The 56,053-nt window shown below is 68.8% G+C and carries 49 protein-coding genes and 1 pseudogene (1 of these 50 running past the window's edge); 22 read left to right on the forward strand and 28 right to left on the reverse strand.

The annotated features are described in order from the left end of the window. Nucleotides 1–281 carry the beginning of a LysR family transcriptional regulator gene (locus tag D3H34_RS17350; RefSeq protein WP_167481231.1) on the reverse strand. Its footprint begins 661 nt before the window's first position, so only the first 281 of its 942 coding nucleotides appear in the window; its start codon is at nucleotides 279–281; the stop codon falls past the left edge of the window. A 138-nt stretch (nucleotides 282–419) separates the two neighbouring features. On the opposite strand from D3H34_RS17350, the gene D3H34_RS17355 reads away from it, so the two are divergent. The 8 genes from D3H34_RS17355 to D3H34_RS17390 all read left to right on the forward strand — a co-directional run bounded on the left by D3H34_RS17355 (nucleotide 420) and on the right by D3H34_RS17390 (nucleotide 8,349). After that, a complete protein-coding gene (locus tag D3H34_RS17355) occupies nucleotides 420–1,409 on the forward strand; it encodes a Bug family tripartite tricarboxylate transporter substrate binding protein (protein ID WP_119555162.1) in 990 nt (329 codons plus the stop codon). A gap of 8 nt (nucleotides 1,410–1,417) precedes the next feature. After that, a complete protein-coding gene (locus tag D3H34_RS17360) occupies nucleotides 1,418–2,995 on the forward strand; it encodes a GMC family oxidoreductase (protein ID WP_119555164.1) in 1,578 nt (525 codons plus the stop codon). A gap of 129 nt (nucleotides 2,996–3,124) precedes the next feature. After that, on the forward strand, nucleotides 3,125–3,982 hold the full coding sequence (locus D3H34_RS17365) for a 3',5'-nucleoside bisphosphate phosphatase (protein WP_119555166.1): 858 nt from the start codon (nucleotides 3,125–3,127) through the stop codon (nucleotides 3,980–3,982). Then, complete coding sequence (locus D3H34_RS17370; protein ID WP_119555168.1) at nucleotides 3,979–4,956, forward strand: DMT family transporter; 978 nt, start codon at nucleotides 3,979–3,981, stop codon at nucleotides 4,954–4,956. Before D3H34_RS17365 ends, D3H34_RS17370 begins: the two co-directional genes overlap by 4 nt. A gap of 16 nt (nucleotides 4,957–4,972) precedes the next feature. After that, on the forward strand, nucleotides 4,973–5,608 hold the full coding sequence (locus D3H34_RS17375) for an L-threonylcarbamoyladenylate synthase (RefSeq protein WP_119555170.1): 636 nt from the start codon (nucleotides 4,973–4,975) through the stop codon (nucleotides 5,606–5,608). A 43-nt stretch (nucleotides 5,609–5,651) separates the two neighbouring features. Further along, nucleotides 5,652–6,323, forward strand: a complete 672-nt coding sequence (locus D3H34_RS17380) for a site-2 protease family protein (protein WP_119555172.1) — start codon at nucleotides 5,652–5,654, stop codon at nucleotides 6,321–6,323. A 15-nt stretch (nucleotides 6,324–6,338) separates the two neighbouring features. Beyond that, nucleotides 6,339–7,670 (forward strand): tryptophan--tRNA ligase, encoded by a 1,332-nt coding sequence (locus D3H34_RS17385; RefSeq protein ID WP_119555174.1) that lies wholly within the window; start codon nucleotides 6,339–6,341, stop codon nucleotides 7,668–7,670. Between the two features lie 76 nt (nucleotides 7,671–7,746). Further along, the gene (locus D3H34_RS17390; RefSeq protein ID WP_119555176.1) at nucleotides 7,747–8,349 is read left to right on the forward strand and encodes a LuxR C-terminal-related transcriptional regulator; all 603 of its coding nucleotides are present in this window, start codon (nucleotides 7,747–7,749) and stop codon (nucleotides 8,347–8,349) included. A 160-nt stretch (nucleotides 8,350–8,509) separates the two neighbouring features. On the opposite strand, the gene shkS is transcribed toward D3H34_RS17390, so the two are convergent. Then, nucleotides 8,510–9,925 (reverse strand): surface-behavior sensor histidine kinase ShkS, encoded by a 1,416-nt coding sequence (shkS, locus tag D3H34_RS17400; protein ID WP_119555180.1) that lies wholly within the window; start codon nucleotides 9,923–9,925, stop codon nucleotides 8,510–8,512. Between the two features lie 186 nt (nucleotides 9,926–10,111). Here shkS and D3H34_RS17405 point away from each other — a divergent pair, with 186 nt between their 5' ends. Then, complete coding sequence (locus D3H34_RS17405) at nucleotides 10,112–10,513, forward strand: phage holin family protein (protein WP_119555182.1); 402 nt, start codon at nucleotides 10,112–10,114, stop codon at nucleotides 10,511–10,513. A 15-nt stretch (nucleotides 10,514–10,528) separates the two neighbouring features. Here D3H34_RS17405 and D3H34_RS17410 read toward each other — a convergent pair whose 3' ends face one another. Next, entirely contained in the window at nucleotides 10,529–11,893 is a 1,365-nt protein-coding gene (locus tag D3H34_RS17410; RefSeq protein ID WP_119555259.1) for an amidohydrolase, read from the reverse strand. A gap of 204 nt (nucleotides 11,894–12,097) precedes the next feature. Here D3H34_RS17410 and D3H34_RS17415 point away from each other — a divergent pair, with 204 nt between their 5' ends. From D3H34_RS17415 to D3H34_RS17430, 4 genes are all read left to right on the forward strand, one after another. Continuing rightward, nucleotides 12,098–13,054, forward strand: coding sequence for a LysR substrate-binding domain-containing protein (locus D3H34_RS17415; RefSeq protein ID WP_119555184.1), 957 nt, complete (start codon nucleotides 12,098–12,100; stop codon nucleotides 13,052–13,054). Between the two features lie 168 nt (nucleotides 13,055–13,222). After that, entirely contained in the window at nucleotides 13,223–14,458 is a 1,236-nt protein-coding gene (locus D3H34_RS17420) for an efflux RND transporter periplasmic adaptor subunit (RefSeq protein ID WP_119555261.1), read from the forward strand. Between the two features lie 9 nt (nucleotides 14,459–14,467). Next, nucleotides 14,468–17,641, forward strand: a complete 3,174-nt coding sequence (locus tag D3H34_RS17425; RefSeq protein WP_119555186.1) for an efflux RND transporter permease subunit — start codon at nucleotides 14,468–14,470, stop codon at nucleotides 17,639–17,641. Further along, nucleotides 17,641–19,095 carry an efflux transporter outer membrane subunit gene (locus D3H34_RS17430; RefSeq protein WP_119555188.1) on the forward strand — a complete coding sequence of 485 codons (1,455 nt, stop codon included), beginning with the start codon at nucleotides 17,641–17,643 and terminating at the stop codon, nucleotides 19,093–19,095. Before D3H34_RS17425 ends, D3H34_RS17430 begins: the two co-directional genes overlap by 1 nt. A 19-nt stretch (nucleotides 19,096–19,114) precedes the next feature. Here D3H34_RS17430 and D3H34_RS17435 read toward each other — a convergent pair whose 3' ends face one another. Continuing rightward, on the reverse strand, nucleotides 19,115–20,458 hold the full coding sequence (locus D3H34_RS17435) for an oxygenase MpaB family protein (protein ID WP_119555190.1): 1,344 nt from the start codon (nucleotides 20,456–20,458) through the stop codon (nucleotides 19,115–19,117). A 92-nt stretch (nucleotides 20,459–20,550) separates the two neighbouring features. On the opposite strand from D3H34_RS17435, the gene D3H34_RS17440 reads away from it, so the two are divergent. Beyond that, a complete protein-coding gene (locus D3H34_RS17440; protein WP_167481232.1) occupies nucleotides 20,551–21,252 on the forward strand; it encodes a CerR family C-terminal domain-containing protein in 702 nt (233 codons plus the stop codon). 42 nt (nucleotides 21,253–21,294) lie between these two features. On the opposite strand, the gene D3H34_RS17445 is transcribed toward D3H34_RS17440, so the two are convergent. After that, nucleotides 21,295–22,722 (reverse strand): short-chain fatty acyl-CoA regulator family protein, encoded by a 1,428-nt coding sequence (locus tag D3H34_RS17445; protein WP_119555194.1) that lies wholly within the window; start codon nucleotides 22,720–22,722, stop codon nucleotides 21,295–21,297. A gap of 120 nt (nucleotides 22,723–22,842) precedes the next feature. Here D3H34_RS17445 and D3H34_RS17450 point away from each other — a divergent pair, with 120 nt between their 5' ends. Genes D3H34_RS17450 through D3H34_RS17470 form a run of 5 tightly spaced genes read left to right on the forward strand, consistent with a single transcriptional unit; the run spans nucleotide 22,843 to nucleotide 29,176 of the window. Beyond that, nucleotides 22,843–23,277: an acyl-CoA thioesterase gene (locus D3H34_RS17450; RefSeq protein WP_119555196.1), complete on the forward strand. Its 435-nt coding sequence runs from the start codon at nucleotides 22,843–22,845 to the stop codon at nucleotides 23,275–23,277. Then, nucleotides 23,274–24,431 carry a bifunctional 2-methylcitrate synthase/citrate synthase gene (gene prpC / locus D3H34_RS17455; protein WP_119555198.1) on the forward strand — a complete coding sequence of 386 codons (1,158 nt, stop codon included), beginning with the start codon at nucleotides 23,274–23,276 and terminating at the stop codon, nucleotides 24,429–24,431. The genes D3H34_RS17450 and prpC overlap by 4 nt, the downstream gene beginning before the upstream one ends. Nucleotides 24,432–24,490: 59 nt before the next feature. After that, nucleotides 24,491–27,085 (forward strand): Fe/S-dependent 2-methylisocitrate dehydratase AcnD, encoded by a 2,595-nt coding sequence (gene acnD, locus D3H34_RS17460; protein ID WP_119555200.1) that lies wholly within the window; start codon nucleotides 24,491–24,493, stop codon nucleotides 27,083–27,085. A gap of 2 nt (nucleotides 27,086–27,087) precedes the next feature. After that, the gene (gene prpF, locus D3H34_RS17465) at nucleotides 27,088–28,278 is read left to right on the forward strand and encodes a 2-methylaconitate cis-trans isomerase PrpF (RefSeq protein ID WP_119555202.1); all 1,191 of its coding nucleotides are present in this window, start codon (nucleotides 27,088–27,090) and stop codon (nucleotides 28,276–28,278) included. Nucleotides 28,279–28,312: 34 nt separating this feature from the next. Beyond that, nucleotides 28,313–29,176, forward strand: coding sequence for an isocitrate lyase/PEP mutase family protein (locus tag D3H34_RS17470; RefSeq protein WP_119555204.1), 864 nt, complete (start codon nucleotides 28,313–28,315; stop codon nucleotides 29,174–29,176). Nucleotides 29,177–29,188: 12 nt separating this feature from the next. On the opposite strand, the gene D3H34_RS17475 is transcribed toward D3H34_RS17470, so the two are convergent. The 23 genes from D3H34_RS17475 to fliE form a co-directional block, all read right to left on the reverse strand. After that, nucleotides 29,189–29,923 carry an RNA polymerase sigma factor FliA gene (locus D3H34_RS17475; RefSeq protein ID WP_119555206.1) on the reverse strand — a complete coding sequence of 245 codons (735 nt, stop codon included), beginning with the start codon at nucleotides 29,921–29,923 and terminating at the stop codon, nucleotides 29,189–29,191. 25 nt (nucleotides 29,924–29,948) lie between these two features. Then, nucleotides 29,949–30,752, reverse strand: coding sequence for a MinD/ParA family ATP-binding protein (locus D3H34_RS17480; protein ID WP_119555208.1), 804 nt, complete (start codon nucleotides 30,750–30,752; stop codon nucleotides 29,949–29,951). 5 nt (nucleotides 30,753–30,757) lie between these two features. After that, nucleotides 30,758–33,103 carry a flagellar biosynthesis GTPase FlhF gene (gene flhF / locus D3H34_RS17485; protein WP_286185850.1) on the reverse strand — a complete coding sequence of 782 codons (2,346 nt, stop codon included), beginning with the start codon at nucleotides 33,101–33,103 and terminating at the stop codon, nucleotides 30,758–30,760. Next, entirely contained in the window at nucleotides 33,100–35,211 is a 2,112-nt protein-coding gene (gene flhA, locus D3H34_RS17490; RefSeq protein ID WP_119555209.1) for a flagellar biosynthesis protein FlhA, read from the reverse strand. The genes flhF and flhA overlap by 4 nt, the downstream gene beginning before the upstream one ends. Continuing rightward, nucleotides 35,208–36,353 (reverse strand): flagellar biosynthesis protein FlhB, encoded by a 1,146-nt coding sequence (gene flhB / locus D3H34_RS17495; RefSeq protein WP_119555211.1) that lies wholly within the window; start codon nucleotides 36,351–36,353, stop codon nucleotides 35,208–35,210. Before flhB ends, flhA begins: the two co-directional genes overlap by 4 nt. A 134-nt stretch (nucleotides 36,354–36,487) precedes the next feature. After that, a complete protein-coding gene (gene cheZ / locus D3H34_RS17500) occupies nucleotides 36,488–37,138 on the reverse strand; it encodes a protein phosphatase CheZ (protein WP_119555213.1) in 651 nt (216 codons plus the stop codon). Further along, complete coding sequence (gene cheY / locus D3H34_RS17505) at nucleotides 37,135–37,524, reverse strand: chemotaxis response regulator CheY (RefSeq protein WP_205736746.1); 390 nt, start codon at nucleotides 37,522–37,524, stop codon at nucleotides 37,135–37,137. Before cheY ends, cheZ begins: the two co-directional genes overlap by 4 nt. A gap of 39 nt (nucleotides 37,525–37,563) precedes the next feature. Further along, a complete protein-coding gene (locus D3H34_RS17510) occupies nucleotides 37,564–38,655 on the reverse strand; it encodes a protein-glutamate methylesterase/protein-glutamine glutaminase (RefSeq protein ID WP_119555217.1) in 1,092 nt (363 codons plus the stop codon). Beyond that, nucleotides 38,652–39,245, reverse strand: a complete 594-nt coding sequence (gene cheD, locus D3H34_RS17515) for a chemoreceptor glutamine deamidase CheD (protein ID WP_119555219.1) — start codon at nucleotides 39,243–39,245, stop codon at nucleotides 38,652–38,654. The genes D3H34_RS17510 and cheD overlap by 4 nt, the downstream gene beginning before the upstream one ends. Beyond that, a complete protein-coding gene (locus tag D3H34_RS17520) occupies nucleotides 39,242–40,102 on the reverse strand; it encodes a CheR family methyltransferase (protein WP_434057698.1) in 861 nt (286 codons plus the stop codon). The genes cheD and D3H34_RS17520 overlap by 4 nt, the downstream gene beginning before the upstream one ends. A gap of 67 nt (nucleotides 40,103–40,169) precedes the next feature. Further along, nucleotides 40,170–41,459, reverse strand: a complete 1,290-nt coding sequence (locus D3H34_RS17525) for an EAL and HDOD domain-containing protein (RefSeq protein ID WP_119555223.1) — start codon at nucleotides 41,457–41,459, stop codon at nucleotides 40,170–40,172. A 22-nt stretch (nucleotides 41,460–41,481) separates the two neighbouring features. Beyond that, nucleotides 41,482–43,503, reverse strand: coding sequence for a chemotaxis protein CheA (gene cheA / locus D3H34_RS17530; RefSeq protein WP_119555225.1), 2,022 nt, complete (start codon nucleotides 43,501–43,503; stop codon nucleotides 41,482–41,484). A gap of 53 nt (nucleotides 43,504–43,556) precedes the next feature. After that, nucleotides 43,557–44,477 (reverse strand): flagellar motor protein MotB, encoded by a 921-nt coding sequence (motB, locus tag D3H34_RS17535; protein ID WP_119555226.1) that lies wholly within the window; start codon nucleotides 44,475–44,477, stop codon nucleotides 43,557–43,559. 13 nt (nucleotides 44,478–44,490) lie between these two features. Then, on the reverse strand, nucleotides 44,491–45,351 hold the full coding sequence (motA, locus tag D3H34_RS17540) for a flagellar motor stator protein MotA (protein ID WP_119555229.1): 861 nt from the start codon (nucleotides 45,349–45,351) through the stop codon (nucleotides 44,491–44,493). A gap of 62 nt (nucleotides 45,352–45,413) precedes the next feature. Further along, entirely contained in the window at nucleotides 45,414–46,004 is a 591-nt protein-coding gene (gene flhC / locus D3H34_RS17545; protein WP_119555231.1) for a flagellar transcriptional regulator FlhC, read from the reverse strand. Nucleotides 46,005–46,065: 61 nt separating this feature from the next. Then, nucleotides 46,066–46,434, reverse strand: coding sequence for a flagellar transcriptional regulator FlhD (gene flhD / locus D3H34_RS17550; RefSeq protein WP_286185851.1), 369 nt, complete (start codon nucleotides 46,432–46,434; stop codon nucleotides 46,066–46,068). A gap of 347 nt (nucleotides 46,435–46,781) precedes the next feature. After that, nucleotides 46,782–47,069, reverse strand: a complete 288-nt coding sequence (locus D3H34_RS17555; RefSeq protein ID WP_119555236.1) for an EscU/YscU/HrcU family type III secretion system export apparatus switch protein — start codon at nucleotides 47,067–47,069, stop codon at nucleotides 46,782–46,784. Next, nucleotides 47,066–48,280: a flagellar hook-length control protein FliK gene (gene fliK / locus D3H34_RS17560; protein ID WP_119555265.1), complete on the reverse strand. Its 1,215-nt coding sequence runs from the start codon at nucleotides 48,278–48,280 to the stop codon at nucleotides 47,066–47,068. The genes D3H34_RS17555 and fliK overlap by 4 nt, the downstream gene beginning before the upstream one ends. Before the next feature lie 29 nt (nucleotides 48,281–48,309). Continuing rightward, nucleotides 48,310–48,675, reverse strand: a complete 366-nt coding sequence (locus D3H34_RS17565; RefSeq protein ID WP_286185853.1) for a flagellar protein FliT — start codon at nucleotides 48,673–48,675, stop codon at nucleotides 48,310–48,312. Beyond that, nucleotides 48,672–49,094: a flagellar export chaperone FliS gene (gene fliS, locus D3H34_RS17570; RefSeq protein ID WP_119555238.1), complete on the reverse strand. Its 423-nt coding sequence runs from the start codon at nucleotides 49,092–49,094 to the stop codon at nucleotides 48,672–48,674. The genes D3H34_RS17565 and fliS overlap by 4 nt, the downstream gene beginning before the upstream one ends. A 14-nt stretch (nucleotides 49,095–49,108) precedes the next feature. Beyond that, nucleotides 49,109–50,554: a flagellar filament capping protein FliD gene (fliD, locus tag D3H34_RS17575; RefSeq protein ID WP_119555240.1), complete on the reverse strand. Its 1,446-nt coding sequence runs from the start codon at nucleotides 50,552–50,554 to the stop codon at nucleotides 49,109–49,111. A gap of 201 nt (nucleotides 50,555–50,755) precedes the next feature. Then, nucleotides 50,756–52,429, reverse strand: coding sequence for a FliC/FljB family flagellin (locus D3H34_RS17580; RefSeq protein WP_119555242.1), 1,674 nt, complete (start codon nucleotides 52,427–52,429; stop codon nucleotides 50,756–50,758). Between the two features lie 164 nt (nucleotides 52,430–52,593). Further along, entirely contained in the window at nucleotides 52,594–52,911 is a 318-nt protein-coding gene (gene fliE, locus D3H34_RS17585; RefSeq protein ID WP_119555244.1) for a flagellar hook-basal body complex protein FliE, read from the reverse strand. A 281-nt stretch (nucleotides 52,912–53,192) separates the two neighbouring features. Between fliE and fliF the strand changes: the two genes are divergently transcribed. The 3 genes and pseudogenes from fliF to D3H34_RS17600 all read left to right on the forward strand — a co-directional run. Then, complete coding sequence (fliF, locus tag D3H34_RS17590; protein ID WP_119555246.1) at nucleotides 53,193–54,884, forward strand: flagellar basal-body MS-ring/collar protein FliF; 1,692 nt, start codon at nucleotides 53,193–53,195, stop codon at nucleotides 54,882–54,884. Next, complete coding sequence (gene fliG / locus D3H34_RS17595) at nucleotides 54,877–55,875, forward strand: flagellar motor switch protein FliG (RefSeq protein ID WP_119555247.1); 999 nt, start codon at nucleotides 54,877–54,879, stop codon at nucleotides 55,873–55,875. The genes fliF and fliG overlap by 8 nt, the downstream gene beginning before the upstream one ends. Then, a pseudogene (locus tag D3H34_RS17600) lies at nucleotides 55,862–56,053 on the forward strand (flagellar assembly protein FliH); the annotation flags it as partial. The gene fliG and the pseudogene D3H34_RS17600, both read left to right, overlap by 14 nt.

Consider the following 56,053-nt stretch of genomic DNA (forward strand, 5'->3'; position numbering starts at 1 on the left):
CGCAGGTCGCGAAGCGACTCCTCGGCCAGCATGAGTTCACCGAGCACGCGGTCGGCGTGCTGGATCATGCTCAGCCCCGCCGGCGTGGGCGAGATGCGCTTGGTGGTGCGATCGAAGAGGCGCACCTGCAGCGTCGCTTCGAGCTGCGCCAGCGAGCGCGACAGCGCGGGCTGCGTGGTGTTGAGCAGCTCGGCCGACTTGCTCAGGCTGGGCGTCCTGCCCAGCTGGCTGATGAGCCGCAGCTGACGCAGCGTGAGGTTTCTTTCGAGGAAGGAGGCCATGGCCATTTATACCGAGAGCGGTATGAAAAAGCACGGATTTCTCATTTGTCCTGCCCCGCCCGCCTGCCCAGAATCCGCCCATCCCGCCTGCATCGGACACGACGCTCCGACCACGGCACGCCAACGTGGAGACCTCCGATGACCGATCCGACGAAGCGATTCCTTGCCACCGCGCTGGTGGCCGCCGCCGCGCTCGCTGCCTTGCTGCCGGCGAGCGCCATGGCGCAGCAGGCCTATCCGTCCAGGCCCGTGCGGCTGATCGTGCCGTGGGCGCCGGGCACACCCGCGGACGTGGCCGGCCGCGTGGTGGCCGAGCGCATGTCCAGCGGGCTGGGCCAGACGGTGTTCGTCGAGAACCGCCCCGGCGCCGCCGGCACCGTGGGCCTGGGCGAGGTGCTGCGCCAGCCGGCCGACGGCTACACGGTCTACATGCTGTCGTCGGCCTCGCTGGTGGCGCCGCTGCTGTTCCCGAGCCAGTCGCTCGACCTGCTCAAGAGCCTGGAGCCGGTCGGCATGACGGCCTGGAGCTACAACGTGCTGGTGGCGCCGCCCGGCTCGCCGCTGGGTTCGCCGCGCGAGCTGGAGGCCGCGGCCAAGGCACGGCCCGGCGCCTTGAGCTTCGGCTCGGGCGGCAACGGCACACCGGCGCACCTGGCCGGCGCGCTCTTCAGTCAGCAGACGGGCAGCCAGCTCACGCACGTGCCGTACAACCAGTTCCCGATGGCGGTCGGCGACCTGCTGGCCGGCCGGCTCGACACGATGTTCCTGACCGCCTCGGCGGCGCTGCCGCAGATCCAGGCCGGCAAGCTGCGCGCCCTCGCCGTGACCGGCGCGCGCCGGCTGCCCGGCCTGCCCGCCGTGCCGACCATGATCGAGCAGGGCTATGCAGGCTTCGAGCTGCGCTCCTTCGACGGCATGACCGTGCGCAGCGGCACGCCGCGCGAGATCGTCGAGCGGCTCAGCGACGAACTCGCCAAGGCCGCGGCCTCGCCCGAGGTGCGCGAGCGGTTGGGCACGCTGGCGCTCGAACCCGAACCGATGACGCCGGCGCGCTTTCGCAGCGTGATCGCGGCCGAGTCGGACAAGTGGCTGCGCATCGGCCGCAGCGCCGGCATCAAGGCCGATTGAGCGCACCGATGCAAGAAGCGGACATCGTGATCGTCGGGGGCGGCTCGGCGGGCTGCGTGCTGGCTGCGCGCCTGAGCGAAGACCCGGCGCTGAAGGTCGTGCTGGTGGAGGCGGGGCTGCCCTCGCGCAATCCGTGGCTGCGGATTCCCATCGGGTACTTCAAGACCGTGGGCCACCCGCAGCACGATTGGCGCTTCGAGACCGACCCCGAGCCCGAGATGGCCCAGCGCCGACTGCCCTGGCCGCGCGGGCGCGGTCCGGGCGGCTCCAGCCTGATCAACGGCATGCTGTACCTGCGCGGCCACCGCGCCGACTACGACCAGTGGGCCGCGCTGGGCAACCCCGGCTGGGACTGGGACAGCGTGCGCCCCTACTTCGACCGCTCCCAGCCCGCGGCCGACGGGCCGCTGTGGGTGTCGCAGCTGCCGCGCGATGTGCTGTCGGATGCGTTCATCGCCGCGGCGGCGCAGGCCGGCATCGCGCCGACCGCCGATTTCAACGGCGGCGACAACAGCGGCGCCGGCTACTTCCGGATGACGACGCGCCGCGGGCGCCGCATGGACACCGGCCGCGCTTTTCTCGCTCCGGCACTGGGCCGGCCGAACCTCACCGTGCTGTCCGGCGCGCAGGCCACGCGCGTGCGCTTCGCCGGGCGGCGGGCCACGGGGGTGGAATACCTGCGCGAGGGCCAGGCCGGTGTCGTCTCGGCGCGGCACGAGGTGATCCTGAGCGCGGGCGCCATCCAGTCGCCGCAGTTGCTGCAGCTGTCGGGCGTGGGGCCGGCCGACCTGCTGGGCCGCTTCGGCATCCCGGTGGTGGCGCCGCTCGAGGGCGTGGGACGCAACCTGCAGGACCACCTGCAGGTGCGGCCCAGCTACCGCTGCACCGGCGTGGAGACGCTCAACGACATCGCCCACAGCCCCTGGCGCAGCGCGCGCGAGTTCGTGCGCTACGTGGCGACGCGCGGCGGGGCGCTCAACGGCGGCGTCTACCGCGCCGGGGCCTTCTTCTCGGCGGGCGACGAAGCGGTCGGCTGGCCCGATGCGCAGATCCACTTCGGGCTGGTGAGCTTCGAGCGGCCTCACCAGCCGCCGCACCCCTTCCCGGGCGTGACGCTGTCGGCCTGCCTGCTGCGCCCGCACAGCCGCGGCGAGATCGCGCTGCGCTCGGCCGATCCGCTGGCGCCGCCGTCGATCCGGCCGCGCTACCTGTCGCACGAGGCCGACCGGACGCTGGCGGTGCAGCTGGTGCGCAAGATGCGCGAGATCGCCGCCGCGCCGCCGCTGGCGCGCTACCTCGCGCAGGAGCACGAGCCCGGGCACGCGCTGGCCAGCGACGCGCAGTTGCTCGACTGGGTGCGCCGCCGCGGCGGCAGCATCTTCCACCCGGTCGGCACCTGCGCCATGGGCCCTGCTGCCGACGACGACGCCGTGGTGGACGCACGGCTGCGGGTGCATGGGCTGCAGGGGCTGCGCGTGGTCGACGGCTCGGTCATGCCCCGGCTGGTGTCGGGCAACACCAACGCGCCGATCATCATGATCGCCGAGCGGGCTTCGGACCTGGTCCGGCAGGACCTGGCCGCCTGAGCCGATTTTCGGCATCGACAACATCGGGCGGCAGGCCGCTTGGGTGGTGAAGGTAATGCTATTTATCTAGTAGCAAGCGGGAGCACCCATGCGCCGATGCGGGTGGCCCGAAGCGCCTAGAATCAACGGGTGTCTTCCACTCTCAATGCCGATCTTCACTGCCACTCCGTGGTCTCCGACGGCACATTGACGCCCGAAGAACTGGCGGCCCGCGCGGCTGCCAACGGGGTGGAACTCTGGGCCCTGACTGACCACGACGAAGTCGGCGGCCAGCACCGCGCAGCCGCCGCTGCACGCCTGAACGGCATGCGCTACCTCACCGGCACCGAGATTTCCGTCACCTTCGCGGGCGAGACCGTGCACATCGTCGGCCTGGGCTTCGACCCCGACGACGCCGCCATGACGCAAGGCCTGTACGACACGCGCGGCGGTCGCGGCAAGCGCGCACAGGAGATGTCCGAGGGGCTGGCCAAGGTCGGCATCCACGGCGCCTACGAAGGCGCGCTCAAGTTCGTCGGCAACCCCGAACTGATTTCGCGCACGCACTTCGCGCGCTTCCTGGTCGAGCAAGGCCATTGCCGCGACACCCCCGAGGTGTTCCGCAAGTTCCTCACCGAAGGCAAGCCCGGCTACGTGCCGCACCGCTGGGCCACGCTGAAGGATGCCGTGCACTGGATCACCGCCGCCAAGGGCATGGCCGTGATCGCCCATCCGGGCCGCTACAAGTTCACGGCGAACGAGGAGTACGCGCTGTTCCTCGAATTCAAGGCGCACGGCGGCCAGGCGATCGAGGTCGTCACGGGCAGCCACACGCCGGCCGAATTCGTCGAGTACGCCGACAAGGCGCTCGAGTTCGATTTCGCCGCCTCGCGCGGCAGCGATTTCCACAGCCCCGACGAAAGCCATTGCGATCTCGGCAAGCTGCCGCCGTTGCCCGGCACGCTCACGCCGGTGTGGGAACTGCTCGGCCACCGCATCCAGCAGTGAGCCAGAGCCACGGGCCCGGCACCGACAACGCGGCGAACGCCGCGCTGGCCCAGGCACGCGCCGCGGCCCAAACGAGCCGCCGCACCGAATCCGAACGCATCCTCGCGGGCATCGGGCTGGTCATCCTGGCGGTGGCCTGCTTCGCCACGCTCGACACCGCCACCAAGTACTCGACGCTCGCCGTGCCGATCCTCATGGGCGTGTGGTTCCGCTACGCCTTCCAGGCCGTGGCCACCACGCTGGTGCTGCTGCCGCTGCGCGGCACCGCCTTGCTTCGCACCCAGCATCCGCGCTACCAGGCGCTGCGCGGAGCGCTGCTGCTGGGCTCGAGCCTGTTCGCCTTTTTGAGCCTGCGCTACATGCCGCTGGCCGAGTTCACGTCGATCGTGCTGATCGCGCCGCTGGTGATCACGCTGCTGGCCGCCACGACGCTCAAGGAGCAGGTGTCGCCGCTGCGCTGGACGCTGGTGGCGGGCGGCTTCATCGGCACGCTGGTCATCCTGCGTCCGGGTGGCGGCAGCTTCAGCTGGGCCGTGTTGCTGCCGCTGGGTCTGGTGCTGACCAACGCCTGGTTCCAGGTGCTCACGAGCAAGCTCGCGCAGACCGAGAACCCGCTGACCATGCACTTCTACACGGGCTGGGTCGGCACGCTGCTCGCCTCGGTGGCCGTGCCCTTCGCCTGGACCGCCCTGCCCTCGTGGGAATGGTGGGCACTGTTGTGCCTCATGGGCTTCATGGGCACGGTGGGTCACTTCATGCTGATCTTGGCCTACCAGCGCGCACCGGCCTCCACCCTCACCCCATACCTGTACGCGCAGATCGCTTTCGCGATGCTGGGCGGCTGGCTCATCTTTTCCCACGTGCCCGACCGCTTCTCGCTGATCGGCATGGCGATGATCGCCGTGTGCGGCGCCGCCGGCGCGTGGCTCACCGTGCGCGAGCGGCGCGTGCCGATCGAACCGGCGGAATCCTGATCAGGAGATCTTCTTCATGGCCCAGTACTTCGAAGTCCACCCCGAGAACCCCCAGCAGCGCCTGCTGAAACAGGCCGTGGCGCTGCTCGGCCGCGGCGAGCTCGTGGCGGTGCCCACCGACTCCAGCTACGCGCTGGCCTGCCACCTGGACGACAAGGACGCGGTTGACCAGCTGCGCCGCATCCGCCAGGTCGACGAGAAGCACCACCTCACCCTGCTGTGCCGCGACCTGAGCGAGCTGGCCAACTACGCGCGCGTCGACAACAAGCAGTACCGCCTGCTGAAGGCCGCCACGCCCGGGCCCTACACCTTCCTGCTCGAAGCCACCAAGGAAGTGCCGCGCCGCGTGAGCCATCCGCAGCGCAAGACCATCGGCCTGCGCGTGCCCGACCACAAGGTGCTGCTGGAGCTGCTGGCGCTGCACGGCGCGCCGCTGCTGGCCACCACCCTCATCGCGCCCGGCGAGACCGACGCGCTGAACGACGCGCAGGAAATCCGCGAACGCTTCGAGAAGCAGATCGCCGCCGTCATCGACGCCGGCGCCTGTCCTTCGCAGCCGACCACCGTGGTCGACCTCACGCCCATGGGCGCGGGCGACGACCCGGTCGTGGTGCGCCAGGGGCGCGGTGCGCTCGCGGTGCTCGGCCTCTGACGAACGGCTCGGCCGCCTCATTCCTCTCTGACACAATCGCGCAGTGGATATTTCCAATCTGATACAAACCGTTCTGATCTACGCGCTGCCGGTGATCTTCGCGATCACCGTGCACGAAGCGGCTCACGGCTATGTGGCGCGCCACTTCGGGGACAACACCGCGGCCATGATGGGCCGCGTGACGCTCAATCCCATGAAGCACATCGACCCCATCGGGACCATCCTGATGCCGCTGATGCTGTACTTCGCGACCTCGGGCGCCTTCCTGTTCGGCTATGCCAAGCCGGTGCCGGTCAACTTCAACCGCCTGCGCCATCCCAAGCGCGACATGGTGTGGGTCGCGCTCGCGGGCCCGGCGTCGAATTTCATCCAGGCCATCCTGTGGGCCGTGCTGCTGATCGTGATCGTCGCGGCCGGCGTGAATGAAACCTTTTTCATCAAGATGGCGCAGGGCGGCGTGCTGGTCAACCTCGTGATGTGGGCCTTCAACCTGTTCCCGCTGCCCCCGCTCGACGGCGGCCGCGTGCTGGCCGGCCTGCTGCCCAGCGGCCCGGCGCAAAACTTTCTCGCGCGCATCGAGCCCTATGGCTTCTTCATCGTGATGGCGCTGGTGCTCGCGGGCATCGTCAGCAACTTCTGGCTGCGCCCGCTCATGGATGCCGGCTACTTCGTGGTCAACCTGCTCATCACGCCGCTCAAGGCAATGCTGCTCTAAGTTTTTCTTCGTCCCATGGCTTCGTCTTCTTCAGCTCCCCTGCGCGTCCTGACCGGCATCACGCCGTCGGGCACGCCCCACCTCGGCAACTATGTCGGCTCCATCCGCCACTCGGTGCGCCAGAGTGTCGCGGCCGGCGTCGAGAGCTACTTCTTCCTGGCCGACTACCACGCGCTCATCAAGGTGCAGGAGCCCGAGAAGATCCAGCGCTCCACGCTGGAGATCGCCGCCAGCTGGCTGGCCTGCGGGCTCGACCCCGAACGCGTCACGTTCTATCGCCAGTCGGACATCGCCGAGATCACCGAGCTCACCTGGTTCCTGACCTGCGTCACCGGCAAGGGCGTGCTCAACCGTGCCCATGCCTACAAGGCCCAGCTCGACAAGAACATCGCCAAGGGCGAAGAGCCCGATGCCGACGTCACAGCCGGCCTCTTCATGTACCCCGTGCTGATGGGCGCCGACATCCTGATGTTCAACGCCCACAAGGTGCCGGTGGGCCGCGACCAGGTGCAGCACATCGAGATGGCGCGCGACATGGCGCAGCGCTTCAACCACCAGTACGGCGAGCACTTCACGCTGCCCGACGCCGAGATCGACGATGCGGTCGCCACCTTGCCCGGCCTGGACGGCCGCAAGATGAGCAAGAGCTACAACAACACGATCCCGCTGTTCGCGCCGCGTGCGCAGCTGCAAAAGCAGATCTCGAGCATCGTGACCGACTCGCGCGCGCCTGGCGAGCCCAAGGACACCGAAGGCTCGGCCCTGTTCCAGATCTACCAGGCCTTCGCCAGCGCCGAGGAGACCGAGGCGCTGCGCAAGGCGTTCGCCGACGGCATCGCCTGGGGCGATGCCAAGCAGGTGCTGTTCGAGCGCATCGACCGCGAGGTGGCGCCGCTGCGCGCGCGCTACGAAGCGCTCATGAACGACCCCGGCGAGATCGAACGCATCCTGCTGCTGGGTGCCGAGAAGGCCCGCAAGCTCTCGCGCCCCTTCATGACCTCGCTGCGACATGCGGTCGGCCTGCGCAACCTCGCGGCAGGCCGCGACGGTGCCGGCACCAAGGCCGCCAAGGTCGCGAAGCCCAGCTTCAAGCAATACCGCGAGAAGGCCGACGGCCTGTTCTATTTCAAGCTGCTCGATGCACGCGGCGAAACCCTTCTGCAAAGCCGTGGATTCGCGTCGCCGCAGGAAGCCGGCCGTACCATCGCCGACTTGCAGGCGCAACGCGGCGCGGCGCTCACGGCACTGGCCGCGCAGCTCGAACCGGTCGACGCGCAACAGGCTCAGGCCGCCACCGAGGCGCTGGAGGCACTGGCGGAGGCAACGTCCAACACCCAGGGACATTGATCCGGCAACAACCCGCGGGCCATCCGCCGGCGGGTGAGACAAGAGAGAAGACGGTGCGATCACAAAGGAAGAAAACATGAGCATTTATGTCATCGACGACCACCCCCTGATGCGCGACGCGATCGTGATGGTCCTGCGACGCCTGCGCCCCGCCGAGAACATCGTCGAGCTCGAGCGGCTCGACAAGCTCGCCAGTTCGGTCCAGCAGCGTGGCGCCCCCACCCTTTTCTGCCTGGACCTGAAGCTGCCGGACACCAACGGCGTGTCGGGCGTGATCGCGGTCAAGCAGGTCTATCCCAACGTGCCGATCGCCGTGTACTCGGCGGCCCCGGCCGCCGACATGGAGGACGCCTGCGTCGAAGCCGGCGCCGACACCTACATCGAGAAGTCGGCCAGCTCCAACGAACTGGCCGCCGCGCTGCGCGGTCTGCTGATGGCCGGGTCGGAAGACGACTCCGAGGAAATGCCCGCCGCCAACAGCGGCAAGCTCTCCAAGCGCCAGACCCAGCTGATCGCCATGCTCGACAAGGGCATGAGCAACCGCGACATCGCCACCGACCTGGAGATCAGCGAACACACGGTGAAGGTGCACCTGTGGCGCCTGTTCCGCCGTCTGGGCGTCAAGAGCCGTACGCAGGCCTTGCACTATGCACGGACGAATGGATTGTTGTCTGGCTAACCCCCAGGCTTCGCGCACTTCGTGTCGCTTCTCCTACCCCCTTGCAGGGGGCAACACCTGAGGCCCGGCGAAGCCGGTTCCTCGGTGTTACTGGAAGGAAAAAACCGCGCAACCGCGCGGTTTTTTTATGTGCGGCACAAGAGCACCGGAGGGCGCTTGCTCAACCACCCGACGCACTCACCCTTGCCTGCGCCACCGCCTCGTCCGCATCGTGCAGCGCCACACGGAACACGCTGCCGCTGCCCAGCCGCGAGCGCACGCTGACCGGGTGCCCCAGCACGTGCGACAGTCGCGCGACGATGGCCAGGCCGAGGCCGAAGCCGTCGGAGGTGCCGGCGTGGTCGGCGACCTTGTAGAACTCCAGGAACACGTCGCGCAGGTGTTCGGGCGCGATGCCGATGCCGGTGTCCCAGACCTCGACGCGCATGCCGTCGCGGCTCTGGCGTGCGGTCAGCAGCACGCCGCCCTCGCTCGTGTACTTGATGGCGTTGGCCAGCAGGTTGCCGATCATGCGGCGCACGCGGATCGGGTCGGTGAGGAAGGAGCCTTCGGTCACGTGCACCCGGAAGTCCAGGCCCCGGCTCTCAGCCACGGGTCGGTATTGCAGCTCGAGGTCGTGCAGCAGCTCGGCCACGTCGACCCGCTCGATGTGCAGCCGCACCTGGCCGGCGTCGATGCGCGCGAGGTCGAACATGGAATCGAACAGCGCGTTCACCGCGTGGGTGGCGCGCACGATCTTCGGCGCGAGTTCGAGCACCAGCTCGGGCTCGTTGCGCAGCCAGTCGGCGTACAGCGACAGCGCCAGCACGGGCTGGCGCATGTCGTGCGCGGCGCTGGCCAGGAAGCGGTTCTTCATGGCCACGGCCGACACCGCCGCCTGCCGCTGCTGGGTCAGCGACTTGATCAGGATGTGGTTGTGGAACAGCAGCTCCAGGCTGTTGCGCGCCGTCTCATGGATGTTGCGGCCGGCACGCAGCAGCAGGAACCAGTGCAGCATCGGCAGCAGCGGCATGAGGTAGCCGTACTGGAAGTGCGGATGCTGCAGGGTGACGGCCACGAGGCGCACCAGCACCGCGCCGAGCATGGTAATGAACAGCGTGTTGACGTAGCGCTTGAGCAGCGGCGGGTGCAGCGCCAAGCCGTTGAGCGGGAAGGTGCCCACGCCGGCCACGATGAGCCAGCTCATGAACTGGTTGACCTGCGGCGTGCGCTCGAAGAACAGCAGCACCGAACAGCCCCACACCACCGCACTGGTGCTCCACACGAAGCCGTAGCGGTCGGTGAACTGCTGCTGCGCGACGGCGCTGCGCCCGGCATAGCGCACGGCGTAGACGCGCGCGCCCCAGGCGCGGCAGGCCGTGGCGATGAGGCCGGCCGCCAGCCAGGTCAACAGTTCCCAGCGGGGCACATGGCCCCAGCTCAGGCCGACCATGGCGGGCATGAGCGCCGCCGACACGAGGTAGGAGCCGCGCGCCGAACGCATCAGGCTGCGGATGAGTTCTCCGCGGACCCATGACTCGGCCTCGTCGGCCGATGCCGGAGCAGGAGTCACGCTTGCGATCGACGCAGTCGCCATAGGCACACGACCTCGGTTGGTTCGGGTGAGAGTAAAGGACGGCGCGCTTGCAGCAGACGCCGGAAGCAGGCGATCTTAACGGGCAGTTCATCATCGTTTCCTGAAGAAATGCTGCCATGCACAACCCCGTGCGGGGCGCCGCGCCCCCCGCATTACCATGGGGCCCAAAGCCACACACCGAACGCCATGCTGAACAACCTCACCCCCTTCCTCATCCACTGGGCCATCACCGGCATCTCGTTGTGGGTGGCCAGCCACCTTTTCAAGGGGCTCAAGTTCGACAGCACCGCGGCGCTGATCGTGTCGGCGCTGCTGCTCGGCCTGGCCAACGCCATCGTCAAGCCACTGCTGATCTTCCTGACCCTGCCGCTGACGCTGCTGACCTTCGGCCTGTTCCTGCTGGTGATCAACGCGCTGATGATCCTGCTGGTGGCGGCGCTGGTGAAGGGCTTCAAGGTCTCGGGCTTCTGGACCGCGCTGTTCGCGAGCATCTTCGTCTCGCTGCTGAGCATCGTCATCGGCTCGTTCGTGACCAGCAGCGATCCGGCGGAACAGATCCAGATGCCGCAAAGCGGCAACTGGCTCTGACCTGAGGCGCAGCGCCTAGCGCTGCGCACCCGCCATGTAGTCCACCGTCAGCTGCGACAGCGTGCGCACGCCGACCAGCAGGCTGGCCTCGTCGACGAAGAAGCGCGGCGAGTGGTTGGGCTCGGCCTTGCTCGCGTCGCGGCCCACGGGCGTGGCGCCGATCATCACGAAAAGGCCCGGGGCCTTCTGCGCGAAGAACGAGAAGTCCTCGCCGCCCGTGCCCTTCGGGATCACGATCGGCTGAGCGCCGGGCACGCGCTGCAGGCTGGGCACCATCTTCGCGGTCAGGGCGGCGTCGTTCACGGTGGGCGCGTAGCCGTCGGCCTCGAAGCGGACCTCGGCCGTGCCGCCACCGCTTTGCGCGATGTGCGAGGCGGTCTCGCCCATGCGCTTGATGATGAACTGGCGCATCTCGTTGTCGTAGGTGCGCAACGTGCCGCTCATTTCCACCGCGTCGGGAATGATGTTGTAGCGCGTGCCCGCGTTGAAGGTGCCCACGCTCAGCACCGAGGGCTCCTTCGTCACGTTGACCTGGCGGCTCGCGATGGTCTGGAAGCCCAGCACGATCTGCGAGCCGAGCACGATCGGGTCGACCCCGCTCCAGGGCTGCGAGCCGTGTGTCTGGCTGCCCTTCACGCTCACCTTGAAGGTGTCGGAGCTGGCGGTGATCGGGCCGGGCTTGTAGCCGATCTGCCCGGTGTTCAGCGCCGAGACCAGGTGCAGGCCGAACACCGCGTCGGGCACGGGCGCGTCGAAGGCGCCTTCGGCCAGCATGCGGCGCGCACCGCCGATCTCGGCGTTGGGCAGCTTCTCTTCGGCCGGCTGGAAGATCAGCTTCACGGTGCCCGGCAGCTGCGCCTTCATCGAGGCCAGCACCTCGGCCACGCCCATCAGGATGGCGACGTGGCCGTCGTGCCCGCAGGCGTGCATGACATCGACGTTCGCGAAGCCCCACTGGGCGCGGGCCTTGGAGGCGAAGGGCACGTCGACCTGCTCCTTCACGGGCAGCGCATCCATGTCGGCGCGCAACGCGACCACCGGGCCGGGCCTGGCGCCGCGCAGCGTGGCGACCACGCCGGTCACGGCCACGCCTTCGCGCACCTCATAGCCCAGCGCCTTCAGGTGGGCCGCGACCAGCGCGGCGGTGCGCTTTTCCTGGTTGCCCAGTTCGGGGTGCTGGTGGATGTCGCGGCGCCAGTCGATCACCTTCTGCTCGATGGCCTTGGAACGCTCGGCGATCAGCGGGTACAGCGGCACGGCGGCGGCTGGTGCGGGCGACGTGGCGGCGACGGGCGCCTCCTGCGCCGAAGCGCACAGGGACGAGACGGCGAGAACGATGGGCAGGCACAGGCGCGCGGCCGGACGGATGCGGTGGGACATGGTGATGTGGTTGTCAGAGTGCAAAGGAAGGGAAGACCCGCCGGGCGGGAGCCCTTCGTCCGCACGGCCCCATTTGCGATCGGTGATCGGCGAGCAGGTCCGGCAGCCGATGCGCCCTTGTCTGCCGCCCGACCCCGTCAGCGTAGGAACACCATCGATTGGCGTCCAATCGCTTTTGCATCGACTGATAATGATTGCCTATCGATGGCCTCAGACAGTCCCACCACCCTCTCTTCCGCCGTGCTGCACGAACGGCTGCTCGCGCGGCTGCGCCTGCGCCACCTGAAGCTGATCGACGCGCTGGCCGCGCACTCGCACCTGCGCCGCGCGGCCGAGGCGATCCACATCAGCCAGCCGGCGGCCACGCAGATGCTGCAGGAGGTCGAAGGCCTGCTCGACATGCCGCTGTTCGAGCGCCACGCGCGCGGCATGCGCATCACCGAGGCCGGACGCCTGCTCGCGCTGCATGCGCGCATGGTGATCGATGCGATGCAGGTCGCCAGCGACGGGCTCGCGGCGCTGGCCGCGCAAGAGACGCGCGCGCTGCGCATCGGCGCCATCGAGGCGGCCATCGCCAGCGTGCTGCAGCCTGCACTCACCACGCTGCATGCCCAACACCCGAAGCTGCGCCTGTTCATCGAGGAGGGCAACATCGAGCGACTCACGACCGGCATGCGCGCGGGCGCGCTCGATGCCGTGCTGCTGCGCCAGCCGGCGCGCGTGCCCGACGCCCACCGCTTCGTGCCGCTGCGCAGCGACTCGGTGGTGGTCATCGCCGGCATCGGCTACCCGGCCGCGCAGCGCAAGCGGCTGCGGCTGAGCGACCTCGCCGATTCGCGCTGGGTGCTGCCGCCGACGCACTTCGCGGTGCGCCAGGTGATGGAGGCCGCCTGGGCCGCCGAGCAGATCGTGCCGCGCCCGCACGCCATCCAGGTGCTCACGCCGCAACTGGTGCGCGCCCTGCTCTCGCAACCCGACGTGGTGGTGCCGGTGCCGCGCACCGTGCTGGACCAGCTCGACCGCTCGGCGGTGGTCGAGCTGCCGCTGCGCATGAACGCGCCCATCGCGCCGCTGGGCATCCTCTACCGCACGGACAACGCGGTCGGCCCGCTGTTGCTGCTGGTCGATTTCCTGGTGGCGCAGGCGAAGAAGAAGGCCTGAAGACACCGAGGTAAAGCCGAAGTAAAGCCGCGAAAGAAGCCGTGAGAAAAGCCCCTCGCTGACATGGCACGGTTTCCGCTCGGTAAAGTTCGCCGCCCTCGCGCCGCGGCATTGAACTCGATGGCGCGCGCCCGCTCCATCCTTGGCTTTCGTCACTTCTGCCTGCCCATGCCCGTCCACCTTTCCTCCCGCTCCGCCCCGCTCCTCACGGCCCTGTGCATCGCCGCCGCTCTCGTGGGGTGCTCGCGCACCAATGTGGAGACCCCCGGCACGGCGAAGGCGGCAACCGCCCCCGAGAAAGAAGTCGGCATCGTCACGCTCAAGCCCGAGGTGCTGGCCCTGAGCACCGAGCTGCCCGGACGCACCGCGGCCCCGGTGATCGCCGAGATCCGCCCGCAGGTCGGCGGCATCCTCAAGGAACGGCTCTTCACCGAAGGCTCGCAGGTCAAGGCCGGCCAGGTGCTGTACCGGCTCGACCCGGCCTCGCTGCAGGCGGCCCACGCCAGCGCACAGGCGAGCGTGCGAAAGGCCGAGTCGGCCCTGGCCACGGCCCGCACGGTGGCCAAACGCAATGCCGAGCTGGTGAAGATCGACGCCATCAGCCGCCAGGTGTTCGACGAGACGCAGGCCGCCGAACAACAGGCCGAGGCCGACCTGGGCGTGGCCCGCGCCGCCGAGCAGACCGCGCGCATCCAGCTGGGCTACACGCGCATCACCTCGCCGATCACCGGCTGGGCCGAGCTGTCCACCGTGACGCCGGGCGCGCTGGTCACGGCCAACCAGGCCGCTGCGCTCACCACGGTGCAGCAGCTCGATCCGATCCACGTGCATGTCACGCAGTCGAGCAGTGAACTCCTGCGCCTGAAGCGCGAGTTGGCCAGCGGCCGGCTGCAGCGCGCGAGCGAGGCCGAGGCGCGCATCCAGCTGCTGCTGGAAGACGGCAGCCCCTACCCGCACGCCGGGCGCCTCACCTTCAGCGGCGTGACGGTCGATGCCGGCACCGGCAGCGTCACGCTGCGCGCCGTGGTGCCCAACCCCGACAAGCTGCTGATGCCCGGCATGTACGTGCGCGCCGTGCTGCAGGAAGGCGTGAACGACGCCGCGCTGCTGGTGCCGCAGCAGGCCGTCACGCGCGCGCCCGACGGCAGCGCCTCCACGCTGGTGATCGACGCCGACAACAAGGTCGAGAAGCGCCCCATCCGCATCGGCCGCGCCATCGGCGCGCGCTGGCAGGTGATCGACGGCCTGGCCGCGGGCGACCGCGTGCTGATGGAAGGCTCGCAGCGCGTGAAGGTGGGCGACAAGGTGCGCACGGTCGACCTGGGCGCCAGGCCGGCCGGCACCTCTGTTGCGAGCGCCACGCCTGACGCCACGTCGGCGGCCTCCACCCCCCTCACGCGCTGAGGCCGACCCATGGCCCAGTTCTTCATCGACCGCCCCATCTTCGCGTGGGTGCTTTCCATCGTCGTCATGCTCGCCGGCCTGATGGCCATTCGCACGCTGCCGCTCGAGCAGTACCCCGACATCGCCCCGCCGCGCGTGTCCATCGGCGCCACCTACACCGGCGCCTCGGCCAAGACGGTCGAAGACTCCGTCACCCAGGTCATCGAGCAACAGATGAAGGGGCTGGACAACCTGCTGTACATGCAGTCGACCAGCAACTCGTCGGGCGTGGCGCGGCTGTCGCTCACCTTCGACGCGGGCACCAACATCGACGTGGCCCAGATGCAGGTGCAGAACAAGCTGCAGCAGGCCATGTCGCGCCTGCCGCAACAGGTGCAAAGCCGCGGCGTCACCGTCACCAAGGGCGGCAACGACTTCCTCATGATCGTCTCGATGTTCTCCGGCGACGGCAGTGCCTCGGCGGTGGACGTGGGCGACTACATCAGCAGCAACCTGGTCGACGTCATCAGTCGCATCGACGGCGTGGGCGAGGTGCAGACGCTGGGCACCGGCTACGCCATGCGCCTGTGGCTCGACCCCGACAAGCTGCGCAAGTACGCGCTGATGCCCTCCGACGTGGGCAGCGCCATCACCGCGCAGAACGCGCAGGTCTCGGCCGGCCAGCTCGGTGCGCTGCCGGCCGGTGCGCAGCAGCAGCTCAACGCCACCATCACCGCGCGCAGCAAGCTGCAGACGGTGGAGCAGTTCGAGAACGTGGTGCTGCGCGCCACGCCCGACGGCGCCGTGGTGCGCCTGAAGGACGTGGCCCGTGTCGAACTGGGTGCCGAGAACCTCACGGTGCGCTCGGTGCTGGGCGGGCGTCCGGGCGCCGGCATGGGCATCGTGCTGGCCGACGGCGCCAACGCGGTGCAGGTGGCCGAGGCCGTGAAGGCCAAGGTGGCCGAGCTGCAGCCGCTCTTTCCGAACCAGCTGCAGACCTTCGTGAGCTACGACACCACGCCCTTCGTGAGCGCGTCCATCGACGAAGTGGTGAAGGCGCTGGCCGAGGCCATGGTGCTGGTCGTGCTGGTGATGTACATCTTTCTGCAGAACTTCCGCGCCACGCTGATCCCGGCCATCGCCGTGCCGGTGGTGCTGCTGGGCACCTTCGGCGTGCTCTCGCTGGCGGGCTACTCGATCAACACGCTCACCATGTTCGGCATGGTGCTGGCCATCGGCCTCTTGGTGGACGACGCCATCGTGGTGGTGGAGAACGTCGAGCGCGTGATGCACGAGGAAGGCCTCTCGCCCAAGGAGGCCACGCGCAAGTCAATGGCCGAGATCACGCCCGCGCTGGTGGGCATCGCGCTGGTGCTGTCGGCGGTGTTCATTCCGATGGCCTTCTTCGGTGGCTCGACCGGCGTGATCTACCGCCAGTTCTCGATCACCATCGTCTCGGCGATGGCGCTGTCGGTGTTCGTGGCGCTCACGCTCACGCCGGCGCTGTGCGCCACCCTGCTCAAGCCGGTCGCCAAGGGCGGCCACGCGGTACCACGCAAGGGCGTGCTGGGCGCGGTCGACCGCTTCTTCGCGGGCTTCAACCGCCAGTTCGACAAGGGCGCCGACCGCTACCAGGGCGTGGTGGGCGGCATCGTGCGGCGCGGCAAGCGCAGTCTCGTCGTGTACCTGCTGATCGCGGCCGTGATGGCGCTGCTGTTCATGCGCCTGCCCACCTCGTTCCTGCCCGATGAGGACCAGGCCTTCTTGCAGGTGCAGGTGACGCTGCCGCCGGGCGCATCCGATGCACGGCTGCAACCCGTGGTCACGCAGATGCAGGACTACTTCACCAAGCAACCAGAGGTTCTGAGCGTGAACGTCATCACCGGCCAGAACGGCGACCAGAGTTCAGCGCGCGCCTTCGTGAAGCTCAGGGACTGGGCCGAGCGCGAAGGCCCCGGCCAATCGGCCGCCGAACTCGCGCGGCGCGCCAACAAGGACCTCTCGACCATCCGCGACGCGCGCATCTTCGTGCTGCTGCCGCCGGCGGTGCGCGGCCTGGGCGCCAACGCGGGCTTCAACTTCCACCTGAAGGACATCAACGGGCTGGGCCACGACGCGCTGGTGAAGGCACGCGACCAACTCATCGACCTGCTCGCCAAGCGACCCGAAGTGGCGAACGTGCGCAGCAACAACCTGGACGACACACCGCAGTTCGCGGTGGACATCGACGACGCGCGCGCCGGCGCGTCCAGCCTGGCCACGGCCGACATCGACAGCACCTTGTCGAGCGCCATGGGCGGCACCTACATCAACGACTTCCTGGACAACGGCCGCGTCAAGCGCGTGTACATGCAGGGCGACACGGCCTTCCGCATGCTGCCCACCGACATCGACCGCTGGAGCGTGCGCAACAGCCTGGGCCAGATGGTGTCGTTCCCGGCCTTCTCCAGCTCGCGCTGGACCTACGGCTCGCCGCAGCTGCAGCGCTACAACGGCAGCCCGAGCTACGAGTTCGTCGGCGATGCCGCGCCCGGCGTGAGCTCGGGTGACGCGATGGCCGCCGTCGATGAAGTGATGAAGCAGATGCCCGCCGGCATCGGCTACGAATGGACCGGCGCCTCGTTCCAGGAACGGCTGTCGGGCGCGCAGGCGCCGATGCTCTATGCCATCTCGATCCTGTTCGTGTTTCTGTGCCTCGCGGCGCTGTACGAAAGCTGGTCGGTGCCGTTCTCGGTGATCCTGGTGGTGCCGCTGGGCATCGTGGGCGCCCTGCTGTTCACCAGCCTGCGGGGGCTGAGCAACGACGTGTACTTCCAGGTCGGCCTGCTGACCACGGTGGGGCTGTCGTCGAAGAACGCGATCCTGATCGTCGAGTTCGCCAAGCAGCTGCAGGAGCAGGGCAAGGGCGTGATCGAAGCCACGCTGGAAGCGGTGCGCCTGCGCCTGCGCCCCATCCTCATGACCTCGCTGGCCTTCGGCTTCGGCGTGCTGCCGCTGGCCATCGGCACCGGCGCGGGCGCGGGTGGCCGCCAGTCGATCGGCACCGCGGTGCTGGGCGGCATGGTGGTCGGCACCGCCCTGGGCATCTTCTTCGTGCCGCTGTTCTTCGCGCTGATCCGCGGCTGGCTGGAGGGCCGGCGCAAACCGGCCGAGGCGCCGGATGCATCGCCCGCAGCACCGGCTGCCGAGCAGGGAGCGCACTGATGATCCGCTCCACCTTGCCCCACCTCCCCCTGCGCGCGCTGGCCTGCGCGGCCATGGCCTCCGTCGTGCTCGCGGGCTGCGTCAACCTCGCGCCTGCGTATGAAGCGCCCGCCTCGCCGATGCCGGCGGCCCTGCCCTCGGCCGGCGTCGCTTCCGCCACGCCGCTGGACATCGGCTGGCGCGACTTCTTCGTCGACAAGCAGCTGCAAGGCGTGATCGAACTCGCGCTCGCCAACAACCGCGACCTGCGCGTGGCGGCGCTCAACATCGAACGCGCGCACGCGCAATACGGCATCGCGCGGGCCGACCTGTTCCCCACCGTCAACGCCGCCGCGGGTGGCACGCGTTCGCGCACGCCGGGCAGCCTGTCGACCAGCGGCGAGTCGCGCATCGCCTCGCAATACAGCGCCAACCTGGGCATGACGGCCTACGAGCTCGACCTGTTCGGGCGCGTGCGCAACCTCGGCGAGTCGGCGCTGCAAAGCTACTTCCAGACCGAGGAAACGCAGCGCAGCACGCAGATCAGCCTCGTGGCCTCGGTCGCCACCGCCTGGCTGCAGCTGGCCGCCGACGAGCAGCGCCTGCAGCTCGCACGCAGCACGCTCGAGAGCCAGCGCAAGTCCTTCGAACTGGTGCAGCGCAGCCACGCACTCGGCGCCCAGTCGGGCCTGGCGCTGGCGCAATCGCAGAGCACCGTCGATGCGGCGCGCGCCGATGCGGCGGCGTTCGACAGCCAGGTCGAGCAGGACCGCAACGCGCTCGCGCTGCTGGTCGGCGCCACGCCGCCGGCCGAGTTGCTGCCGACCGCCGCAACCACCGCCGACGTGGCGCAACTGCTCGTGCCCCCGGCCGGCCTGTCGTCGAGCGTGCTGCAGCAGCGGCCCGACGTGCGCGCCGCCGAACACGCGCTGCGCGCCAGCAACGCCGACATCGGCGCGGCGCGCGCGGCCTTCTTCCCGCGCATCGCACTCACGGCCTCGGCCGGCACCGCGAGCAGCACGCTCTCGGGCCTGTTCACGGGTGGCAGCAAGGCCTGGAGCTTCGCGCCGTCGATCAGCGTGCCGATCTTCGACGGCGGTGCCAACCGCGCCAACCTGCAGGTCGCGCAGGCGCAACAGAAGATCCAGCTCGCGACCTACGAGAAGGCCGTGCAGACCGCGTTCCGCGAAGTGGCCGACGCGCTCGCCGAACGCCGCACGCTGGCCGAGCGCCTCGACGCACAGCGCTCGTTGCGGGGCGCGACCTCGCGCAGCTTCGAGCTCTCGCAGTCGCTCTTCAAGAGCGGCGCCGCCAACTACCTCGACGTGCTGGATGCGCAGCGCAGCGACTATGCGGCGCAGCAGACGCTCATCGGGCTGCAGCTCACGGAGCAGACGAACCGGCTGACGATCTACAAGGCGCTGGGAGGCGGGTGGAAAGAGACCGCATCGACCGACGCGCAGCGCGGCACCTGAGGCGCCGCGCCCTCGCGCATCAACCGCCCGAGGCGCCGGTCGCGGGCCGGTAGGTGGCCGCGTCGGTGGTGAAGTGCGAGTGGCCGTAGCGCGCGAGCAGGCGCTCGATCTTGCGCGTGACGATCCGGTCGGCGATGCCTTTGAGCGGCCCCATGCGACTGGCAATGCCGTAGCCGACCATCGGCACGAGGGAAAACAACAGCCCGACCGCGTTCCACAGGTGGTCGCCCGGCCCCACCCGGATGCCGATGGCAGCCGCGCGTGCGCGATCACCGCCGAAGTAGTTGCGCACGAAATACAGCTTCGCGGCGCTCGGCTCGGCCGCACTGCGCACACGCCCGACGAGGCCCGTGTCGCGTCCGAGGTCGGCGGCCATGGTGGAGCGGATCAGCGAACCGCAGGTGGCATCGTCGAAGCCGTCGCGCAGGGTCGCGCTGCGGGTGTCGAGCACGTCGACCAGTTCCTGCGGCGTCTCGGGCAGCAGCTCGCGGGGAAGGCCCAGCAGAAAACAGCGATACCGCGCCAGCTCGACCTGCGCGCGCTCCGCCCGGTGGAAATCCCGGCCGGCCTTCAGGGCGCGTTGTGCCAGCAGGTAGGAGGCCTTCAGCCCGGCGGGCATCTGGTCGACCTGCGGGATCGGAATGCCGAAGACGGCGGGATCCCAGTGCCCGGGCTTGGTCAGCGCGTGGAAACGCACCATCGAATGCATGAGCCGGACCATGGCCGCCGCCTTGAACCCTGCACCGTGACGCTCCAGCGCGCCCGGCAGCGTGGTCACGGTGAAGAAGGTGGCCGTTTCGAGCACCCGCCTGGCCGCCGTCTCATGCGACAGCGCACCGGTCAGGGCCATCGGCAAGGCCGCGTACTTGTTCGTGAACGTGCCGAAGAACGCGCCACGGATCACCAACGGCGCGATGTGTGCCATGACGTTGCGGCTGGCTTGCGCACCCTCCTGCACCAGCTGCATGTCGATCCAGTCCGGCCGCGCGCTCATCTCGTCGAGGAAGGCGCCGAGCTCGGGTGGCGTCTCCGCCACCGCCTCCACGCCCTTGTCGCAGGCCTGCTCCAGCATCGACACAAGGGTGCGAAACCCGTGGCGCGGAATCAACTGGGCGTAGGCATCCGCCACGGGATCGCCGTGCAAGGTGTAGGCCCGGATGCGCTCGACCAGCACGTGGTTGGCGAGCAGCTTTGCCCGGCGCGAAGGATCGTGCGCGCCCAGGGCCTCCAGCGCCGTGCGTTCGCCGGGCGCCACCGTGAAGCGCTCGGGCATCGCGTCGAAGTCGATGCGTCCGTAGAAGCCGGGGAGGCGCTCTTTCTGAGCCGCCACGCGTTGCATCGCCGGGGTCCGTTCCTGCTGCATGAGATGTCTCCTTCAATTTGTATATCAACTGTTAGACATTTGAAATGATATGGTCAGCTGCCGCGCCGCGCAAGCGGGCCGCTCCTCACCCCATGTCTCACGAAGATCCCCCCTCCACCACCCGGCGGCGAACGCCCGAGACCACCGGCTACGCCAAGGGCGACCTCGTGCGGCAACGCATCCTGGGCGTCGCGATGGATGTCTTCGGCGAGGCCGGCTTCAAGGCCGCCACCACCCGGCGCATCGCGGACGCCGCGGGTGTGCAACTGCCCGCGATCCAGTACTACTTCCAGAACAAGGAAGGCCTGTACCTGGCCTGCGCGCAGGAGATCGTTCAGGGGTACCGGCACCACATGGGCCCATCGGCCACGCACGCGCTGGCCACGCTGGAGGGCACGCCCGATCGCAGTGCGACGCGCGCCGCACTGCGCGACCTGATGGAAGCCCTGATGAACCTGCTCGTCGGCACGAACGACACCCGGCACTGGGCCGCCTTCATCGCCCGGGAGACGAACGACAAGGGCCCGGCCTACGAGATCCTTTACGAGAACGTCTGGGCTCCCGGGGCCGACCTCACGGCGCGCCTGATCGCGCGCCTGCGGGGCGAGAAGAAGACCTCACCGCTCTCGAGGGTGCAGGCGCTGCTGCTGATCTCCAGCGCCATGGTGCTGCAGACGAGCGACGGCGTGTCCCGGCGGATACTGAACTGGTCCACCATCGGCGACGAGGAACGGCAGACCCTCATGGCGGCCCTGACGGCGCAGATCGCCGCCATCGAACACACCGAAACCTGACCCCGCGCTTGACGGCGGCTGAGCGGAAGAAACAGGTGCCGCCTAGGCCCCAGCCACCGCATACGGCGTGAACCTGCTCTCGTTCTCGTTCACATCCAGTGGCCGCCCGATGAACGGAAACGCGCGCTGCGGGCAGGCCACGCGTTCGCACACCTTGCAGCCCATGCCGATGGGCGTGGGCACCTCGGGGTCCTTCAGGTCGAGGCCCTTGGCGTAGACCAGGCGCGGCGCGTGGCGGATGTCGCAGCCCAGGCCGATCGAGAAGGTCTTGCTCGCCGAGCCGAAGCCGCGCTGGCCGTGCGACACGGTGCGCGCGATCCACAGGTAGGCGCGGCCGTCGGGCATGCGCGCCAGTTGCGGCAGCACGCGCCCGGGCTGCGCGAAGGCCTCGTACACGTTCCACAGCGGGCAGGTGCCACCGGTCTTCGAGAAGTGGAAGTGCGTGGCCGATTGCCGCTTGGAGATGTTGCCGGCCCGGTCCACGCGGATGAGGAAGAAAGGCACGCCCGACGCGCCCGGGCGCTGCAGGCTGCTCAGGCGGTGGCACACCGTCTCGAAGCCCACGCCGAACTGGCGCGCGAGCAGGTCGATGTCGTAGCGCAGCGCCTCGGCCGCCTGCAGGAACGGGCCGTAGGGCAGCAGCACGGCCGCCGCGAAGTAGTTGGCCAGCCCGATGCGTGCGAGCGCATGGGCCGGGGCATCGCCGAAGTCGGCCTGCACGACCAGCGATTCGATCAGCGCGGCCTGTTCGAGCAGCGCCAGTTGCGTGGCCAGCTGGAAGGCCTGCTGGCCCGGCTCCAGGCCGGCCGCCAGGCGCAGCACGCGGCTGACCGGGTCGTAGCGGCGCTGGCTGTCGAGCGCACCCGCCGCTTCATCGCCCGGCACCACGCGCACACCGTGTGTCGCAAGAAGCCGCTGCTGGAGCCGTTCGGCGAGCGGTCCCCCCTGCGCGCGGGCCTCGGCCGCGAGCGATTCGGCGGCCGTGTCGAGCGTGTCGAAATGGTTCTGGTGCGCAAAGAAGAAATCGCGCACCGCCTCGAAAGGCATCGGCCGGCTGCGCGGGATGTCGCCGCGCCCGTCGCCCAGCTCGGCGGCCATGAGTTCCAGCCGCTCCTGCGCCTCCTGGTGACGGCGGTGCAGCGCCAGCAGCGCACGCGCCACCGCCGGCATCTGCGACGCCACCTCGCGCAGCTCGGGCAGCGCCACGGCCTCGCCGCCGGGGTTGTCCGCCAGCGCCTCGCGCATGTTCGCGACCAGCCGCGTCTCCTCGTCCTCGGAGAACTGCTGCACATCGACACCGAGCGTCTTGCTGATGCGCAGCAGCACGGCCACGGTGAGCGGGCGCTGGTTCTGCTCGATCTGGTTGAGGTAGCTCGGCGACAGGCCCAGCATCTGGGCCAGCGCCACCTGCGTCAGGCCGCGTTCGGCGCGCAGCGTGCGCAGGCGCACGCCCATGAAGGTCTTGCTCATCGGGTCACCTCGTGGGTCCTTGCGATATTCGCAATATTTGCAAAATCCGCTGTTTTCATTCGCAATGATTCGCCAATTCAGGCCTTCATTATGGGCATCTGATTGCGTAAATTGCGAACCATGACAAACCGATCCGCCATCGAGCTGACCGACATCGTGTTCCCCGAGCACGCCAACCACTACGGCACGCTGTTCGGCGGCAACGCCCTCATGCTGATGTCGAAGGCCGCCTTCCTGGCCGCGCGCACCTTCGCGAAGTCCGACGTGGTCATGGCCAGCCTGGGCGACGCGCAGTTCCTCGCGCCCGTGCCGGTCGGCCATGTGCTGCGCCTGCGGGCGTGGGTGACGCGCGCGGGGCGCAGCTCGCTCACGGTCTGCGTCACCGGCGCGGCCGAGCCGCCCGACGGCGAGCCTCGCCCTTCGCTGAAGGGCCTGTTCGAGATGGTGGCCGTCGACGGCCGCGGTCGTCCCGCGCGCATGCGCAACGCCTACCTGCCCCCACTGCACACACCGCACGCACCGCACACCCCGCACACCAACGAGGAACTCGCATGAACGACACCGCCACCCCCACCGGCTTCAAGCCCAAGAAATCCGTCGCCCTGTCGGGCGTGACCGCCGGCAACACCGCGCTGTGCACCGTGGGCCGCACCGGCAACGACCTGCACTACCGCGGCTACGACATCCTGGACATCGCCGAGGTCTGCGAGTTCGAGGAAATCGCCCACCTGCTGGTGCACGGCAAGCTGCCCACCGCCGCCGAGCTGCGCGCGTACAAGGCCAAGCTCAAGTCCATGCGCGGTCTGCCCGCGAGCCTGAAGGAGGCGCTGGAACAACTGCCTGCCAGTGCGCACCCGATGGACGTGATGCGCACCGGTGTCTCCTCGCTGGGCTGCCTGCTGCCCGAGAAGGAAGACCACAACCTGCCCGGCGCGCGCGACATCGCCGACCGCCTGATGGCCTCGCTCGGCTCGATGCTGCTGTACTGGTACCACTGGTCCACGCAAGGCCGGCGCATCGAGGTGGAAACCGACGACGACTCGATCGGTGCGCACTTCCTGCACCTGCTGCACGGCAAGAAGCCCAGTGCGCAGTGGGAGCGCGCGATGCACACCTCGCTCAACCTCTACGCCGAGCACGAGTTCAACGCCTCGACCTTCACGGCGCGCGTGGTCGCGGGCACGGGCTCGGACATGTACTCGGCCATCACCGGCGCCATCGGCGCGCTGCGCGGCCCCAAGCACGGCGGCGCCAACGAAGTGGCCTTCGAGATCCAGAAGCGCTACGACGCACCCGACGAGGCCGAGGCCGACATCCGCCGCCGCGTCGCGGCCAAGGAAGTGGTGATCGGCTTCGGCCACCCCGTCTACACCGTGAGCGATCCGCGCAACGTGGTCATCAAGGGCGTGGCGCGCGCGCTGTCGCAGGAGGCCGGCTCGACCAAGATGTTCGACATTGCCGAGCGACTCGAAACCGTCATGTGGGAGGTGAAGCAGATGTTCCCCAACCTCGACTGGTTCAGCGCCGTGAGCTATCACATGATGGGCGTGCCCACGGCCATGTTCACGCCGCTGTTCGTCATTGCGCGCACGTCGGGCTGGGCAGCGCACATCATCGAGCAGCGCATCGACAACAAGATCATCCGGCCGAGCGCCAACTACACGGGCCCCGAAGACCTGAAGTTCGCGCCGATCCAGGATCGGAAGTAAAAACACAAGAAGAAAAAGAAGCGCCCGTGCCTGCGCGGGTGCCGAGTGACAAGCGCCCCATGAATACCGATTACCGCAAGAACCTTCCCGGCACCGCGCTGGACTACTTCGATGCGCGCGAAGCCGTCGAAGCGATCCGCGTCGGCGCCTGGGCCACGCTGCCCTACACCGCGCGCGTGCACGCTGAAAACCTCGTGCACCGCTGCGACCCGGCGATCCTCGCGCAGAGCCTCACGCAGCTCATCGAGCGACGGCGCGACCATGACTTTCCCTGGTTCCCCGCGCGCGTGGTCTGCCACGACATCCTCGGTCAGACCGCGCTCGTCGACCTGGCCGGCCTGCGCGATGCCATCGCCGAACAGGGCGGCGATCCGTCGCAGGTGAACCCCGTGGTGCCGGTGCAGCTCATCGTCGACCATTCGCTGGCGGTGGAGTGCGGCGGCTTCGACCCCGACGCCTTCGCGAAGAACCGCGCCATCGAGGACCGGCGCAACGAAGACCGCTTTCACTTCATCGAATGGACGAAGCGGGCCTTCCGCAACATGGAGGTGATCCCGCCGGGGAACGGGATCATGCATCAGATCAACCTGGAGCGGATGTCGCCCGTCGTGCATGCGCAGGACGGCGTGGCCTACCCCGACACCCTGGTCGGCACCGACAGCCACACGCCGCACGTCGATGCGCTGGGCGTGGTCGCCGTCGGCGTGGGCGGGCTCGAGGCCGAGAACGTGATGCTGGGCCGCGCCTCGTGGATGCGGCTGCCCGACATCGTCGGCGTGCGGCTTGCAGGCCGGCCGCAACCCGGCATCACGGCCACCGACGTCGTGCTGGCGCTCACCGAGTTCCTGCGCCAGTCGAAGGTCGTGGGCGCGTACCTCGAATTCCACGGCGAAGGCGCAGCCAGCCTCACGCTGGGCGACCGCGCGACCATCTCCAACATGGCACCCGAATACGGCGCCACCGCCGCGATGTTCGCCATCGACACGCAGACGCTCGACTACCTGCGCCTCACGGGCCGTGCCGACGAGCAGGTGCGCCTGGTCGAAACCTACGCGAAGCAGGCGGGCCTGTGGGCCGACACGCTGAGCGAAGTCGTGTACGAGCGCGTGCTGCACTTCGACCTTTCGAGCGTCGTGCGCAACATGGCCGGCCCGTCGAACCCGCACGCGCGCGTCGCCACCGCCGACCTCGCGGCGCACGGCATCGCCGCCCCGTGGGACGACGTGCCCGGCCGGATGCCCGACGGCGCCGTGATCATCGCGGCCATCACCAGCTGCACCAACACCAGCAACCCGCGCAACGTGATCGCCGCAGGCCTGCTCGCGCGCAACGCCAACCGCGTGGGCCTGACGCGCAAGCCGTGGGTCAAGACCTCGCTGGCGCCGGGCTCCAAGGCCGTGACGCTGTACCTGCAAGAGGCCGGCCTGATGGGCGAACTCGAGCAGCTGGGCTTCGGCGTGGTGGCCTATGCCTGCACCTCATGCAACGGCATGTCGGGCGCGCTCGATCCGGTCATCCAGCAGGAGATCGTCGATCGCGACCTGTACGCCACGGCCGTGCTTTCGGGCAACCGCAACTTCGACGGCCGCATCCACCCGTATGCGAAGCAGGCCTTCCTGGCCTCGCCGCCGCTGGTGGTGGCCTACGCCATCGCGGGCACCGTGCGCTTCGACATCGAGAAGGACGTGCTCACCGTGATCGACGGCAAGGAGATCCGCCTGAAGGACCTCTGGCCGGACGACGAGGAAATCGACGCCATCGTGAAGGCCAGCGTGAAGCCCGCGCACTTCCGGCAGGTGTACGAGCCGATGTTCGCGATCCAGCCCGACACGGGCGAGAAGGTCGCGCCGCTGTACGAATGGCGCCCCGCCTCCACCTACATCCGCCGCCCGCCCTACTGGGAAGGCGCATTGGCGGGCGAGCGCACGCTGAAGGGCATGCGGCCGCTGGCGATCCTGCCGGACAACATCACGACCGACCACCTCTCGCCGTCGAACGCGATCCTGCTGGACAGCGCCGCCGGCCAGTACCTGCACCGCATGGGCCTGCCCGAGGAAGACTTCAACTCCTACGCCACCCACCGCGGCGACCACCTCACGGCGCAGCGCGCCACCTTCGCCAACCCCACGCTGAAGAACGAGATGGTGCGCACCGCCGATGGCACGGTGCGCCCCGGCTCACTGGCGCGCGTGGAGCCCGAGGGCGAGGTGATGCGCATGTGGGAAGCCATCGAAACCTACATGAGGCGCAAGCAGCCGCTGATCATCGTGGCCGGCGCCGACTACGGCCAGGGCTCGTCGCGCGACTGGGCCGCCAAGGGCGTGCGGCTGGCCGGCGTCGAAGCCATCGCGGCCGAAGGCTTCGAGCGCATCCACCGCACCAACCTGATCGGCATGGGCGTGTTGCCGCTCGAATTCAAGCCCGGCACGAACCGCCTGACGCTGGGCCTGGACGGTACCGAGACTTACGATGTCGTCGGCGAGCGCACCCCGCGCGCCGACCTCACGCTGGTCGTTCACCGTCGCAATGGCGAACGCCTCGACGTGCCCATGACCTGCCGCCTCGACACCGCCGAGGAGGTGTCCATCTACGAAGCTGGCGGCGTACTGCAGCGCTTTGCGCAGGACTTCCTCGCCGCCACGAAAGCCGATTGACGATGCCGCACTCCGCACAGATCAAGATCCCCGCCACCTACATGCGCGGCGGCACCAGCAAGGGCGTGTTCTTCCGCCTGCAGGACCTGCCCGAGGCCGCGCAAGTGCCGGGCAAGGCGCGCGACGCACTGCTGCTGCGCGTGATCGGCAGCCCCGACCCCTACGGCAAGCAGATCGACGGCATGGGCGCCGCCACGTCGAGCACCAGCAAGACCGTGATCCTGTCGAAGAGCAGCAGGCCCGGCCACGACGTGGATTACCTGTTCGGCCAGGTGTCGATCGACCAGCCCTTCGTGGACTGGAGCGGCAACTGCGGCAACCTCTCGGCCGCCGTCGGCCCCTTCGCCATCAGCAACGGCCTTGTCGATGCGGCACGTGTGCCGCGCGACGGCGTGGCCGTCGTGCGCATCTGGCAGGCCAACATCGGCAAGACCATCGTCGCGCACGTGCCGATGACCGACGGCGCGGTGCAGGAAACCGGCGAGTTCGAACTCGACGGCGTGACCTTTCCCGCGGCCGAGGTGCAGCTCGAATTCATGGACCCCGCCGCCGAGGAAGACGGCGCAGGCGGCGCGATGTTCCCGACCGGCAACGTTGTCGATGCACTGGAAGTGCCCGGCGTTGGCACGCTGCAGGCCACGATGATCAACGCCGGCATCCCCACCGTGTTCGTGAACGCCGACGCCATCGGCTACACCGGCACCGAGTTGCAGGACGCGATCAACGGCGACGCCGCCGCGCTCGCCCGCTTCGAGGCCATCCGCGCGCACGGCGCGCTGCGCATGGGCCTGATCCGCACGCTCGACGAAGCGGCCAGCCGCCAGCACACACCCAAGGTCGCTTTCGTGGCCAAGCCGGCGGGCTACACCGCATCGAGCGGCAAGGCCGTGACGGCCGGCGACATCGACCTGCTCGTGCGCGCGTTGTCGATGGGCAAGCTGCACCACGCGATGATGGGCACGGCGGCCGTGGCCATCGGCACGGCTGCCGCCACTCCCGGCACGCTGGTGAACCTCGCGGCCGGCGGCGGCGCGCGCGAGGCCGTGCGCTTCGGCCACCCCTCGGGCACCTTGCGCGTGGGCGCGCAGGCGCAGCAGGTCGAGGGCGAATGGCAGGTGACCAAGGCAGTGATGAGCCGCAGCGCGCGCGTGCTGATGGAAGGCTGGGTGCGAGTGCCCGGCGACGCTTTTTGATATTTCTTCGATGCATTCACAGGAACACACACCGATGTCCACCCGCAAGACCCTCCGTTCCCTGGCCGAAGCCCGTCGCGGCGTACTCGTGCCGGGCGCCTTCAACGCGCTGTCGGCGCGCGTCATCGAAGACCTGGGCTTCGAAGCCCTCTACGTCACCGGCGCGGGCGTCACCAACATGTGGTTCGGCCTGCCCGACCAGGGTTTCATGGGCCTGCACGAAATCGCAGACCACACGGCGCGCATCCGCGACGCGGTGAGCCTGCCGCTGATCGTCGATGCCGACACCGGCTTCGGCAACGCCCTGAACGTGCGCCACACGGTGCGCGTGCTGGAGCGCGCGGGCGCCGACTGCATCCAGTTCGAGGACCAGGTCGCACCCAAGCGCTGCGGCCATTTCGCGGGCAAGGATGTGATCTCCACCGAGGAAGCCGTCAACAAGATCAAGGCCGCGGTCGATGCGCGCACCGACCCCGACCTGCTCATCATGGCCCGCACCGACGCGGCCGCCACGCTGGGCTTCGAGGCCGCGATCGAGCGTGCGCAGAAGTTCAGCGAGGCCGGCGCGGACATCCTCTTCGTCGAGGCCGTCACCACCGCTGACGAAATTCGTGCCCTGCCCCAGCGGCTGCACAAGCCCCAGCTCATGAACATGGTGATCGGCGGCAAGACGCCGATCTTCGGCGCAGAGGAACTCGGCGGCCTGGGCTACGGCATCGTGCTGTACGCCAACGCCGCCTTGCAGGGCGCGCTGGCCGGCATGCAGAAGGCGCTCACGGTGCTGCGCGAGACGAAGCGCGTGGACGAAGACCCGGCCCTGGTCGCGCCCTTCGCCGAGCGGCAGCGGCTGGTGCGCAAGCCCGAGCTCGATGCGCTCGACGCGCGCTACGCCAGCTGATTTTTTCTACCCTTACAGCGCGTCTTTCAGCTTCGCGCGCAGCCGGCTCACCGCCTGGCCGTGCAGCTGGCACACGCGCGACTGGCTCACCTCGAGCACCGCGCCGATCTCGCGCAGGTTCAGCTCTTCTTCGTAGTAGAGCTTGAGCAGCAGCTGGTCGCGCTCGGGCAGCGCCGCGATGGCATCCACGAGCTGGTGGCGAAAGCCGCTTTCGAGCAGGCGCGCCAGCGGGTCGTCGAGTTCGCCGCGCCCCTTGCGCGCATCTTGCGCGTGCAGGTCGAGAAAGGGGTTGTCGGGGTCGCCCTTGGCGAAGTCTTCCACGTACAGCAGCTGACAGCCCTGGATGTCCTGCAGCATCGACTGGTAGGTCTCCAGGTCGATCTTCAACTCGCGGGCAATCTCGCTTTCGGTGGGCGCGCGGCCCAGCCGGTGGCCCAGCGCCTGGATCGCCTTCTCGATGCCGCGCGCCGACTGGCGCAACCCGCGCGAACCCCAGTCGCTGGCGCGCAGCTCGTCGAGCATGGCGCCGCGGATGCGCTGGCTGACGAAGGTCTCGAACTGCGCACCCCGGTGGTCCTGGTAGCGGCTGGACGCATCGAGCAGGCCGAGCATGCCGGCCTGGATCAGGTCGTCCAGCTCCACGCTGGCCGGCAGCCGCGCCATCATCTGCAGCGCGATGCGACGCACCAGCGGCTGGTGCTGCTCCAGCAGATGCGATTTCTCGATGGTGCCTTGCGCGGTGTACACGGCCGTTCGTTCCCGTGGTCGTGTCTCAGGCCGCGAGCGCCTGCGGAAAGACGGCGGGTCGCGCCGGCGTGCGCCACGACCAGCGCCCCATGTCGTCAGCGATGGCGCGGAAATCGACCGCCGCCGCGCTGGCCGGAAAGGCCTCGACCACGGTCTGGCGCAGCCGCGCTGCATCGGCCAGCCAGGGATCGGCACGCACCCAGCCCACCGGCAGCAGCGACAGCGCGAGGTAGCGGCTGGCCGCCTGCGCGAGGTTGTGCATGACCTGCTGCGCCGTCGCCACGTCGGCCACGCCGTTCAGCAGGAAGCGCAGCTGCTTCAGCGCATGTGCGCGGTGCAGGCGCTTGATGCCCGCATAGGCCGAGGTGATCGCCGAGGGATGCGGCTGCAACACGAGCAGCAGTTCGTCGGCGCCCTGCGCCAGCGGCGACAGATGGCCTTCGTCGTCGAAGGCCGCATCGACGAGGACGATGCCGCGTGGCCACAGCGTGCGCGGGTCCACGGCCACACCGGACGGCGCGGGCAGCACCTGCACGCCGCACAGCGCGCCGGCTGCGACCTGGTCGATGCGCAGGCGCCGGTCCGCCACATCGCGCAGCGTTCCGCGCGGACCCAGCGCCCACACATCGCAGGCCGAGCGGAGCTTCGGGTGATGCTCATCGAGCAGCAGCACCTCCCTGCCTTGCTGCGCCAGGGCCGCGCCCAGACTCATCGCGGCCGTGGTCGCACCCGCGCCAGGGCCCATGCCCGCCACGGCGACGACGCGCACCGGCGCCTGCCCCAGCAGCCGCCGCAGCCCGTCGGCCTGGTCCGTGACCCGTGCACCCATGCGACTCAGCCCCGCTCCAGTGCGCGCGGCGCCTGCGCGGGCACGGCCGACTCGGTGCCCAACGCATCCAGCAGCAGGAACAGCTTGCCCACGCCCGCGTACAGCGCGCCGCCGGTCATGGCACGGCCGGCGCGCGTGGTGCGGCCCGTGAGCTGGCCCAGCAGCAGGCGCGTGCGATCGGCCCACTCGCCTTCCGCCTGCAACAGGCGCCACACGGTGGTCGTGACCTGGCCGGCGACGAGCAGCCGTTTCATCATGTCCGGATCGCCGGGTTCGCCCATGCCGCCCGCGAGCTGTACGCCATCGCGCAGCAGGCGGAAGCAGGGTTCTGCATCGGCCGCCCAGCCTTGCCATTGCGCAAGCTGCGACGCGCCGACCTCGGCACCGAGGTTCGTCAGCACGCAGGCCTGCGACAGCAACTTGCGGCTGCGCGCATCGACCACGCGCACGGCCACGCAGCGCAGCGCAGGCATGGCGTCACTGCCCCGTGGCAGCACCTCCATCTGCGCTTCGCATTGCAACGCAGCCTTGCCGCGAAATCGCACAGGCCGTTCGGTCGCTTCGTCGAACGCGAAGGCCAGACGCGCAAGCGTGGTGGCGGCGCCGGTACTCGGCTCGATCACGGCCGTGGTGCCCGGCGCGCGCGCCAGCCACTGCGTGCCTTCGGCCTGCCATGCCAGCATCTGCTCGACGGCGGGCGGCTTGCCCAGCACATGCACCAACTTCCTTCCGAAGTCCTGCTGCCCTAGCCACTGCGCCTGACGCAGCCCCGGTGCAGCCGGCTGGCGCGCCGCGGCGGTCGAGAGCCACTGGTTCGGCGCGGCCAGCAGCTGACCGCTGCGGTCCGACAGCAGCAGGCTGCCGTGGCACACATAGGCGTCGCCGCTGTCGGTTGCACGCAGGCCCACCTGTCCGGCCAGCGCGAGCACGTGGGTGTCGCAGCCAGCAGCCACCTCGTCGCGCGCGAACGTCGACAGGTCTTGCAGCACGGCCTTGGCATCGACGGCTTCGTCGCCCGCCTGTCGCCACAGCGTGCGCGCACCGTCGAAGCCGATGTGCGCGCCGGACAGTGCGCCCGCGGTGGTCGCCAGTTCCTGCGCGTCATGCGCCATCGCGCGGATCAGGCTCTGGTAGCGCAAGCGCAGGCGATCGGTTTCGCCCTGCGCCTGCGCCGAAGCTGCAGAGGATGTGCCCTCCTCGGAGAGATCTGCTTCAGCCGGCACGAACAGCGGGCTGTGCTGGCGCGGCTGGAACACGCTGTCCACCAGTTGCACACGGTCGGCGCGCAGCAGGTTCTCGGGCACCTTCTGGCCGCCGGAGATGTAGTGCACCGGCAGGCGGTGGCGGATCACGGTGTCGATCAGCGCACCCGGGTGCGTGGCCTCGTCGACCTTGGTGAAGATGCAGCCGGCCAGCGCGTGGCCCTGGCGGTAGGCGTGCACCACCTCGTTGAGTGTGTCGCCGTGGCTGGTGGCGTTGAGCAGCAGCAGCCGCTTCACCGGCCGCTGGCTGCTGCCAAGCATGGCGATCTGCTCGGGCACGGCGCGGTCGCGCTGGCTCATGCCGACGGTGTCGATGAGCACCATGTGACGATCGCGCAGGTCGTGCAGCACCAGCTGCAGGTCGGCCGCGTCCTTCACCGCGTGCACCGGCACGTTGAGGATCTCGCCGTAGATGCGCAGCTGCTCGTAGGCGCCGATGCGGTAGCTGTCGGTGGTGACGAGCGCGAGCTTGTCGGCGCCGAAGCGCATCACGCAGCGCGCTGCCAGCTTGGCGGTGGTGGTGGTCTTGCCGACACCGGTCGGCCCCATGAGCGCGTAGACGCCGCCCTGGGCGAACAGCGCGTCCTCGTCTTCATGCACCGGCACGGCGCGCACGAGTTCGGAACGCACGAAGGCCATGCCGTCGGCGTAGCTCTGGCCGGTGGGCAGCTTTTCGAGCATGGCCTTCGACAGGCGCGCGCTGAATCCTGCCCCCAGCAGCGTGCGCAGCAGGCGACCGCGCACCGGATCGCGGCGCTGGCTGTCGCTCCAGACCACGCTGGCGAGCTGTTCCTCGATCATTCCGCGCATCGAGTGAAGCTCGCTGAGCACGGTGGGGTCGGCGGCTGTGGTCACGATCGGCGAAGTGGGGGCCGTGAGCGCTGCAGGCGCCGCGGCCTCCACCGTCTGCTGCACATCGCCTTCGGCCATGGCGACGATCTCGACGCCTTGCGCGGTGGCGCGGTGGGTGAGCACGATGGCTTCGGCGCCGAGCGTCTCGCGCACCAGGCGCAGGGCCTCGCGGCCGGTGGCCGCGACGAACTTGCGCGCGGTGGTGCGCACATCGCGCACGTCTGTCTGGGAATTCAAACGGCTCGTCCTCCAATGGCGGCGGTGATCTTGATGGTCCGGGCGTCAGGAATCTCGGCGTGCGAGAGCACCTTGAGCTGCGGCAGGCTGCGCCGCAGGAAGCGCGACAGCAGCACGCGCAGCGCGTGCTGCACGACCAACACCGGCGCCAGCCCCATCTGCTCCTGCCGCACGATGGCGGCCTGCGCCTGCTTGAGCAGGTTGTCGGCAATGCCCGGCTCGATGCCGCTGCTGCTGTTCAGGGCCTGTTGCAGCACGCTGTCGAGCGAGCCGTCCAGGCCGATCACCTGCATCTCCTCGTCGCCCGGGAACAGCTGCTGCGTGATGGCGCGGCCCAGCGCCAGGCGCGTGAGCGTGGTGAGCTCGGTCGGGTCCTTCACCGTGGGCGCGTGCTCGGCCATCACGTCGAGGATGGTGCGCATGTCGCGGATCGGCACCTCTTCGTCGAGCAGGTTCTGCAGCACCTTGTGCAGCGTGCTCAGCGACAGCAGCTTGGGCACCAGGTCTTCCGTGAGCTTGGGCGCGGTCTTGGCGATCTGGTCGAGCAGCTGCTGCACTTCCTGGCGGCCCAGCAGCTCGGCCGCGTGGGTGTGGATCAGGTGGTTCAGGTGCGTGGCCATCACGGTGCAGGCATCGACCACCGTGTAGCCGTACACCTGCGCCTGCTGACGCAGGCTGGCGTCGATCCAGGTCGCCTCCAGGCCGAAGGCCGGGTCGCGCGTGGGCGTGCCGGGCAGCGTGCCCGTCACCTGCCCGGGGTTGATCGCCATCCACTGGTTGGGGAAGGCTTCGCCGCGGCCGATCTCCACATCCTTCAGGCTGATGACGTAGGCGTTGGGCTTGATCTCCAGGTTGTCGCGGATGTGGACCACCGGCACCAGGAAGCCCAGCTCCTGCGCGATCTTCTTGCGGATGCTCTTGATGCGGCCCAGCAGCTCGCCCTGCTGCGACTGGTCCACCAGCGGAATCAGGCGGTAGCCGACCTGCATGCCCAGCGGGTCGACCATCGCCACGTCGTCCCAGGTGGCTTCCGCCTGCTCGGCTGCCGCGGGAATGCCCGCAGCACCTTGGGCGGCGGCGGCAGCGGCCGCCTGCTGCGCGGCCTGCAGCGGCTTGCGTTGCAGCAGCCGCCTTCCAAGCCACACCAGGCCGCCCGCGATCAGCAGGAAGGCCAGGTTCGGCATGCCGGGGATCATGCCCAGCAGGCCGACGATGCCGGCCGTGAGGAACAGCACCTGCGGGTTGGAAAAGAGCTGGCCCGTGAGCTGGCTGCCCACGTCTTCATCGGTGGTCACGCGCGACACGATCACGCCGGCCGCGGTGGAGATCACCAGCGCCGGAATCTGCGCCACCAGGCCGTCGCCGATGGCCAGCAGCGTGTAGGTCTTGCCGGCGGTCGAGAAGTCCAGCCCGTGCTGCACCATGCCGACCACCAGCCCGCCGATGATGTTGATGACCATGATGAGCAGGCCCGCGATCGCGTCGCCGCGCACGAACTTGCTGGCGCCGTCCATCGAGCCGTAGAAGTCGGCCTCCTGCGCGACCTCGGCGCGGCGCTTGCGGGCGACCTCTTCGCCGATCAGGCCGGCATTGAGGTCGGCGTCGATCGCCATCTGCTTGCCCGGCATCGCGTCGAGCATGAAGCGCGCGCCCACCTCGGCGATGCGGCCCGCGCCCTTGGTGATCACCATGAAGTTGATGAGCACGAGGATGATGAACACCATCACGCCCACCGCGAAGTTGCCGCCCACCAGGAAGTGGCCGAAGGCCTCGATCACCTTGCCGGCCGCGTCGGGCCCGGTGTGGCCGTGCATCAGCACCACGCGCGTGGACGCCACGTTGAGCGACAGGCGCAGCAGCGTCGAGAACAGCAGCACCGCCGGGAAGGCCGCGAAGTCGAGCGCCTTCATGGTGTACATGCTCACCAGCAGCACCATCACCGACAGCGCGATGTTGAAAGTGAACAGCAGGTCGAGCAGGAAGGGCGGCAGCGGCAGCACCATCATGCTCAGGATGAGAATGATGAGGATCGGGCCCGCGAGCCCCTTGAACTGCGAGCCGGAGAACATCCGCGCCGGCAGGCGCATCAGGTCGGTCAGTGCGTTCATGCGCTGGCCGCTGGCGAATACTGCAGGTCGGCCGGCACGGGCAGGTCGGTCGGCGTGCGCGGCGCCTCACCGCCCTCGCTGTTCCAGCGCTTGAGCTGGTACACCCAGGCCAGCACCTCGGCCACGGCGGTGTACAGCCCCGCCGGAATTTCCTCGCCCAGCTTCGTATGCCGGTAGAGCGCGCGCGTGAGCGGCGGCGCCTCGAGGATCGCGACCTTGTGTTCTTTCGCCAGTTCGCGGATGCGCGCGGCCACCAGCTCGGTGCCCTTGGCGATCACGCGCGGTGCGCGCATGTCGCTGTCCAGGTATTGCAACGCGACGGCGAAGTGCGACGGGTTGGTCAGCACGATGTCGGCCTTGGGCACCTCGGCCATCATGCGGCGGCGCGCCATCTGCTGCTGTTGCCGGCGGATCTGCGCCTTGATGTGCGGGTCGCCTTCGCTTTCCTTGTGCTCCTGGCGCACGTCTTCGCGCGACATGCGCAGCTTTCGGTAGTAGCTCCACAGCTGGAACGGCACGTCGACCAGCGCGACGGTGAACAGCGTGGCGGCGATCAGCGCGCAGTGCTTGGCCACCAGCACCAGCGCATGCGGCAGCGCCTCGTGCGCGGGCTGCGACATGAGCGCCATCACGGCCTCGATGTCGTCCACGATGACCCACCACGCCACGCCGCCGATCAGCGCCGACTTGGCCAGCGCCTTGACCAGTTCGGCCAGCGCCTGCGCCGAGAACATGCGGCCGATGCCGGCCAGGGGGTTGAGTTTTCCGAAGTTCGGCGCGACGGCCTTGGTGGAGAACATCCAGCCGCCGAGCATCAGCGGCGCCGCCACCGCCGCCACGACCATCATGGCGAACAGCGGCCCGATGGCAATGAGCGCGTGCAGCACCATGAGCCCGCTCTGCGAGAGCATGTGCGCGGGGTCGAAGGCGCTGGCGCGTTCGAAGTGCAGGCCGTGGCGCAGCGCGCCGGTCATGCGCGTGCCGAGCGACTCCGCGGCAAACCACAGCCCGGCGCTCGCGGTCGCGAGCATGACGAAGGTGGTGAGCTCGCGCGAACGGGCCACGTTGCCTTCCTCGCGCGCCTTCTCCAGGCGCCGCTCGGAGGCGGGTTCCGTTTTCTCGAGATCGCTTTCCTCAGACATTCATGCTCCGAACCAGCAGGGACGACGCACGCCCTGCCCTTGACCAAATTATTGGATTCGGTCGTTCGAAACAATCTGTCGATCAGGGCGGGTATCGCCCTGCAATTCAGGCAATCGAGCAGCCTGCGGAAGGCTCAGAACCCGAGGCTCTCCAGCAGGTCGTCGACCTGCGACTGGTCGGTCACGGCATCGGGGTTGCCGGGCTTCACTTGCGGGCCGTTCTGCAGGCTCTGCGCCGCTTCGTGGCGCTTCTCGGGCGGCGAGTTGTCGATGAGCACCTGCAGCAGCTGCGTCTCGACGTCGTTGACGACTTCCATCATCTTCTTGATGACCTGGCCGGTGAGGTCCTGGAAATCCTGCGCCATCAGGATCTCCATGAGCTGCGTGTTGATGGCGCTGGCACGCTGCGGCACGCCGTCGAGGTAGCTGCGCGTGTCGAGCACGAGTTCGCGCGCATGGTCGAGTTCGATCGGGTTTTCGAACCACGCATTCCAGCGCTGGCTCAGGCCCTTGGCATCGGCGGCCAGCGCCTCCTGCAGGGGCTGCGCGACGTCGATGGCATTGAGCGCGCGGTGCGCCGCGCGCTCGGTGGTGGCCGCCACGTAGTTCAGGCGGTCGCGCGCATCGGGAATGGCCTGCGCGGCCTTGGCCACCTGCTTGTCCAGGCCCAGCTCGCGCAAGCCTTCGCGCAGCTGGCGCGTGAGGTGGCCGATGCGGCCGAGCAGTTCTTCGGTGGTATTGGTGTTCGGATTGGCGTCCACGGCGCCGGGGGCGTGCTCGCTCATCCCTTGGCCAGCTTCTCGAAGATCTTGGTGATCTTCTCTTCCAGCGTCGCCGCGGTGAAGGGCTTCACCACGTAGCCGTTGGCGCCGGCCTGTGCGGCCGCGACGATGTTCTCCTTCTTGGCCTCGGCCGTGACCATCAGCACCGGCAGCTTCTTCAGCTCCGGGTCGGCGCGGATGGTCTGCAACATGGTCAGGCCGTCCATGTTCGGCATGTTCCAGTCGGACACCACGAAGCCGAAGTTGCCGCCGCGCAGCTTCTCCAGGCCGGCCACGCCGTCCTCGGCCTCGTCGACGTTGAGGAACTCCAGCTCCTTCAGCAGGTTGCGCACGATGCGCCGCATGGTCGGGAAGTCATCCACAACCAGAATCTTGATGCTCTTATCGATCACGATGTTTCCAACTCCACAGCTCGTTTTTCAAACTCGTCACACCCGGTTCGCGCGTTCGCCGAACGTGCGAAGGTGCGCCATCACCCGGCGACTGATCTCGTTCAGCGGCGACACCTCGTCCACCGCGCCCAGCGCCACCGCCTCGCGCGGCATGCCGAAGACCACGCAACTGGCCTCGTCCTGCGCCAGCGTGTGCGCGCCGGCGCGTCGCATGCGCAGCAGGCCCTCGGCACCGTCCTTGCCCATGCCGGTGAGGATGATTCCGATGGCGTTCTTGCCCGCGTGCTTCGCCGCCGAATCGAACAGCACGTCGATCGACGGCCGGTGGCGGTTCACGGGCGGCTCCTGGTCCAGGTGCGCCACGTAGTTGGCGCCGCTGCGCGCCAGCGACAGGTGAAAACCGCCCGGCGCGATGTAGGCATGGCCCGGCAGCACGCGCTCGCCCTGCTGCGCTTCCGTCACGCGGATGCGGCACAGGCCGTCCAGCCGCTGGGCGAAAGAGCGCGTGAAGCCGGCCGGCATGTGCTGCGCAATGAGCACCGCGGGCGCATCGGGCGGCAGCGGCTGCAGCACTTCACGGATGGCTTCCGTGCCGCCGGTGGAGGCGCCGATGATGAGCAGCTTCTCGGTGCTCAGCAGCGGGCTGCGCAGCGGTGCCTCGGGCACAGCCTCGTGGGCCGGGCGTGCAGTTGCAGCAGGCCGGGCCGGCAGCAGCCGTGCACCGGCTGCCGTGCGGATCTTGCCGGCGATGAGTTCGGTGTAGTTGAGCAGGCCGTCGCGCACGCCCAGGCGCGGCTTGGTCACGAAGTCGATGGCGCCCAGCTCCAACGCGCGCAGCGCGATCTCCGATCCGCGCTCGGTGAGCGACGACACCATGACCACCGGCATCGGCCGCAGGCGCATGAGCTTTTCAAGAAACTCCAGGCCGTCCATGCGCGGCATTTCCACGTCGAGCGTGAGCACGTCGGGGTTCGTGACCTTGATGAGGTCGCGCGCCACCAGCGGATCGGCGGCCGTACCGACCACGGTCATGTCGCTCTGGCTGTTGATGATCTCGGTCATCACGCTGCGGATCAGCGCCGAATCGTCGACGCAGAGCACCTTGATCTTCTTTTTCGCGAGGCTCACCGGCTTCCTTTGGTTCTGTCGATCTCGTGCGGCAGGCCGGACGCCGACAGCCGGCGCAGCAGCTCGCCTTCGTCGTGGCGCACCCGCAGCACCTCGGTCTGCGCGCGCAGGCGACGCACCACGGCCTTGCCGCTTTCGGGCAGGAAGCACACGCGGCGCGCGTGCGGGCCGCGCAGGTCCTGCGCCGCCACCTCGATGCGTTCCGCCTCCAGGTAGCGCAGCACGAAGTCGGCATTGCGGTCGCCGATGTTGAGCGTGGTCATACCGGCCAGCACCGCGCCGCCGCCGAACACCTTGGCCTGCAACCGCTCGCGCCGCGCGCCCGCGCGCACCAGCTCGCGCACCAGCACGTCCATGGCGTAGGCGCCGTAGCGCATCGACGCCGCGCCGGGCTCGCTGTCGTCGGGCAGCATGAAGTGGTTCATGCCGGCCACGCCCGCCTGCGCGTCGTGCAGGCAGGCGGCCACGCAGGAGCCGAGCACGGTGCTCAGCACGGTGTGGTCGGTGGTCACGTAGTACTCCGAGGGCAGCAGCTTGACGGCCATGCGGCCGACATCGCGGTCGAAGTAATGGTGGCTCGCCAGGCTCATGCAATGACCGGTGTGCGCGACAGCTCGTACACCGTCTGCCCCAGCGGCCGGAAGGCCGGGTTCACGAGCGACGCGTTCTCGGAGTGCCCCGCGAACAGCAGGCCGCCCGGCTTGAGCAGCGGCGCGAAGCGGTCGAGCACGCGCTTTTGCGTCGGCTTGTCGAAATAGATCATCACGTTGCGACAGAAGATCGCGTCCACCGGCTCCTTCACCGACCAGGCGGTGTCCAGCAGGTTGACGCGCGAGAACTTCACCAGCGCCGCCACCTCGGGCCGCACGCGCACCTTGCCGGCGTTGGTGCCGGTGCCCTTGTTGAAGAAGCGCCGCAGCCGCTCGGGCGACAGGCGCCGCACCTGCTCGGTGGTGAACACGCCGGTGGCGGCCTTGGCCAGCACCGCGGTGTCGATGTCGCTGGCGATCACGCGCGCCGAGCCTGCACGGTCGCCCAGGGCTTCCATCAGCGTGATGGCGATGGAGTACGGCTCCTCGCCCGTCGATGCGGCGGCGCACCAGACGGTGACCGGCGCCTGCCTCTTGCGCACATGCCCGGCCAGCGTGGGAAAGTGATGCGCCTCGCGAAAGAACGAGGTGAGGTTGGTGGTGAGCGCGTTGATGAACAGCTGCCACTCGTCGCCGTCGTGGCGCGCCTCGAGCTGGTCCAGGTACGACGCGAACGCCGGCAGCGCCAGCTCGCGCAGGCGCCGCGACAGCCGGCTGTACACCATCTGCCGCTTCTGCTCGCCCAGGGCGATGCCGGCGCGGCGATGGATGAGGGTCCGGATTCTGGAGAAGTCGTGGTCGGTAAAGAGGAACTCGGTCGTCACAGCCAGCCTGGAAGCGTGACCTTCAATGGTCACAGAGACCGCCGTTTCCAATCGGCCGATCAGACGCGCAAAAGCCCTGCATTTCCGGGGGACACGCCGATCACGCGGGCGGTGCCGTCACCGCAGGGCCGGCATCGAGCGCCCACACCAGTGCCGACAGTTGCGCGGCGTTGACCTGCGCCGCGCTCAGGAAGAGCGCCTCCGACAGGCGCGCCGCGCGGCCGTCGTCGGTCTCGCAGCTTTCGGCCAGCGCCACGAAGGGGCCGTACACGCCGCTGCGCGAAAGAATGGCCTGCTGCACCGCCTCGGTGAGCTGTACCTTGCGCAGCACACCTTCCATCGGCACGCCCAGCAGCTGGTCGAGCAGCGAGAACATGCCGGCAACGAACAGGTTGTCGGCCTCGCCGGGCGGCAGCATGCCCTGCCCGATCAGCTCGACAAAGCGCCCGCGCAGGATGGCCTTCTTCATCATGAAGGGCGAGCTGACCTTGTTGCTCGTGGCCAGCAGCAGCGACAACCAGCGGTACAGCGGCGAGTAGCCGAGCATGGCGACGGCATGGCGCAGCGAGTGGATCTCCACCGCCAGGCCGACCGAGGGCGAGTTGATGTAGCGCAGCAGCCGGTAGGTGAGCGCCGCGTCGTGCTTGAGCGCGCCCTCGATGGCGCGCACGTCCTCGTTGCGCAGGATCATCTGCATCAGGTGCACGATGAGCTGCGACTCGGGCTGCAGCGCATCGGCGTTGTCGCGCGCCGGCGGCAGGCGCACGGCGCCGTCGACGAAGACCTGCACGCCGCGCGCGGCGCAGGCCTCGAACTCGGACCAGTTCGCCACGCGCGCGGCGATGGGCACCGGGCCGACGGTCGACAGGTCTGCAAGGTGGGAGGGCGCCACCTCGCGGTGCGTGACGATGGCGCGCAGTTCGTCGTCGTCCGGCAGCGCCACGCCGCCGCACAGCATGAACCCGAAGCCCTGCTCGCGCAGGAACAGCAGGATGGAGCGCATGTCGGCGTCCATCAGCTCGTCGGCCTTCATGCACAGCACGACGTTGCGCGGCGGCAGCGACTGCAGCTCGCTCTGGAACAGCGCATCGACCGTGACATCGACGAACACCCGCTGTTCGCCCAACAGCCAGCCGTGGCCGCCGGGGTTCAGGTGCAGGCCCAGCGTGTCCATGAGCGCCTTGACGCCGGCCGCCGCACCGGCGTCGGTGCCCTGCCCGGCCGCACGCCATGCCATGCGGTAGCCGACGACGCGGCGCTTGCCGTCGAGCAGCATGGCGTAGGCCACATGACCATCCGCGCCGACGGCAGCGTGTGCCGGTGCAGCCTGCGTTTCGGCATGCGCGCCGTTGCCATCGACGCCGGGGCGCCGGAAGAAATCGAACCTCATGCGGCCGTCCGTCGAAGGGGTGTCAGGGAACCAGCACGTCGGTGCGGCGCGCCGCGCCTGCGAGTGCCACCGCGCTCGCGGCCTGCGCGCGCTGGATGCGCGGCATCGCGCCCACGTCGACGATGAACGCCACGCTGCCGTCGCCCAGGATGGTGGCGGCCGAGATGCCGGGCACCTTGCGGTAGTTGGTCTCCAGGTTTTTCACCACCACTTGGTGCTGGCCCAGCAGTTCGTCGACCAGCAGCGCGAAGCGGCTGTCGTCGGCCTGCACGATCACCAGGATGCCCTGCGTGGGTTGCGTCTGCGCGCCGGCCACGTCGAACACGCGGTGCAGCTCGATGAGCGGCAGGTACTCGCCGCGCACGCGGATCACGTGGCCGTCGGCGGTGATGGAATGCAGGTGCTCCGGCAGCGGCTGCAGCGACTCGATGACGTAGCTCAGCGGCAGGATGTAGGCCTCGCTGCCCACGCGCACCGACATGCCGTTGAGGATCGCGAGCGTAAGCGGCAGCACGATGCGCGTGGCCGTGCCCTGGCCGCCACGCGAATGGATCTCGACGTGGCCGCCCATCTCCTGGATGTTGCGCTTGACCACATCCATGCCCACGCCGCGTCCCGAGATGTCGGTGACCTGCTCGGCCGTGGAGAAACCGGGCGCGAAGATCAGCTGCCACACCTCTTCGTCGGGCATGGCGTCGTTCACCGGCAGGCCCTGCTGGCGCGCCTTGTCGAGGATGCGTTCGCGGTTCAGCCCCGCGCCGTCGTCGCTCACCTCGATCACGATGTTGCCGCCGTGGTGCTGTGCCGACAGCAGCAGCTGGCCGGTGGCGTCCTTGCCCTTGGCCAGTCGCACCTCCGGCGACTCGATGCCGTGGTCCAGGCTGTTGCGCACCAGGTGCGTGAGCGGATCGACGATGCGTTCGATGAGGCCTTTGTCGAGTTCGGTCTCCTTGCCGTAGGTGTCCAGGCGCACCTGCTTTCCGAGCTTGGCGCTCACGTCGCGGATCACGCGCGGGAAGCGGCTGAACACGTAGTCCATCGGCATCATGCGGATGGACATCACCGATTCCTGCAGGTCGCGCGCGTTGCGCTCCAGGTGGCCCAACCCGCTCAGGAAGCGCTCGTAGGCCACGGGGTCGAGCGCGGTGGCGGCCTGCGTGAGCATCGACTGGGTGATGACGAGTTCGCCCACGAGGTTGATGAGCTGGTCGACCTTCTCGACATCGACACGGATGGAGCTGGACTCCTTGGCGCCGGCGGGGGCAGGCACGGGCGCGGCGGCGAGCGATGCGGCGACAGGCGCGGCGGGTGGCGGTACGACCGGCGCGGCAACTTCCGCCACAGGCGCGGCCTCTTCATTCACTTCGCGCGTGATGTCGATCTGCGATTCGTCGATGACGAAGCAGCACACGGCCACGATGTCGCCGGGGTCGCAGGTGGTGGCGAGCCGCACGGTCAGCTGGTCGTTGCTGCGCGTGCGTGTCAGCACGGTGCCGAGGTTGGCCAGCTCGCCGGCGAGCAGCTCGCACTCGCTGTCGGACAGGCGCGCGAAGCGGACGACGAGCACGCCGTCGCTGTGGCCTTCATCGGCCGAAGCCGCGGCTTCGACCACCGGCGCCGGTGCGGGCGCTGGTGCGGGCACTGGGGCAACGGCGTTGTGGCCCTCCATCGCGAGCTGCTGCAGCACGCCGCAGATATGGGCGACTCTCTCGGCGTCCGGCTCCTTGCCGGCCTGGTAGGCGGTGAGTTGTTCTTGCAAGGCGTCCTTCGTTTCCAGAAAGGCATCGATCATCGGAGCGCTCAGGTGCAGTTGCCCGTGGCGGGCCCTGTCCAGCAGCGTCTCGAGCACGTGCGTGGTGTTGGTCAAGGCGGTGAAGCCGAACGTCGCCGCGCCGCCCTTGATGGAGTGCGCCGCGCGGAAGATGGCATTGAGCTGCTCGCCGTCGGGCGCCTCGACGTCGAGGTCGAGCAGCAGTTGCTCCATCTCCGCCAGCAGCTCGATGGCTTCGACGAAGAAGGCCTGGGTGAATTGACTGAGGTCCATCTGTGGGTGCTCCGGGGCCTGCGCTCACGCGCGTGGCCGCTTCCTTGTTCTTGTTATCCCGCCGTGGGGGGCGTCGTCGGTGCCGCTGCATCGTGTGCCGGGGCGGCCGGTGACGGCAGGCCGATGCGCGTGGCGCCGGCGTCGTTGCTGTTCTCGCGCTCGATGCGCTCCTGCGTGCGGTGGTTCAGCAGGATGATGCTGATGCGGCGGTTGATGGGGTTGCGCGGGTCGGCGCGGTCCAGGTGCATGCTGTCGGCCAGGCCGATCACGCGCAGCACCTTGTCCTCGGTCATGCCGCCGGTCACCAGTTCGCGGCGCGAGGCGTTGGCCCGGTCGGCCGAGAGCTCCCAGTTGCCGTACGCGCGGTCGTTGGTGTAGACGATGGCGTCGGTGTGGCCCGACAGCGTGAGCTTGTTGGGCAGGCCGTTGAGCACCGGCGCCAGCTCGCGAAGAATGGCGCGCATGTGCGGCACCACGCGCGCGCTGGCCAGCTCGAACATGGGGCGGTTCTCGCTGTCCACGATCTGCAGGCGCAGGCCCTCGGTGGTGATGTCGATGAGGATCTGCGAGCGGAACTGCTGGAACACCGGGCTCTTCTCGATCAGCTCGTCGAGCTTCTTCTTCATCTCGGCCAGGCGGCTGGCATCGGCGGCGTCTTCGCTGTCAGCCTCGGTGTGGCGCACCTCGCCCTCGACGTGCGTCACGTCGGCGCCGCCGCCGGGAATCATGCTGGTGCTCAGGCTGCTCTTGTCGCCGCCGGCCAGCGCCACGCGCAGCGGCATGCGAAAGTGCTCGGCAATGCCTTCGCGCTGCTTCGGGCTGGAGATCGACAGCAGCCACATGACGAGAAAGAACGCCATCATGGCGGTCATGAAGTCGGCGTAGGCGATCTTCCAGCCGCCGCCCGCATGGCCGCCGCCATGCCCGCCGCCGTGCGCGCGCTTGATGATGATGCGGGGCTTCGCTTCGCTCATGGAAGGCAGTGAACTAGCGCGCCTTGACTTCGCGGACGTGGTCGTCCAGCTCGGTGAAGGACGGGCGCTCGGTCGAGAACAGCACCTTGCGGCCGAACTCCACGGCCAGCTGCGGCGCATAGCCGTTCAGGCTGGCCAGCAGCGTGACCTTGGCGCACTGGTAGATCTTCATGCCCTCTTCGACTTTCTGCTCGATCAGCGAGGCCAGCGGCGACACGAAGCCGTAGGCCAGCAGCACACCGAGGAAGGTGCCGACCATGGCGTGCGCGATGAGCGCGCCCATCTCGGAAGGCGGCAGGTGGGCCGAGCCCAGCGCATGCACCACGCCCATCACGGCCGCGACGATGCCCAGCGCGGGCAGCGCGTCGCCCACGCGCGAGAGGCTATGGCCGGGCACCGCGGCCTCGTGGCGGATGGTGTCGATCTCGTGGTCCATGAGGGCCTCGATCTCGTGCGCGTCGGTGTTGCCGCTGATGACCAGGCGCAGGTAGTCGCACAGGAACACGGTGATGCCCTCGTGCGCCAGGATGGTCGGGTAGCGGCTGAAGATCTCGCTCTGCCCGGGCGCCTCCACGTCGGACTCGAGCTTCATCATGCCTTCCTTGCGGGCCTTGGCGAGCAGCTCGTACAAGAGGGCCAGCAGGTCCATGTAGAGCTGGCGGTTGTGCTTGGAGGAACGCAGCAGCAGCGGCAGCTCGCGGATGGTCGCCTTGATGGTCTTGCCGTTGTTGCCCGCAATGAACGCGCCGAGCGCGGAGCCGCCGATCATGAGCAGCTCCACCGGCTGGAACAGCACGCCGAAGTGCCCGCCCATGAGGCCGTAGCCGCCGAAGACGGCGCCGATCACCACCAGATATCCCACCAGAACCAGCACGCGCTTCCCCTATGCCCTGAGGCGTCCAAACCAAAAAACCCGCGCCGGGCGCCGGGGCACTTTCACGAGACGGCGCCGCCGATGTCCAGCACCGGGCCGGCGGCGATGAGGCCGTTGCGGCGCACGGGCGCCAGCTTGGGCTTGCGCGCCTTGCCCGCGCGCGAGGGCGGACGGCACAGCACGCACACGTAGCCGTTCTTGTTGTCGTGGGCATGCGCCACGAAGTGACCGCCGCAGCGGCTGCACGGGCTCAGCTGCAGCATGTCGCTGTCGAAGAAGCGCACCATGGTCTCGGCGCGCGTGAAGTCGAGCACGACCTCGCTGCCTTGCGCCTGCACCTGTTCCGCGTAGAGGCGGTAGGCCTTGATGAGCGCCGGCAGTTCGTCCTCGCCGGCTTCGTCGAGCATGAAGCGGTAGATGTTGTAGAACATCGACGAGTGGATGTTCGCCAGCCAGGTCATGTACCAGTCGGTGGAGAACGGCAGCAGCCCCTTGGGTGGCGAGACGCCCTTGAGTTCCTTGTACAGGCGGATCAGCCGCTCGCGGCTCAGCGCGACGACGGCCTCCAGGAACTGCAGGCGGGCGCCCAGGCCGATCAGCTCGACCGCGAGCTGCACCTGCCGCACCTCACCCAGGATGCTCTTCGCGGTCATGGAAATACCTTCGAGCTTCGCACTGCGGTGCGAGCTTGCTTGGGGGCGGCCCGCGCGGCGCTCATGCGCTGGCCGAACCCGCTTTGCGCAGGTGCGGCTGGGACTGGGCCTGCGCCTGGCGCGCGCTCATCAGGATCGACATGTGGGCCTGCTGCAGCGCGGGCTCCTTGCCCTCGCCGACGACCGCGAACATGGGCCGGTCGTCCAGGCGGAAGCTGCACAGCAGGAAGTTGGACGCGGCCAGCTTCACGATCTGGCTGAGCGACATGTTCATGAGCAGGTCGGCCAGCTCGCGCCCCACGCCGAGCCGGAACATGGCTTCGGCGCGGTCCCGCTTCACCAGCTTCTGCGCGAGCAGCATGTAGGCCAGATTGATCTCGCCGATTTCCTTCGAGATCACGCCACCTGCGCTGACATTGCAATTTTCCACGTCCACTTCCATATCCGATTTCATGTCGACTCCGCATGTTCCAACATGTATACATTATATACACACTTATTTACACTTCAAAGACAAAGTAGTCCGAAAAGTCAAATGGATTTGACGGAGCCCGGCAACAGAAAGCCCTTCACTTCCCTCTGGAAAAGCGGTTTCACGTCCGGCGCCGGCGCGTTGTCACGGAGCGCAAGTAATTGTTACCGGCGCGCGTATTCCGGCAATTGAAAAACTGCCTCTTCAATTGAATTCACAAAAACTATCGATCACCGGAGAGTGTTAATCGGCGGCTTTATTTTCAAATTCCTCAATAGATCAATGACTTTCCATAGAACAACACCTCATCGGGCTCCCTCGGCCTCGACGCCGCCTTCCAGCCGGTGAATCCAGGCCATCACTTCCGCGACCGCCTGGTACAGCTGTGGCGGGATCTGGCGATCCAGGTCCACCTGCATCAGCAGCTTCACGAGGTCGGCCGACGCATGGACGTAGAGCCCGTGCGCGCGCGCCTCGCGCATGATCGATTCGGCGACCACGCCGTAGCCCTTGGCGACCACGACAGGCGCCTTGCGCGTGTCCGCATGCGAGAGCACGACGGCGCTGTGGCGGTTGCGAAGTGCATCGCTCATCCCATCGCCTTCGCCGTGACCTGCAACTGCTGCAGCTGCAGCCCCACGGCCTCGAAGCGTTGCGCGAGCCGGCCGGCGTCGCCGCGCAGGCGGGCCACGGTAGCGTCCTCGTGCGCATGCAGATGCGCCTGCACGGTCGGGCCGCTGAGGCTGAGCCGCAGGTCGACTTCGCCCAGACGCGGCAGCACCAGCGACACGGTGGTCGACCAGCGGCGTGCGCCCTCTTCGTCCTCGGCGGGTTCGCCTTCGCGCGCACCGGGCTTCGCAGGCTCCTCCTCGATCGACCACGCCATCGGCACTTCGGGCCAGGCCTGACCGCTCCAGCGGAAGACGGCACTGGCCAGCAGGTCGAGCTGCTGGTGCACGACGGTGACGGCCTGCGGATGGATCACCTCGGCACCGCGCGGGGCAGGCGTGTTCGTGACATCGACCGAAGCGCGTGCAGGGTCTGCGGTGCGAGGCGTGGGCATTTCCGATCCGGCATCGGGCAGCGCGTAGGCCGCCTGCACGCGCGCCGCATCCGGTGCGGGCGCGGCGACGGTCTCGCCGCGTGCGACCGCACGAGCAGGTTGTGCTGTCGGGTTTTCCGGCGCATCGGCCGCCGGGGCCTGCGTCGATGGATTCGGCGCGGGCGACGTTGCGACATCCGCCGCCATCGCAGGCATCGGCACCGTGGCTGCGGCCACAGCGCTCTGCCCCGCCATCACCGGACTCGCCCAGCGCGCCTGCGGCTCCCGCGCCATCTGCGCAAGCGTGCGCGTGCCCGCTGCGAATTCGGCGAGGTGCGATTCGTAGAACAACCCGCTGTCCGACACCGTCTGCGCCAGCGTGCCCGCGAGCGCCGCGGCGTTCGTGCCCTGCCGCGCCACGGGCAGCAGCAAGGGCGCATGGCCGCGCACCGGACCGGGCTCGGCCTGCAGGTCGGCCAGCACCGCGCCGATCACCCGCGCGGCCACCGACAGCCGGGTGTCGATGGACGGCGGCGCGCCGCTGGCGGAAGGCGCCGCCGCATCGCCGCCGGAAGCGCCCGACGGCACCAGCCGGTCCAGCGCCGCGCGCGATGGCAGGCGCACGTCGTTCGCCGTCCGGGGCACGGCCACCGCCGCACCGGGCGCGCCGACCGTGGTTTCCGGCTTGAGGCCGAGCAGGTCGAGCCGCGGCGTCAGGCGCGCGGCCATCAGTGCGTCGATCAGTCCGGTGAGTCCCAGCATGGCCACGGTGGTTGTCCTGTCGGTCCGCGTCAGTGCGAGAGCCCGTAGGCCTTGCCCAGGTTCTTCTGGTGGTTCAGCGAATCCATGCGGCGGACCAGGTCGTCCAGCTGCGGCTTGATGAGCCCCGACAGCTCGGCCTGCTCGCGGCAGATGCGCTCGAGCAGGTGCAGCACGAAGTCGCGCTGCGCGGGCTCCAGCGCCGTCAGCGGCTGGATGGTCTTCAGGCGCTCGACCCACGCCGCGCACCGCGCCTCCAGCTCGGGCAGCTGCCCCCACTCCTTCGCGCGGGCCAGCGCCAGCATCGTCGAGATGCACGCGGCCAACTGCTCGTAGCAATGAACGATTTCGCTGCGTACCGCCATCTGTTCCTGCCCCCAGGTCGTGCTCTGCGTCATCCGTTGGAAGGCCGAGCGTCGATCTCGCGCCAGGCGGAAGCGAGGTGGTCGAGCAGGCGATCGGCCTCATCCAGCGCCTGCGCGTCGTTGCGCAGGTTGGCCAGCAGCAGGCGTTGCACGACGTAGTCGTACAGCGACGAGAGGTTGCCGATGAGTTCGGTGCCCGCCTCGCCGGCCGCCTCGGCGTCGAGGCTGGCCTTCAGGCCGTTGTCGACGATGTTGATGGCCTTCGAGATCGCCAGCCCCTTGGCGGCGATGTCGCCCGCCGCCAGGTGCAGGCGCGCGGCGCCGATGGCGGTGCGGGCACCGTCGAACAGCATGTGGATGAGCTGCAGCGGCGACGCGCTCATGGCGCGCGTCTCCACGCCGACACGCGCGTAGGCGCCGGCTCCGGTGCGGGAGTGGTGAGGGCTGTACATGCGGCGCTGCGTCCTCAACCCTTGCTGGCGTTCATCGCATCGAACTGCTGCGCGAGGTACTTCAGCGTGCCGTTCATGCTGCTCATCATCACGTCCAGCTGCACGAACTGCTTGCGGTAGCGCTCCACGGTCGCGTCCACGCGCACCTTCATGTCGGCGTACTGGGTGTCGAGCTTCTTGAGCGAACTGGTCACGCCGTCGGTGGCGGTCTTGAGCGCGCCGCGCGCGCCGACGAGGTCGTCGACCAGCGCCGTCAGCTGCTTGCCGTAGCCCAGGGTGCTGCCGGTGCCGCTGGAGAAGAGCTTCGCCACGCCTTCGAGGTTGGTGTCCAGCGCCTTGTCGAGCTTGTCGTTGTCCACCGCGAGCGTGCCGTCCTTCTGGAACGACACGCCGATGGACGTGAGCACCTTCAGGTCGTTCGCGCCGCCGGGCTGCGGCGTGGTGAGCGTCTGGCGAATGCGCACCTGCAGGTTGCGCAGCGTGGAATCGCCCACCAGCGGCGCGGCGGTGGCCGAGTCGGCGTCGTAGGCCGTGAGCGTCTTGGCGGTGCTCTGCAGCGCGTTGTAGGCCTTCACGAAATCGGTGATGGCCGTCTTGACCGAGCCGGAGTTGGCCTTCATCACCAGGTTGAGCTTGCCGGTCTGCACCAGCGTGAGCGTGGTGCCCTGGATGGCGTCGGTCACCGAGTTGCTCGCGCTGGTGATGGCGATGTTGTTGATGGTGAGCTTCGCGTTCTGCGCCACCGCGGTCTGCTGCAGGTTCTGCGTGCCCGCGGGGTCGTTGTTCAGCAGGTTCTGCAGCGCGGCGTCGCCGTCCACCGAGATGCGCATGGTCGAGGTCTCGCCGGTCTGCGTGGAGGTCAGCACCAGGCGGTTGGGCGCGCCGCTGCCGTCGTTCACGATGGTGGCCGAGACGCCCGCGTTGGCCGCGTTGATGGCATCGCGGATGCCGCCCAGCGTGTTGTTGCTGGCGTCGATGGTGATCGGCTTGGCCGTGCGCGTGGTGTCCTTGTCGAAGGTGGCGCCGGTGTACTGGCCGGTCACGGGGTCCAGCGTGCCGCCGGACACCTTGCCGAAGTCGATCGTGATCTTGCCGCTGCCGATGGCGGTCGTGGTGTTGGCCTGTCCCTTCGCGATCACCGACTGCGCCTGCGCGAGCTGCGAGATGTCGATGGCATAGCTGCCCACTGCGCGGGGGTCGGTGCCGGTGGCGGCCAGGATGCCGCTCACGCTGGGCGTGCCGGTGATGGCCTGGAACAGCGCCGGATCGCCCAGCTTCTTGGTGGCCGCCTGGATGCTGGTGAGCGCGCTTTGCAGCGTGCCGTAGGCCGACAGCTTGCTGTTGTAGCTGGTCTGGCGCGCCTTCAAGGCCACCAGCGGCTGGTTTTCCGCGGTCTGCAGCTGGGCCAGCAAGGTGCCCAGTTCGAGATTGGAGCCGACGCCGAGGCTGCTGATTGCCATGTCGAGTGGTGTCCTGGAAAGCGAATGAAGAAGAGAGAAAGCGACGGCGACAGCAGTGGCTGCCGCGCCGCCCGGTCTGGTCGTTGTTGTCCTGTGCGGCCTTGGCGTACAAGGCCGCACAGGACAACGCAGGCGCAAGGCCTGCGAAGGAAAAAGACGGCGGGCGCCGCCCTCGCGAGGGCGCCCGGCCGCCTGGCGGCATCAACGCAGCAGAGAGAGCACGCCTTGCGTCGTCTGGTTCGCCTGCGCCAGCACCGAGGTACCGGCCTGCTGCAGGATCTGCGCGCGCGTCATGTTCGACACTTCGACGGCGTAGTCCGCGTCCTGGATGCGCGAGCGCGAGGACGACAGGTTGGTGATGGTGGTGCCGAGGTTGGCGATGATCGAGTCGAAGCGGTTCTGCACCGCACCCAGCGAACCGCGCAGCGTGTCGACCTTGGCCAGGGCCTTGTCGATGGCCGCCAGCGGGCTTTCCGTCTTGGTGCCCTTGCTGGTGGTTTCCGTCGTCAGCTTGCCGGCCGAGTTCACATAGGCCACGGCGCCGGTGGCGGCGGCGTACTTGCCGGTGCCGGTCGTCGAGGCCACAGTGACTTCGCCGTTGACGGCGTTCACGGCGTACGACGTCGTGTAGCTGGCGCCCGTCTTGGTCATCTCGCCGTCGGCGTCCATCCACGTGTCGGTGGACGCGCTGCCCGCGGCACCGAAGGTGACCGTCGAGGCGTAGATGCCCGAGCCCAGGCCCACGGTCACACCGGCGGCGGCGGCCACGGCCGTCAGGACCTGGTCCTTCGTGGCGGTGTCGGTGTAGCTGAAGCCGGAAGCGGCCGTGCCCGAGAAGTTGTAGGTCTTGCCGCCCATCGAGATGCTCGCCGCGGAGGTCGATGCATCGCCCGCGGCGAACAGGTTGGCCGCCGTGGCGGCCGGCGGAGCGCCCGCGCTGTTGGTGGTCAGGTTGCCGCCCGACAGGTACGCCTTGGCGCCGCCGACCGTGATCGTGCCGTCGCTGGCGAGTTCGAAGTTGGTCGCGGCGCCCGAAGCGTTCGTGTACGTGCCGGACACGGTCTTGCCCGCTGCCGGAACCAGGCCGGCGGCGAAGGCGGCGACGTCGCCGGTGGCGACCGTCTTCTGGGTCTTGAAGTTGCCGGCGGCCGCGTCGTACTTGTAGGTGGCGCCGCCCGCGGTGACGACGTTGCCGTCCTTCATCGCGTTGATGGCCTGCTCGGCCGTCACGGCCGTGTGGTTGGTCGTGACCGTGTAGATGCCCGAGCCCGGTGCGGTTTCGGTGCCGCCGGCGCCGATCAGGTTCGTGACCGTGGCCGACTTGTTCTGGCTCGTGCCCGCGCCGTTCACGTTGAAGCCGTCCAGGCCCAGCGTCTTGGCGCTGATTTCCTGCAGGTCGATGTCGATGGTCTCGCCGTCGTTGGCGCCGACCTGGATCGTCAGCTTGCCGGCGTTGGCCGACAGGACCTTCACGCCGTTGAACTGGGTCTGCTCCGACACGCGATTGATTTCGTCCAGGCGCTGCTTGATTTCGGCCTGGATCGAGTCGAGGTCGGTGGGCGAGTTGGTGCCCGTGCCGGCCTGCACCGACAGGTCGCGGATGCGCTGCAGGTTGTTGTTGACTTCGGTCAGCGCGCCTTCGGTCGTCTGGGCGATCGAGATGCCGTCGTTGGCATTGCGCGATGCCTGCGTCAAGCCCTTGATGTTGGCGGTGAAGCGGTTGGCGATGGCCTGGCCGGCGGCGTCGTCCTTGGCGCTGTTGATGCGCATGCTGGAGGACAGGCGCTCGATGGCCGTGTTCAGGGCCGATTGCGACTTGTTGAGGTTGTTCTGCGTGAGCAGGGAAAGGCTGTTCGTATTGATGACTTGCGCCATGTTCGACTCCTGATTGACGAAAGGTTGGGGACTCCGGCCATCGGCCGTAACGCTGGACCCGCTTCCACGGTGAGACTCAAGCCATCGTTGGAAGGGATATCGGCCGGCCTCCGCAAACCTTTAGGGCGGCGACGAAAAAAGTTCTGCGTCACCACTCCAACTCGTCATGCCTGCAGATTCATGATTTCCTGATAAGCCGTCACCAACCGGTTGCGCACCTGCAGCCCGGTCTGGAACGCCACGTTGGCTTTCTGCAGATCGACCATCACGTCGTTGAGCGCCACGCCGGGCTTGCCCAGCTCGAAGGATTCGGCCTGCGCATAGGCCTGCTGCTGCGCGCCGCTGATGTTGGCGAGCGAGCGCTGCAGTTCGGCCGCAAAGCTGCCCGACCCGGCTGCGCCGGCCGGCGCTGCCCCCAGCCCGGAGGCGAGCGACGTGGCACGCATCTGCTGCAGGACGGATTCGATGGCGTGGATCGACATGAGGATTAGTTCACTTCCAGGTGACTTGACACGGAGTGCAAAAAGCACTCCGACTGGCAGGCAGCGTACCAAGGGAAGACCCTGATCCAAACGCGCAACTGAGGGCAAAAACCCCGGCTGTTCGACCGATCGAATTCCAGGGGGCCTGCTGACAATCGTTCGCGAAACCACGGGCTGCGCACGACGTCGCCGGCCACCGGAATGACATCGCAACACCGAATCCCCTCTTTTCTTCCGGCGCCGGCCCTGCGCGGCGCGACGGCCGCGGCGAAGGCGCGCCGATGAGCACGGCGGCGCCCACGGGCAGCCTGCCGGCGGGCGGCAACGGCCTGCCCCCGATGCTGGAGCGCCTGCGCGCACAGCCCCGCCTGCCACTCATCATCGGCGCCGCATTGCTGGTGACGGCGGTGGCCGCCTTCGCGCTGTGGAGCCGCGTAACCGACTACAAGGTGCTCTACACCAACGTGTCGGACCGCGACGGCGGCGCGATCATCGCGTCGCTGCAGCAGATGAACGTGCCCTACAAGTTCGCCGAGGGCGGCGGCGCGATCCTGATCGCGGGCGACAAGGTGGCGGAAACGCGCCTGAAGCTCGCGGCCCAGGGGCTGCCCAAGGCCGGCGGCGTGGGCTTCGAGCTGATGGACAACCAGAAGTTCGGCACCAGCCAGTTTGCCGAGCAGATCAACTACCAGCGCGGGCTCGAAGGCGAGCTGGCGCGCTCCATCGAATCGATCGGCACCATCGAGGCAGCGCGCGTGCACCTGGCGCTGCCCAAGCCGTCGCTGTTCGTGCGCGACCAGAAGAAGCCTTCGGCCTCGGTGGTGCTCACGCTCATGCGCGGGCGCAGCATCGACGAGGGCCAGGTGAGCGCCATCGTGCACATGGTGTCCAGCAGCGTGCCCGACCTGGACGCCAAGAGCGTCACGGTGGTCGACCAGCGCGGCAACCTGCTGTCGTCGGCGCGCGGCACGACCCAAGGGCTGGACGTGAGCCAGCTCAAGTACGCGCAGGAGATCGAGCAGGGCTACGTGCGCCGCATCGAGGCGATCCTCCAGCCGCTGGTGGGAGCGAGCAACGTGCGCGCGCAGGTCGCGGCCGAGATCGACTTCTCGGTGGTGGAACACACCGACGAGAAGTACAAGCCCAACCAGGACCCGTCGCAGGCCGCGATCCGCAGCCAGCAGTCCAGCGAATCGGCGCAGCAGCACGGCGCGCCGCCGGGCGGCGTGCCGGGCGCGCTGTCGAACCAGCCGCCGGTGAATCCGACAGCGCCGATCACGGCACCCAAGCCACCCAACGCACCGAACGCACCACCGGGCACGGCAAGCGCACCCGCTGCCGCACCGGCCGGCCCGAGCAACACGCGCAAGGACGTCACGACGAACTACGAACTCGACCGCACCATCCGCCACGTGCAGCAGGCCGCCGGCGGTGTGAAGCGCCTCTCGGTCGCCGTGGTGGTGAACCACCGCGACATGGTCGATGCCGCGGGCAAGGCCAGCGCGCAGGCCCTCACACCGGCCGAGCTGGAGCAGATCCGCAACCTCACGAAGGAAGCGATGGGCTTCAGCCCCGAACGCGGCGATTCGCTCAACGTGGTCAACAGCGCCTTCGCCCGCGACGGAGACACGACCCCCACGCCCGAACTGCCGTTCTGGCGCGACCGCGACAACCTGGCGCTGGGCAAGACGCTGGGCCAGTACGTGCTCCTCGGCCTGCTCGCGCTGTTCGCCTGGCTGGCCGTGCTGCGTCCGCTGATGCGCCGCCACCTGGCCGTGCCGCCGCCCACGCCACCCGTGGCCGCCGTCGCCACCGCCACCCCGGACACGCCCCCGGCGGAGCCCGAAGAAACATTGCAGCAGCGCGAGTCCACACGCCAGAAGGCCGACATGGACTACGCCCAGCAGACCGCCGACAAGGACCCCAAGCTCGTGGCCGCCCTGATCCAGCACTGGATGCACACCAATGACTAGCGAGACGGGAACCCGCAAGAGCGCCATCCTGCTGATGGCGCTGGGCGAAGACCGCGCCGCCGCCGCGCTGCACTTGCTGCCCACTTCCGAAGTGCAGGCGCTGGGCCTGGCGATGTCCAAGCTCAGCGCGGTGTCGCGCGACGAGCTGGCCTCGGTGCTGGCCGAGTTCCGGCAGGAGACCGAGCAGCTGTCGGCCCTGCACCTGGGCTCGGGCAACTACATCCGCGCCGTGCTCAAGAAGGCGCTGGGCGACGACCGCGCCAGCAACCTGCTCGAGGACATCCTGCAGCCCGACGAGCCGCACGGCGGCATCGAGCGCCTGAACGAACTCGAGGCCGGCGAGGTGGCCGAGCTGATCCGCGACGAGCATCCGCAGATCCTCGCGACGCTGCTGGTGCACCTGGACCGCATGAAGGCCTCCGAGGTGCTCGAGAAGCTGCCCGCCCGCCTGCGCCACGACGTGATCATGCGCGTGGCCACCTTCGGCGGCGTGCAGCCTTCGGCACTCAACGAGCTGACGGAGGTGCTGACCGAAATGCTCGCGGGCCAGGGCCTGCGCCGCAGCCGCCTGGGCGGCGTGCGCACGGCGGCCGAGATCGTCAACCTGATGAGCACCACGGTGGAAGAAGAAGCCATCGCCCATGTGCGCGAGCAGGACGAGGCGCTGGCCCAGCGCATCGTCGACGAGATGTTCGTGTTCGAGAACCTGCTGGGCCTGGAAGACCGCAGCATCCAGCGCCTGCTCAAGGACATCGAGTCCGACTCGCTCATCATCGCGCTCAAGGGCGCGCCGCTGGAGCTGCGCGACAAGTTCCTCAGCAACATGTCGCAGCGCGCCGCCGAAACGCTGCGCGAGGACATGGAACTGCGCGGCCCCGTGCGCGTGTCGCAGGTCGAGGCCGAGCAGAAGGCCATCCTGCAGGTGGCACGCCGGCTCTCGGACGCCGGCGAGATCGTGATCGCGGCGCCTGGCACCGATGACTTCGTCTGACCCCGACACCTTCGGCGCCTTCGGCAGCTCGCGCGAGCGCCTCGCCGCCATCCACGCCGCCGCGCGCCAGGCCGGCGCCGGCACGCCCGCGCTCTCGGCCTGGGAGCGCTGGGAGATGGGCACGATCGACGGCAAGGCGCCGTCGGGCACGGCCCTCTCGCGCCAGACGGCGCAGCGC

Source organism: Acidovorax cavernicola (genome assembly GCF_003581445.1).

Excerpts from the sequence above, each read along its gene's own strand:
- D3H34_RS17355 (WP_119555162.1), top strand. The coding sequence starts at position 420 with ATGACCGATCCGACGAAGCGATTCCTTGCCACCGCGCTGGTGGCCGCC.
- D3H34_RS17360 (WP_119555164.1), top strand. The coding sequence starts at position 1,418 with ATGCAAGAAGCGGACATCGTGATCGTCGGGGGCGGCTCGGCGGGCTGC.
- D3H34_RS17375 (WP_119555170.1), top strand. The coding sequence starts at position 4,973 with ATGGCCCAGTACTTCGAAGTCCACCCCGAGAACCCCCAGCAGCGCCTG.
- D3H34_RS17385 (WP_119555174.1), top strand. The coding sequence starts at position 6,339 with ATGGCTTCGTCTTCTTCAGCTCCCCTGCGCGTCCTGACCGGCATCACG.
- D3H34_RS17390 (WP_119555176.1), top strand. The coding sequence starts at position 7,747 with ATGAGCATTTATGTCATCGACGACCACCCCCTGATGCGCGACGCGATC.
- shkS (WP_119555180.1), bottom strand. The coding sequence starts at position 9,925 with ATGGCGACTGCGTCGATCGCAAGCGTGACTCCTGCTCCGGCATCGGCC.
- D3H34_RS17405 (WP_119555182.1), top strand. The coding sequence starts at position 10,112 with ATGCTGAACAACCTCACCCCCTTCCTCATCCACTGGGCCATCACCGGC.
- D3H34_RS17410 (WP_119555259.1), bottom strand. The coding sequence starts at position 11,893 with ATGTCCCACCGCATCCGTCCGGCCGCGCGCCTGTGCCTGCCCATCGTT.
- D3H34_RS17415 (WP_119555184.1), top strand. The coding sequence starts at position 12,098 with ATGGCCTCAGACAGTCCCACCACCCTCTCTTCCGCCGTGCTGCACGAA.
- D3H34_RS17420 (WP_119555261.1), top strand. The coding sequence starts at position 13,223 with ATGCCCGTCCACCTTTCCTCCCGCTCCGCCCCGCTCCTCACGGCCCTG.
- D3H34_RS17425 (WP_119555186.1), top strand. The coding sequence starts at position 14,468 with ATGGCCCAGTTCTTCATCGACCGCCCCATCTTCGCGTGGGTGCTTTCC.
- D3H34_RS17430 (WP_119555188.1), top strand. The coding sequence starts at position 17,641 with ATGATCCGCTCCACCTTGCCCCACCTCCCCCTGCGCGCGCTGGCCTGC.
- D3H34_RS17435 (WP_119555190.1), bottom strand. The coding sequence starts at position 20,458 with ATGCAGCAGGAACGGACCCCGGCGATGCAACGCGTGGCGGCTCAGAAA.
- D3H34_RS17440 (WP_167481232.1), top strand. The coding sequence starts at position 20,551 with ATGTCTCACGAAGATCCCCCCTCCACCACCCGGCGGCGAACGCCCGAG.
- D3H34_RS17445 (WP_119555194.1), bottom strand. The coding sequence starts at position 22,722 with ATGAGCAAGACCTTCATGGGCGTGCGCCTGCGCACGCTGCGCGCCGAA.
- D3H34_RS17450 (WP_119555196.1), top strand. The coding sequence starts at position 22,843 with ATGACAAACCGATCCGCCATCGAGCTGACCGACATCGTGTTCCCCGAG.
- prpC (WP_119555198.1), top strand. The coding sequence starts at position 23,274 with ATGAACGACACCGCCACCCCCACCGGCTTCAAGCCCAAGAAATCCGTC.
- acnD (WP_119555200.1), top strand. The coding sequence starts at position 24,491 with ATGAATACCGATTACCGCAAGAACCTTCCCGGCACCGCGCTGGACTAC.
- prpF (WP_119555202.1), top strand. The coding sequence starts at position 27,088 with ATGCCGCACTCCGCACAGATCAAGATCCCCGCCACCTACATGCGCGGC.
- D3H34_RS17470 (WP_119555204.1), top strand. The coding sequence starts at position 28,313 with ATGTCCACCCGCAAGACCCTCCGTTCCCTGGCCGAAGCCCGTCGCGGC.
- D3H34_RS17480 (WP_119555208.1), bottom strand. The coding sequence starts at position 30,752 with ATGGGTGCACGGGTCACGGACCAGGCCGACGGGCTGCGGCGGCTGCTG.
- flhA (WP_119555209.1), bottom strand. The coding sequence starts at position 35,211 with ATGAACGCACTGACCGACCTGATGCGCCTGCCGGCGCGGATGTTCTCC.
- flhB (WP_119555211.1), bottom strand. The coding sequence starts at position 36,353 with ATGTCTGAGGAAAGCGATCTCGAGAAAACGGAACCCGCCTCCGAGCGG.
- cheZ (WP_119555213.1), bottom strand. The coding sequence starts at position 37,138 with ATGAGCGAGCACGCCCCCGGCGCCGTGGACGCCAATCCGAACACCAAT.
- cheD (WP_119555219.1), bottom strand. The coding sequence starts at position 39,245 with ATGAGCCTGGCGAGCCACCATTACTTCGACCGCGATGTCGGCCGCATG.
- D3H34_RS17525 (WP_119555223.1), bottom strand. The coding sequence starts at position 41,459 with ATGAGGTTCGATTTCTTCCGGCGCCCCGGCGTCGATGGCAACGGCGCG.
- cheA (WP_119555225.1), bottom strand. The coding sequence starts at position 43,503 with ATGGACCTCAGTCAATTCACCCAGGCCTTCTTCGTCGAAGCCATCGAG.
- motB (WP_119555226.1), bottom strand. The coding sequence starts at position 44,477 with ATGAGCGAAGCGAAGCCCCGCATCATCATCAAGCGCGCGCACGGCGGC.
- flhC (WP_119555231.1), bottom strand. The coding sequence starts at position 46,004 with ATGACCGCGAAGAGCATCCTGGGTGAGGTGCGGCAGGTGCAGCTCGCG.
- D3H34_RS17555 (WP_119555236.1), bottom strand. The coding sequence starts at position 47,069 with ATGAGCGATGCACTTCGCAACCGCCACAGCGCCGTCGTGCTCTCGCAT.
- fliK (WP_119555265.1), bottom strand. The coding sequence starts at position 48,280 with ATGCTGGGACTCACCGGACTGATCGACGCACTGATGGCCGCGCGCCTG.
- D3H34_RS17565 (WP_286185853.1), bottom strand. The coding sequence starts at position 48,675 with ATGACGCAGAGCACGACCTGGGGGCAGGAACAGATGGCGGTACGCAGC.
- fliS (WP_119555238.1), bottom strand. The coding sequence starts at position 49,094 with ATGTACAGCCCTCACCACTCCCGCACCGGAGCCGGCGCCTACGCGCGT.
- fliD (WP_119555240.1), bottom strand. The coding sequence starts at position 50,554 with ATGGCAATCAGCAGCCTCGGCGTCGGCTCCAATCTCGAACTGGGCACC.
- D3H34_RS17580 (WP_119555242.1), bottom strand. The coding sequence starts at position 52,429 with ATGGCGCAAGTCATCAATACGAACAGCCTTTCCCTGCTCACGCAGAAC.
- fliE (WP_119555244.1), bottom strand. The coding sequence starts at position 52,911 with ATGTCGATCCACGCCATCGAATCCGTCCTGCAGCAGATGCGTGCCACG.
- fliF (WP_119555246.1), top strand. The coding sequence starts at position 53,193 with ATGAGCACGGCGGCGCCCACGGGCAGCCTGCCGGCGGGCGGCAACGGC.
- fliG (WP_119555247.1), top strand. The coding sequence starts at position 54,877 with ATGACTAGCGAGACGGGAACCCGCAAGAGCGCCATCCTGCTGATGGCG.